This is a genomic window from Enterovibrio norvegicus FF-33 (genome assembly GCF_000286835.2).
Taxonomy (GTDB): domain Bacteria; phylum Pseudomonadota; class Gammaproteobacteria; order Enterobacterales; family Vibrionaceae; genus Enterovibrio; species Enterovibrio norvegicus_A.
Genome location: NZ_AJYD02000038.1, coordinates 115,344 through 173,014 on the forward strand (window position 1 = coordinate 115,344; position 57,671 = coordinate 173,014).

The 57,671-nt window shown below is 44.9% G+C and carries 44 protein-coding genes and 1 pseudogene (1 of these 45 only partly in view); 22 read left to right on the plus strand and 23 right to left on the minus strand.

The annotated features are described in order from the left end of the window. Window positions 1–214: 214 nt before the first annotated feature. The 5 genes from A1OO_RS08975 to pepN form a co-directional block, all read right to left on the minus strand. Window positions 215–763, minus strand: a complete 549-nt coding sequence (locus A1OO_RS08975; protein ID WP_016962165.1) for a cell division protein ZapC — start codon at window positions 761–763, stop codon at window positions 215–217. 138 nt (window positions 764–901) lie between these two features. Next, window positions 902–1,912 (minus strand): quinone-dependent dihydroorotate dehydrogenase, encoded by a 1,011-nt coding sequence (pyrD, locus tag A1OO_RS08980; protein ID WP_017002776.1) that lies wholly within the window; start codon window positions 1,910–1,912, stop codon window positions 902–904. Between the two features lie 58 nt (window positions 1,913–1,970). After that, complete coding sequence (locus A1OO_RS08985) at window positions 1,971–6,788, minus strand: NAD-glutamate dehydrogenase (RefSeq protein WP_017002777.1); 4,818 nt, start codon at window positions 6,786–6,788, stop codon at window positions 1,971–1,973. A 155-nt stretch (window positions 6,789–6,943) separates the two neighbouring features. Next, entirely contained in the window at window positions 6,944–7,171 is a 228-nt protein-coding gene (locus A1OO_RS08990) for a DUF2835 domain-containing protein (RefSeq protein ID WP_016962168.1), read from the minus strand. A gap of 67 nt (window positions 7,172–7,238) precedes the next feature. Continuing rightward, window positions 7,239–9,848 (minus strand): aminopeptidase N, encoded by a 2,610-nt coding sequence (pepN, locus tag A1OO_RS08995; RefSeq protein WP_017002778.1) that lies wholly within the window; start codon window positions 9,846–9,848, stop codon window positions 7,239–7,241. A 306-nt stretch (window positions 9,849–10,154) separates the two neighbouring features. Here pepN and pncB point away from each other — a divergent pair, with 306 nt between their 5' ends. After that, entirely contained in the window at window positions 10,155–11,333 is a 1,179-nt protein-coding gene (pncB, locus tag A1OO_RS09000; RefSeq protein ID WP_026023784.1) for a nicotinate phosphoribosyltransferase, read from the plus strand. Between the two features lie 112 nt (window positions 11,334–11,445). Here pncB and A1OO_RS09005 read toward each other — a convergent pair whose 3' ends face one another. The 4 genes from A1OO_RS09005 to A1OO_RS09020 form a co-directional block, all read right to left on the minus strand. Further along, window positions 11,446–12,108 (minus strand): hypothetical protein, encoded by a 663-nt coding sequence (locus A1OO_RS09005; protein WP_017002780.1) that lies wholly within the window; start codon window positions 12,106–12,108, stop codon window positions 11,446–11,448. 151 nt (window positions 12,109–12,259) lie between these two features. Continuing rightward, complete coding sequence (gene prc / locus A1OO_RS09010) at window positions 12,260–14,263, minus strand: carboxy terminal-processing peptidase (RefSeq protein WP_017002781.1); 2,004 nt, start codon at window positions 14,261–14,263, stop codon at window positions 12,260–12,262. A gap of 17 nt (window positions 14,264–14,280) precedes the next feature. After that, window positions 14,281–14,937 carry an RNA chaperone ProQ gene (gene proQ / locus A1OO_RS09015; RefSeq protein WP_017002782.1) on the minus strand — a complete coding sequence of 219 codons (657 nt, stop codon included), beginning with the start codon at window positions 14,935–14,937 and terminating at the stop codon, window positions 14,281–14,283. A 114-nt stretch (window positions 14,938–15,051) separates the two neighbouring features. Beyond that, on the minus strand, window positions 15,052–15,510 hold the full coding sequence (locus A1OO_RS09020) for a GAF domain-containing protein (protein WP_017002783.1): 459 nt from the start codon (window positions 15,508–15,510) through the stop codon (window positions 15,052–15,054). A gap of 357 nt (window positions 15,511–15,867) precedes the next feature. Between A1OO_RS09020 and A1OO_RS09025 the strand changes: the two genes are divergently transcribed. From A1OO_RS09025 to rsmF, 3 genes are all read left to right on the plus strand, one after another. After that, window positions 15,868–17,109 carry a paraquat-inducible protein A gene (locus tag A1OO_RS09025; protein WP_016962175.1) on the plus strand — a complete coding sequence of 414 codons (1,242 nt, stop codon included), beginning with the start codon at window positions 15,868–15,870 and terminating at the stop codon, window positions 17,107–17,109. After that, window positions 17,096–19,720 carry a PqiB family protein gene (locus A1OO_RS09030; RefSeq protein ID WP_017002784.1) on the plus strand — a complete coding sequence of 875 codons (2,625 nt, stop codon included), beginning with the start codon at window positions 17,096–17,098 and terminating at the stop codon, window positions 19,718–19,720. Before A1OO_RS09025 ends, A1OO_RS09030 begins: the two co-directional genes overlap by 14 nt. Window positions 19,721–19,864: 144 nt before the next feature. After that, a complete protein-coding gene (rsmF, locus tag A1OO_RS09035; RefSeq protein WP_026023785.1) occupies window positions 19,865–21,295 on the plus strand; it encodes a 16S rRNA (cytosine(1407)-C(5))-methyltransferase RsmF in 1,431 nt (476 codons plus the stop codon). 268 nt (window positions 21,296–21,563) lie between these two features. Here rsmF and A1OO_RS09040 read toward each other — a convergent pair whose 3' ends face one another. Continuing rightward, window positions 21,564–22,400, minus strand: a complete 837-nt coding sequence (locus A1OO_RS09040; RefSeq protein WP_016962178.1) for a CvfB family protein — start codon at window positions 22,398–22,400, stop codon at window positions 21,564–21,566. Between the two features lie 268 nt (window positions 22,401–22,668). Next, window positions 22,669–23,472 carry a putative PEP-binding protein gene (locus A1OO_RS09045; protein ID WP_016962179.1) on the minus strand — a complete coding sequence of 268 codons (804 nt, stop codon included), beginning with the start codon at window positions 23,470–23,472 and terminating at the stop codon, window positions 22,669–22,671. 342 nt (window positions 23,473–23,814) lie between these two features. Between A1OO_RS09045 and A1OO_RS09050 the strand changes: the two genes are divergently transcribed. From A1OO_RS09050 to A1OO_RS09060, 3 genes are all read left to right on the plus strand, one after another. Further along, window positions 23,815–24,873 carry a 3-deoxy-7-phosphoheptulonate synthase gene (locus A1OO_RS09050; protein WP_016962180.1) on the plus strand — a complete coding sequence of 353 codons (1,059 nt, stop codon included), beginning with the start codon at window positions 23,815–23,817 and terminating at the stop codon, window positions 24,871–24,873. A 59-nt stretch (window positions 24,874–24,932) separates the two neighbouring features. Then, the gene (locus tag A1OO_RS09055) at window positions 24,933–25,415 is read left to right on the plus strand and encodes a YajQ family cyclic di-GMP-binding protein (protein ID WP_016962181.1); all 483 of its coding nucleotides are present in this window, start codon (window positions 24,933–24,935) and stop codon (window positions 25,413–25,415) included. Between the two features lie 86 nt (window positions 25,416–25,501). Beyond that, window positions 25,502–26,035, plus strand: a complete 534-nt coding sequence (locus A1OO_RS09060; RefSeq protein ID WP_016962182.1) for a dihydrofolate reductase family protein — start codon at window positions 25,502–25,504, stop codon at window positions 26,033–26,035. Between the two features lie 106 nt (window positions 26,036–26,141). Here A1OO_RS09060 and A1OO_RS09065 read toward each other — a convergent pair whose 3' ends face one another. After that, the gene (locus A1OO_RS09065) at window positions 26,142–28,487 is read right to left on the minus strand and encodes a helicase-related protein (RefSeq protein ID WP_017002786.1); all 2,346 of its coding nucleotides are present in this window, start codon (window positions 28,485–28,487) and stop codon (window positions 26,142–26,144) included. A 292-nt stretch (window positions 28,488–28,779) separates the two neighbouring features. On the opposite strand from A1OO_RS09065, the gene A1OO_RS09070 reads away from it, so the two are divergent. The 4 genes from A1OO_RS09070 to A1OO_RS09085 all read left to right on the plus strand — a co-directional run bounded on the left by A1OO_RS09070 (window position 28,780) and on the right by A1OO_RS09085 (window position 34,108). Then, entirely contained in the window at window positions 28,780–30,471 is a 1,692-nt protein-coding gene (locus A1OO_RS09070; RefSeq protein WP_016962184.1) for an NAD-dependent malic enzyme, read from the plus strand. 130 nt (window positions 30,472–30,601) lie between these two features. After that, the gene (locus A1OO_RS09075) at window positions 30,602–31,264 is read left to right on the plus strand and encodes a SanA/YdcF family protein (protein ID WP_017002787.1); all 663 of its coding nucleotides are present in this window, start codon (window positions 30,602–30,604) and stop codon (window positions 31,262–31,264) included. Between the two features lie 202 nt (window positions 31,265–31,466). After that, a complete protein-coding gene (locus A1OO_RS09080; protein ID WP_017002788.1) occupies window positions 31,467–32,837 on the plus strand; it encodes an SLC13 family permease in 1,371 nt (456 codons plus the stop codon). 179 nt (window positions 32,838–33,016) lie between these two features. Beyond that, the gene (locus A1OO_RS09085) at window positions 33,017–34,108 is read left to right on the plus strand and encodes a ketoacyl-ACP synthase III (RefSeq protein WP_016962187.1); all 1,092 of its coding nucleotides are present in this window, start codon (window positions 33,017–33,019) and stop codon (window positions 34,106–34,108) included. A 66-nt stretch (window positions 34,109–34,174) separates the two neighbouring features. Here the strand turns inward: A1OO_RS09085 and A1OO_RS09090 are convergent, their stop codons facing one another. The 4 genes from A1OO_RS09090 to A1OO_RS09105 form a co-directional block, all read right to left on the minus strand. Beyond that, on the minus strand, window positions 34,175–35,452 hold the full coding sequence (locus A1OO_RS09090) for a GGDEF domain-containing protein (protein WP_241819080.1): 1,278 nt from the start codon (window positions 35,450–35,452) through the stop codon (window positions 34,175–34,177). A gap of 213 nt (window positions 35,453–35,665) precedes the next feature. Further along, the gene (nagK, locus tag A1OO_RS09095; protein WP_017002790.1) at window positions 35,666–36,577 is read right to left on the minus strand and encodes an N-acetylglucosamine kinase; all 912 of its coding nucleotides are present in this window, start codon (window positions 36,575–36,577) and stop codon (window positions 35,666–35,668) included. A gap of 153 nt (window positions 36,578–36,730) precedes the next feature. Beyond that, window positions 36,731–37,447, minus strand: a complete 717-nt coding sequence (locus tag A1OO_RS09100) for a tRNA-uridine aminocarboxypropyltransferase (RefSeq protein WP_016962190.1) — start codon at window positions 37,445–37,447, stop codon at window positions 36,731–36,733. Between the two features lie 122 nt (window positions 37,448–37,569). Continuing rightward, entirely contained in the window at window positions 37,570–37,914 is a 345-nt protein-coding gene (locus tag A1OO_RS09105) for a DUF3802 family protein (protein ID WP_016962191.1), read from the minus strand. 282 nt (window positions 37,915–38,196) lie between these two features. Here A1OO_RS09105 and A1OO_RS09110 point away from each other — a divergent pair, with 282 nt between their 5' ends. The 3 genes from A1OO_RS09110 (at window position 38,197) to A1OO_RS09120 (ending at window position 42,814) form a co-directional block, all read left to right on the plus strand. Beyond that, window positions 38,197–41,508 carry a HAMP domain-containing sensor histidine kinase gene (locus tag A1OO_RS09110; RefSeq protein WP_017002791.1) on the plus strand — a complete coding sequence of 1,104 codons (3,312 nt, stop codon included), beginning with the start codon at window positions 38,197–38,199 and terminating at the stop codon, window positions 41,506–41,508. 73 nt (window positions 41,509–41,581) lie between these two features. Beyond that, window positions 41,582–42,271: a DUF3334 family protein gene (locus tag A1OO_RS09115; protein WP_016962193.1), complete on the plus strand. Its 690-nt coding sequence runs from the start codon at window positions 41,582–41,584 to the stop codon at window positions 42,269–42,271. A 75-nt stretch (window positions 42,272–42,346) separates the two neighbouring features. Then, the gene (locus tag A1OO_RS09120) at window positions 42,347–42,814 is read left to right on the plus strand and encodes a hypothetical protein (protein WP_016962194.1); all 468 of its coding nucleotides are present in this window, start codon (window positions 42,347–42,349) and stop codon (window positions 42,812–42,814) included. Between the two features lie 108 nt (window positions 42,815–42,922). On the opposite strand, the gene fruA is transcribed toward A1OO_RS09120, so the two are convergent. From fruA to fruB, 3 genes are read right to left on the minus strand one after another with little or no spacing between them, the layout of a single operon-like run. Continuing rightward, window positions 42,923–44,662, minus strand: coding sequence for a PTS fructose transporter subunit IIBC (fruA, locus tag A1OO_RS09125; protein ID WP_016962195.1), 1,740 nt, complete (start codon window positions 44,660–44,662; stop codon window positions 42,923–42,925). After that, window positions 44,659–45,627 (minus strand): 1-phosphofructokinase, encoded by a 969-nt coding sequence (gene pfkB, locus A1OO_RS09130; RefSeq protein WP_017002792.1) that lies wholly within the window; start codon window positions 45,625–45,627, stop codon window positions 44,659–44,661. Before pfkB ends, fruA begins: the two co-directional genes overlap by 4 nt. A gap of 3 nt (window positions 45,628–45,630) precedes the next feature. Beyond that, complete coding sequence (gene fruB / locus A1OO_RS09135) at window positions 45,631–46,746, minus strand: fused PTS fructose transporter subunit IIA/HPr protein (protein ID WP_026023786.1); 1,116 nt, start codon at window positions 46,744–46,746, stop codon at window positions 45,631–45,633. Window positions 46,747–46,991: 245 nt separating this feature from the next. Between fruB and cra the strand changes: the two genes are divergently transcribed. Next, window positions 46,992–47,972: a catabolite repressor/activator gene (cra, locus tag A1OO_RS09140; RefSeq protein WP_017002794.1), complete on the plus strand. Its 981-nt coding sequence runs from the start codon at window positions 46,992–46,994 to the stop codon at window positions 47,970–47,972. A gap of 147 nt (window positions 47,973–48,119) precedes the next feature. After that, window positions 48,120–48,497 carry a YibL family ribosome-associated protein gene (locus tag A1OO_RS09145; protein WP_017002795.1) on the plus strand — a complete coding sequence of 126 codons (378 nt, stop codon included), beginning with the start codon at window positions 48,120–48,122 and terminating at the stop codon, window positions 48,495–48,497. 140 nt (window positions 48,498–48,637) lie between these two features. Here the strand turns inward: A1OO_RS09145 and A1OO_RS22980 are convergent. Together A1OO_RS22980 and A1OO_RS09160 are read right to left on the minus strand one after the other, a co-directional pair. Continuing rightward, window positions 48,638–49,811 (minus strand): annotated as a pseudogene (locus A1OO_RS22980) (IS3 family transposase). 74 nt (window positions 49,812–49,885) lie between these two features. After that, window positions 49,886–50,650: an EAL domain-containing protein gene (locus A1OO_RS09160; RefSeq protein WP_016962202.1), complete on the minus strand. Its 765-nt coding sequence runs from the start codon at window positions 50,648–50,650 to the stop codon at window positions 49,886–49,888. A 252-nt stretch (window positions 50,651–50,902) separates the two neighbouring features. Here A1OO_RS09160 and A1OO_RS09165 point away from each other — a divergent pair, with 252 nt between their 5' ends. From A1OO_RS09165 to A1OO_RS09180, 4 genes are all read left to right on the plus strand, one after another. Next, window positions 50,903–53,644, plus strand: coding sequence for an Ig-like domain-containing protein (locus A1OO_RS09165; RefSeq protein WP_017002797.1), 2,742 nt, complete (start codon window positions 50,903–50,905; stop codon window positions 53,642–53,644). A 97-nt stretch (window positions 53,645–53,741) separates the two neighbouring features. Then, window positions 53,742–54,449, plus strand: coding sequence for a winged helix-turn-helix domain-containing protein (locus tag A1OO_RS09170; RefSeq protein WP_017002798.1), 708 nt, complete (start codon window positions 53,742–53,744; stop codon window positions 54,447–54,449). Then, window positions 54,412–54,921: a hypothetical protein gene (locus A1OO_RS09175; protein WP_016962205.1), complete on the plus strand. Its 510-nt coding sequence runs from the start codon at window positions 54,412–54,414 to the stop codon at window positions 54,919–54,921. Before A1OO_RS09170 ends, A1OO_RS09175 begins: the two co-directional genes overlap by 38 nt. Before the next feature lie 26 nt (window positions 54,922–54,947). Then, the gene (locus A1OO_RS09180; RefSeq protein WP_017002799.1) at window positions 54,948–55,142 is read left to right on the plus strand and encodes a hypothetical protein; all 195 of its coding nucleotides are present in this window, start codon (window positions 54,948–54,950) and stop codon (window positions 55,140–55,142) included. Between the two features lie 463 nt (window positions 55,143–55,605). Here A1OO_RS09180 and A1OO_RS09190 read toward each other — a convergent pair whose 3' ends face one another. Beyond that, complete coding sequence (locus A1OO_RS09190; RefSeq protein ID WP_017002801.1) at window positions 55,606–55,791, minus strand: hypothetical protein; 186 nt, start codon at window positions 55,789–55,791, stop codon at window positions 55,606–55,608. Between the two features lie 379 nt (window positions 55,792–56,170). Between A1OO_RS09190 and A1OO_RS09195 the strand changes: the two genes are divergently transcribed. Both A1OO_RS09195 and A1OO_RS09200 read left to right on the plus strand, forming a co-directional pair. Then, window positions 56,171–56,554, plus strand: coding sequence for a hypothetical protein (locus tag A1OO_RS09195; RefSeq protein ID WP_017002802.1), 384 nt, complete (start codon window positions 56,171–56,173; stop codon window positions 56,552–56,554). Window positions 56,555–56,577: 23 nt separating this feature from the next. Then, a complete protein-coding gene (locus A1OO_RS09200) occupies window positions 56,578–56,766 on the plus strand; it encodes a hypothetical protein (RefSeq protein WP_017002803.1) in 189 nt (62 codons plus the stop codon). A 178-nt stretch (window positions 56,767–56,944) separates the two neighbouring features. Here A1OO_RS09200 and A1OO_RS09205 read toward each other — a convergent pair whose 3' ends face one another. After that, a protein-coding gene (locus A1OO_RS09205) for a DNA/RNA non-specific endonuclease (RefSeq protein WP_017002804.1) crosses the window boundary here: on the minus strand, window positions 56,945–57,671 show its 3' portion. Its footprint extends 11 nt past the window's final position; only the last 727 of its 738 coding nucleotides appear in the window; its start codon lies beyond the right edge, outside the window — the gene reads right to left on this strand; its stop codon occupies window positions 56,945–56,947.

Genomic DNA, 57,671 nt, shown 5'->3' on the forward strand with positions numbered 1-57,671 from the left:
TGATTCAATGCGAGCAGGGCCAACTCACCCCTGGTCGATACGCCATAGAGGCGCCAGCGCGAGATACAAGCTCAAAGGATATGTGATCAGTCTTTATATCGGGGATTTTACGTGTTCAGTGGCAATTTAGCCTGTTACAGGTAGAAGTTAGAATGCTTGATGGATGATTGAGGATTTAAGAATGGAAAGAAAAGAGGCTGATAGAACGGTTCTATCAGCCTACTAACGCATAATGACCACTGCCGTTATCGTATTGCTGTTGGTATATTGATAACCGATCATTCATTACTTTTATAGCTTCACAGAACCGCATTTGTTTTGTGTCGGTCAGCGCCAATGGTGACTCGCCTGCATGCATACACAATGAAGCGATGCCTGCGTTTTCAATCACTAAAAAGGATTCACTGCCGTGCTCAGTTTTCAATGTCACAAGCGAGCCAGCTTCTGCGGCTGAGTACCCTTCTTGTTCTTGGAAAAACCAGCTTTTTGGTAGTAGCGGTTTATGGAAGCGATTTGCTGCCACTGCGTTCAAAACGAGTTCGGCCTTGCGAGGGCCTGATAGAGAAAGCGCATCTACTGCATCAAAATACGCTTGGAATAGTGATGCGTCATCAACTGAAAATGGGGTTTCAGCAAACGCATCGGGGATGAGCTGTTTGCATTCTATGGCCACTTGGAAAACCATGTCTTCACCTAAATCCAGCATCAATGCTTGTGCTTCTTTATCGAAGTACCACTTCCATGCGTTATTAGGTTTCAACATCGTGCTCGCTCCTGCGCTTGCAGAGAATCGGTCCGTGACCACTGAATAAATTGTGCTTTGGGGAAGTGTAATCGGCTTGAGATAAAAAAAAAGGGGAAGTCATCCTCCCCCTTTACTGCGCATTCTTAATTTTTTTGGTTAAATATTTCGTACGATATCTTTAACCAAACGCGGACCGTGGTAGATAAAGCCAGAGTAAACTTGAACAAGCTCAGCGCCTGCCATCATTTTCTCTTTTGCCGCCATCACTGAGTCAACGCCACCTACACCGATAATCGGTAGTTTACCATTAAGCTCCTGATGAAGACGGCGAATCACTTCCGTGCTTTTGTTTTGAACTGGACGACCGCTCAACCCACCCGCCTCATGTGCATGAGGCATACCTTCGACCAAAGAACGATCCAAGGTTGTGTTAGTTGCAATAACACCATCAATGTTATAACGCACTAGCGCATCGGCCACTTGCACCAGTTCATCTTCGGTCATATCAGGTGCAATCTTCAAAGCAACTGGAACATATTTACCGCGACTTTTCGCAAGTTCGTTCTGGCGCACTTTCAATGCAGAAAGCAAATCGTCCAGTGCGTCACCGTATTGCAGTGATCGTAATCCAGGTGTATTTGGCGAAGAAATGTTAACCGCTATATACCCTGCATGGTCATAAACTTTGTCCATGCAGATTAGGTAATCATCTTTGCCATTTTCCAATGGTGTGTCTTTGTTCTTTCCTATGTTGATGCCAATCACGCCGTCATACTTGGCCTTCTTAACATTCTCCACCAGCGCATCCACACCGTGGTTGTTGAAACCCATGCGGTTGATAATACCTTCCGCAGGAATAACACGGAACAGACGTGGTTTGTCGTTACCATCTTGTGGGCGCGGTGTGACCGTCCCTACTTCGATAGAGCCGAAACCCATTGCACCAAATGCATCAATGCATTCGCCGTTTTTATCCAAGCCAGCTGCAAGGCCTACTGGGTTTTTGAAATGCAATCCCATGACTTGAACGGGACGAGGAGGAAGATTTTGACGATAAAATACATCAAGAGGAGTGCCAGTGAAGCGAGAAAGATTCTTGATTGCCAGATCATGTGCATGCTCTGGGTCTAGCTGAAAGATTGCCGATCTGGCGAGGCGGTACATCATGTAACCTCCAAAAAAAAGCCCCGAATAAACGGGGCTGTATTATCAACACTTTGTTAGCTTAATTCAAATTTAAAAGTGTAAGTTCCCGCAATGCAACGGAGAATTTAGCAAATTCATGCACTGTGCCCACTTTAAACTCGGCCACAATGCTTTCCCAGCGCCCGAGACTCACTGCATGTTCAACCATCCAGGACTCTAAACCCAACTCCGCTGACTCTCCTTTATTCATGCCTTCAAGGATATGTGCCGTCAATAAGCGTTGCTGCCAATCCAGATCTTCACGGAAAGAAGCACGAGCCAACGCTTGCCAATGGTTTTCCACGGGTTGGTTGGTAATTTGCTTGAGGAACCAGTGCAGAGAAAGTGTGTCACCCAGTACAAAGTACAAACGTGCGACCACATCGTAAGGCTTGTTCATCTGCTCTGACACCTGTGCCAGGTCGAGACCTGCGAACAAACTACTTAAACGCACGACTTTATTTGCAATTTCTTTTGGTACACCTAGAACAATGAATTCACTCGCCTGTTCTTCATGCTCCTCTATTTCAGCCGGAACCAAATAGGTTTCAAGATTATCAGCCAGATTCTTCACTGCGGGTTTGTAGAACGCGACTTGCTCCTCAATGCCTTTCGCTTTCATCGGATTACGAAGAATCCAACGAGATGCACGACGAAGCATACGACGACAGCGAAACATGACTGCGTACTGAATTTGTGCAGGAATTACGTTATCTAAAGCGCGAATGTCTTCGAAGGTTTTATCAAAATCAAACACTTCATTCACAATGGCGTAGGCCGACGCAATGTCTCCAACGCTCGCCCCGGTTTCATCTTGCATTCGCGTGACAAAATTGAAGCCCATGACGTTGGACATTTGATTTGCCAAGGAAGTCGCAATGATTTCAGCACGCAATGGGTGTGTTTCCATTGCCTCGCGATAGTTACGCTGTAACTCTTGTGGGAAATATTGTGGCAGAAGTTTTCCAAAGTGCGGATCTTGGGTAATTTGCTCTACCACTAACTGCTCTTTGAGTACCATCTTGCCGTATGCCACCAGCACAGCAATTTCGGGCCTTGTCAGCCCTTTGCCATGCAGTTGACGCTCTGCAAGGGTTTCATCGTCTGGCAAATATTCTAGCTGACGATCCAGTTTGCCCTCTTTTTCCAAATAATGGATAAAGCGAATTTGTTCTTTCAACAGAGCGGCTTTCTGATTATTGGTGACAGAAATAGACTCGCTTTGACAGTAAGCATCATCCAGAACAATGTCACCGACTTCATCTTCCATGCGCTCAAGCAACTCGTTGCGCTGCTTGTAGGTGAGATCCCCTGCCGCTACCAAGCCATTGAGTAAGATCTTAATGTTCACTTCATTGTCTGAACAATCCACGCCACCGACGTTATCAATGAAGTCCGTATTGACCAGACCACCATTCATAGCGAATTCGATGCGACCAAGCTGGGTCATACCTAGGTTACCACCCTCACCAATAATCTTGGCGCCAAGCTCGCTACCGTTTAGACGAAGACCGTCGTTAGCGCGATCGCCAACATCAGTATGCGTCTCAGACTCGGCTTTCACATACGTACCGATACCGCCATTCCAGAGAAGATCCACGTTGGATTTTAAGATCTGTTTGATCAACTCATTTGGTGCCATGCTCTGTTTACGCACACCGAGCATTTTCTGAATCTCAGGGGTCAATTCAATAGACTTCGCTTTACGCGAGAATATACCGCCGCCTTTAGAGATAAGCTTGGTGTTGTAATCTTCCCAGCTTGAACGAGGAAGTTTGAACAAACGATCTCGCTCTACCCATGTTTTCGCTGAATCTGGGGTCGGGTCGATAAAGATATGCATGTGGTTAAACGCAGCCACTAATCGAATGTGCTTCGATAACAACATGCCATTACCGAATACGTCACCCGCCATGTCGCCAATAGCTACACAGGTGAAATCCGTTTCCTGGCAATCAATACCAATTTCTCGGAAGTGACGCTTCACCGATTCCCAACCACCTTTGGCCGTAATACCCATGGCTTTGTGGTCATAACCGTTTGAGCCACCCGATGCAAATGCATCGCCTAACCAGAAGTTATATTCTTCTGATACTGAGTTGGCCAAATCTGAGAAAGTCGCTGTGCCTTTATCCGCAGCAACAACCAAATACGGGTCGTCCTCATCATGACGAACCACATTCACTGGTGGCGTTAATTCGCCTTCAATGATGTTATCCGTGATATCGAGCAAACCACGAATGAATATACGATAGCAACGCTGACCTTCCGCAAAAATTTCATCGCGGCCGCTTAGCGAGTGCTGCTTCTTACAAACGAATCCGCCTTTCGCCCCCACAGGAACAATAACCGTATTCTTAACCTGTTGCGCTTTAACCAATCCAAGGACTTCGGTTCGGAAATCTTCTTGTCGGTCTGACCAACGAAGGCCACCACGTGCGACTTTGCCACCGCGAAGGTGCACACCTTCAACGTCTGGCGAATAGACGAAAATTTCAAAGAAAGGAACGGGTTTTGGTATTTCCGGAATTTGAGAAGGTTGAAGTTTCAATGATAGATAGTCTTTAAATTGACCCGTCTCTTTGTCTTTTTGGAAATAGTTCGTGCGCAACGTTGCGAGGATCATTTCCATGTATCGACGAATAATACGGTCATCATCAAGGCTTTCTACTTTTTCAAGCTCGCCTTCAATTTGACTGATGATACGTGTTTGGTCTTTCTGACTATTCTTTGAGCCACCAAAACGCTTATCAAATAACGTCACCAAGCATTGCGCCAAATCTGCATGCGAGGTCAATGTCTCTTCAATATAAGCTTGACTGAACGGGAACGCGACTTGACGCATATAACGCGCATAAGAACGTAAAATAGTCACTTCACGCCCAGTAAGACCCGCATTTAGCACCAAACGGTTGAAGCCATCACTTTCTAGCTTACCATGCCAAATCGCACCAAAAGCCTCTTGGAAACGTTCACGTGCTTCAGACAGATCAAACCCGTTGCCGGCACTGTGAAGCATGGAGAAATCGAGGATCCAAAACACATCACCCGTCGTTGTCTGTACCTTGTAAGGTGACTCACCAATCACGCGTAAACCCAAGTTTTCGAGCATAGGCATTACGTCGGAAAGGTGGATTGCCTCATCTTTCTGAAACAACTTGAGACGGACTGAGCGAGACGTGGCGGGCTCTTCCTGAGGCCGATAAAAAAGCATATCTAGCTTATTGTCTTCGCTTAGGTTTTCTAATCGCTCGATATCAGCCACCGCTGAGCCCGGCAACATGGCTTCTTTATATGAACGAGGGAAAGCACCAAGATAGCGTTTTGCAATTGGCGTACCACTGTTCTCGCCAAAGTTTGCAATGACAGATTCTTGTAGACGATCATCCCAAGAAGACGCGGCTTCAGTCAGGTTCTGCTCCAATTTCTTCACATCAATGTCAAAGTTGTTGTTTTCAACACGCACAATGTAATGCGTTCGTGCCAACGGACTTTCAGAGAAAAACGTATTGAATTCCACTTCCTGATCGGAGCCAAAATAGTTCTTCATAATACGCTGTGCTGCGATACGGAACTCAGTGTTATAGCGTTCACGCGCCACATACACCATGCACGAAAAGAAGCGTCCAAATGGGTCTCGTCGAACAAAGACGCGCAACATATCGCGGTCTTGTACCTGAACGATACCCATACCGATATCCAGCATCTCAGTTTCAGACGCTTGGAATAATTCATCGCGTGGGAAGTTTTCAATGATATTAGCCAGCGCTTTCCACGAATGCGATCCTTGGTAGTAACCACTGATCTCAAGGATCCGTTGCACTTTGTTTCGCAGTACGGGGATCGCATTGGTCGCTTGGTTATATGCAGCAGAAGCATAAAGGCCATGAAAACGGTGCTCACCAATAACATTGCCTTTTTTATCAAAGCTCTTAAGGCCAATGTAGTCCATATACGCTGGGCGGTGTACACGCGATTTACTGCTGCCTTTATTGATAATAAGGAGTTCTTTACGCAATGCTGTTGCGCGTGCCGATTCAGGCATGGCAGACAATTTTACGCCGGGTCGTTTAAGATCTAACTTCTTCGCCAGACCTAAACCTTGTTCGTCAGATTGTTTGAGTTCATGGTCACCTTCTATCGCATTCAGCTCATAATACTTGTAACCCATGAACGTGAAATTGTGGGAACCAATCCACTGGAGAAACTCGACCGCTTCATCTTTACGTTCTTTATCAACCGGCGGCTTATCTTTCTTAAGCGCTGCAATCAACTCCTGCATTTTGGCTTGCATTGGTTGCCAATCATTAACGATTAGCGCAACGTCGGTTAGCGTTTCCGTTACCTCGGCTTCCAAAGCTGCCATTTCTTTCTTGCTGGTCATGCGGTCGATTTCTAGATGGAAGACGGTTTGACGAACCCCCTTCTCTCCGCCAATCTCGACAACATGCCCACCACTGTCTTTTAATACATGCAACGGCCCATTGAGCATGAGGTGCGAAGCAATATCAAGACGATTCAACGCCATGCGAACAGAATCAACCAAGAAAGGCGCATCCGGCGTGACAATTTCAACGATCGTATGTGTTGACTGCCAACCATTTCCACTCAATGTAGGGTTGAATACCTTTACAAAGATCTGGTCTTGTTCGAACGTATTTAGATGATGCCACAAGCTGATAACAGCACCGTAGAGGTCGGATTCATTCCTTTCCTGTAAATCATCATCTGAGATGGGACCCAAAATCCTTTTTGCCAAAGTTTCTACGAGTGGTTGTTGTTTCTTGTCCAGTTTTTCAGCAATGAGATGATAAACTTTCTCAAGCAACACCGGCACAATAGGGTCACGCGCGGTCATGGTTTACTCCATATATTTTTTATGTAATCGCTATGAGTATAGAAGTTAATTAGTCTTTGCGACGTATGGAGTAGTTTACGACTTAGTTAATAAATTCGTTACATCAAATAACGTTAATTGTATTTGAGTTTTTGGATATGTGATTGACGTACGGTTTAGACTATTAGTTCGAGGGATTTAAAACGATTCGCCTCGTCTACAACCAGCCTAAAACGGCCTTTTAAGCCTAATTGGCTTAGATATGGACGCAAGCGCGATGCAGGCAGTTGCAGTGTTAAGCCATTGTCTGTTTTGACGACAACCGTTGATGCCACGCCGGCATAATGTTGCTGAAAGGTGTGATAAGAGATATCAAGGGTAAATAAGTACACATTCGATTTCATAAAAAAAGCCGTCTCCTCTTAGACGGCTTTAAATTACTTATTCCAACAGTTTTCGCAAGTGTTGTGTTTACACTTCGAGTGCTTTGTTGATTTTCTCGTAAAGATCTTTCGCGAGATTATCAAGCAAGGCCAATCGCTCTAGTTGATCTCGCATTAGCGCCTGACGATCTTGATCGAATCGCTTAAATTTCAGCAAAGGATCTATAAGCCTTGACGCGACCTGAGGGTTGGATTCATTTAGTTGAATCAAAATGTCAGACAGGAACTCATAACCCGCCCCATCTTTGGCATGGAAGTTTACCGGGTTGTTGTTGCAGAAAGCACCAACCAATGAACGGGTGCGGTTCGGGTTTTTGAGGCTAAACGCCGGATGAGACATCTGCGCTTTCACATTATCCAATGCACCTTGTGCTGGATTGCCCCCCTGCAGCATGAACCATTTGTCCATCACCAGACCATCATGTTGCCATTTATCACTAAATGCTTGCATCAAGGCCGCTCGGCTAGCCAGCTCTGCATGATTCGCTGCTGCCAATGCCGCGGCGGTATCTGTCATGTTGTTAGAGTCGGTGTAATGCGCAGAAACGATGTCATCCCCTTGCTCAGTCAGTGCCAAATAAGCCAAACACATATTGCGCAGGCTGCGTTGACCTATCGCATCATGCGCAATGCTGTATTCCATTTGCTTCAGAGAGTGATAGATCGCGCTGAATTCATCCGCCAACTCATTCGCAAAATGCTGTTTAGTGGCACCACGAACTGCGTTAATGGCATCGACGTCAACAACGTCAAACCAGCCACCGATTTCATTTTCACTCGGCAACTGCATCACTTCTGCAATCAGTGCCGCATCAAGCTGATCACTCAACAAGACACCGCGGAATGCATCAACGACTTCTTCAGGAATGTGAACGGCTTCGCCAGCCTGCACGCGAATGACATTTGCTTTGATGTGCTTTGCCAAAAGCATCTGACCTGCATCCCAACGTGCAAATTCATTACGTGCATGCACCATCAAAAACGCGAGCTCTTCATCACTGTAGGCATAACGAAGTGTGACGGGCGCAGAGAACTCACGCAGCATTGAGATAACGGGTTGTTCGCCTACATTGTCAAAGACAAAGGTCTGCTCAGACTCAGTAACGTGCAAGACATTGCTGACAACTTCTCCGTTACACTGTAACTCAATGACGTTACCATCTGAAGCATATAGCTCTACATCGAATGGGATCATCAGAGGTTGCTTATCTTTCTGATCCGCAGTCGATGGCGTGTGTTGTTTTACACGCAATGTCAGCGTGTTGCTTTCATCATCATAAACACTGGTTACATCAAGCACAGGTGTTCCAGACTGGCTATACCAAAGACGGAATTGCTTCAAATCGATTCCAGATGCATCTTCCATTGCTTTGACAAAGTCTTCACAAGTGGCCGCGGTGCCATCGTGACGTTCAAAGTAAAGCTTGATGCCTTTCTGAAACTTCACTTCTCCTAGAAGGGTATGCATCATACGGATCACTTCACTGCCCTTTTCATACACGGTCAATGTGTAGAAGTTATTCATTTCGATAACTTTGTCAGGGCGGATTGGGTGTGCCATTGGGCTGCGGTCTTCTGCAAATTGAGGACCGCGCATGGTACGCACATTGCCAATACGGTTTACTGCTCGTGAACCGAGATCTGAAGAGAACTCTTGGTCACGGAAAACCGTCAGACCTTCTTTAAGGCTTAACTGGAACCAATCACGACAGGTCACACGGTTGCCTGTCCAGTTGTGGAAATATTCGTGACCTATCACCGCTTCAATACCAAGGTAGTCAGTATCGGTGGCGGTGTCTGAATTCGCGAGAACATACTTGGAGTTAAAGACATTTAAGCCTTTGTTTTCCATTGCTCCCATGTTGAAGAAATCAACGGCAACGATCATGTAGATATCAAGATCGTATTCAAGATCAAAACGATCCTCATCCCACTTCATCGAGTTTTTCAGTGATGTCATTGCATGGGTTGCACGATCTAAGTTGCCTTTGTCGACGAAAATCTCCAAGGCAACATCGCGACCACTTCGTGTGGTGAAACTGTCTGCAAGGCGATCAAAATCGCCCGCTACCAGCGCAAACAAGTAACTTGGCTTTGCATACGGGTCTTCCCACTGTACCCAGTGACGACCACTCTCTAATTCTCCAGAGCCGACTTTGTTGCCGTTACTTAGTAGAAATGGAAAGGCAGATTTATCTGCGGCAATTTTTGTGGTGAACTTGGCCAGCACGTCAGGACGGTCAAGATAGTAAGTAATTCTACGGAAGCCCTCTGCTTCACATTGTGTGCAGTATGCCCCATCGGATAAATACAAACCTTCCAATGAACTGTTTGCAGCGGGATCAATGTGTGTCTCTATCAAGAGTTCAAATTCTGTTGGCAATTGCGTTAGGACTAGCCCTTCTGGCGTTTCTTCAAAATGCGGCCACGCTTCACCGTTTATCTCTACACGCTTTAGAGACAGACCATCACCATCCAAAAACATAGAATCTGAACCAATAACCTGCTGCTTCACTCGGCTTTTAGCAATAACTTGTGTGTGTGAAGCTTGAAGGTCAAAATCCAAGTCAAGATGAGTTATCGTAAAGTCAGGAGCCTTGTAATCTTTACGGTACTTGGCCTGAGGTTGTTGCGTCATGTCAGATTCCTTTTATTGCATAACGATTGACAGGCTGTTAGTCAATTCCACCAGCAGCCTGTTAAAAAATCGGAGTATTCACCTAAGATACTCACTAAGCCAGTGTATTGCTATAGCTTGGCTGAGCAGCAAATAACCAAACGCACTTTAACGTTTAGAAGAATAGATGGAGATCATATTATCTATAGGTTGACTAGACTGCCTAGTTTGACGTTAAATTTGCACCCTTAAATAAAACTGCCTGGCGCAACTGGGCGAGAATTGCCAACGTTCAGCCAACACCCGATTCGAGGTATAAAATCAGGCATGCACACACCCATTATTTCGTCATTATTAGACACGGATGCCTACAAACTAAATATGCAGCAGGCGATCTTTCATCACTACCCTGATGTCGTTGCCACTGCTGAGTTCCATTGCCGTAGCGATGAAAGTCTTGTTTCATTAAAAACTCGATTGGAATTTGAAATTCAATCACTTGCGAATCTGTCTTTTACAGAGAGTGATGTGACATTTCTTTCAACTCTTGGGCTTTATCAATCTGATTATCTTACATTTCTTTCAACGTTCTCACTCAGTGCGGACCATGTCACCGTGTCGATTGAAGACAAGCAACTTGCTATTCGTATCGAAGGTAAATGGCTCGATATCATCCTATGGGAAGTGCCATTACTGGCTATAATTTGCGAGTTACGTTGTCACGAAAAATACCCAGACACACACGCCAAACATGCTGTTGATTTACTCAATAATAAGTTAAACACCCTCTCGGCGCACAGTGCCCTTTCCAATGCAGACAAAGCGTTTCAGTTTGTCGATTTTGGTACTCGTCGCCGCTTTTCGAAAGCGGTGCATCATGCCATCGTGGATCATCTGGTGCATCATTCGATCCACTTTGCTGGGACATCGAACCTTTTGTTGGCTGCAAAGCATGGTATTCCCGCCGTGGGTACGCAAGCCCATGAATGGTTCCAGGCACATCAACAACTGGCGGGCGATTTAGCCGATTCACAACAAATTGCACTTAACCGATGGTTACAGGAATACCCGACAAAACTCGGCATCGCACTCACTGATTGCATTAACATGGACGCTTTTCTTAAAGACTTCACGCCGTATTTGAGTCAACAGTTTTCGGGACTACGTCATGACAGTGGAGACCCGATGACTTGGGGTGAGAAAGCGATCGCGCATTATCAAGGTCTAGATATCAATCCGATGGAAAAAACGCTGATTTTTTCTGATGGACTGACCCTAGAAAAAGCGCTCGATATCCATCACCATTTCTCAGGCCGTATTAATACGTCGTTTGGGATCGGTACGCAGCTGACTTGTCACTTACCTGAAGTAGAAACACTTAACATTGTCATTAAGCTTGTCACTTGCAATGGTAAACCTGTTGCGAAAATTTCGGATGAGCCCGGAAAATCAATCTGTCGAGACAGCAATTATCTCAACGCATTGAAAAAAGCCTTCAATATTTAATTCCTCTCTTTCGCAAAAAGGGCGCTGAGAACAGCGCCCTTTCTTTTTCATTCTTTTCACTTGAATCACATCAACCACCGTACTTTACTTTGATGGATATTCCGCTCTACTCTCATTGACGTCTTAATATCGCTTCCATACCAAAATCAGTGTTCGTTAATGTCAGCGTATTTGAATCCAATTGAAATTCTGAATCTTGCTGACCACCTCGATAGATAAGAACAAGATGGTCATTCTCTAAAAAGTAGACGCCTCGATGTGTAACTTGCTGCCCTTGTTTTCCAGATACTCTCACTGAAAACAAGAAATCAGGACGTAACATCAGTGCGAGCTTTTCGACTTGCTCATCAACATCTTTACCTTTAATCACTTCGCTAAACCATGCGCCGGACAAATTGTGTGGCAAAATTTTGGTGAACCGAGCACCTTTTAGCATCAATTGATTGTGATTAAGTTGGTATTCATGGTGTTGAGAATCACCGTATTCGTCGTTCAGCACTAACGTAGAATCATCAAGATCGTAAAAGCCTTTAGCTTCTTCAACAGTTCCATCGCTATTCAGTAACTTCACATTGAACTGGTAGTCTGAGCTGAATGTGATATTAATCGCTTTGTATTTTACGTCCGGATCCGTTCCCGTACCTTCTTGCTGATCGGGACTAAACCAGTACCAATCGCCAATCAACAAGGGGAAGTCAAATTGAGTGAGGTCTTGTGCTTTGATTGGCAATGATACAGAGAAAATTACAATAAATAGACTGATGAACTTTGTCATTGGCTTCCCCTTCGCTTGATAGCATCACTTTAATTTTAGACACATATCACTATTAGGGGCTCATTTTGTTAACGTTTTCGTTACTTCTTCTATTGAAAAAAGAAAAAGCGGGCATAAGCCCGCTTTTCGATTGGTTACTGTGAGAATCACACTAACTGTTTAGTTTTTTTGCCAAATCAAGCGTAATTAATGCGGCTTCATCGAGGTAAGCATCCGGCTCTTCATAATCTGTTGGTACATCGTCCAACGATTTGAACGGTGGTTTATCAAGTTCCACCTGACGCTCATTCAAACGAGAAAGGCGTTTGGTATCGGCATTTTCCTGTTCGATAACACGTGCTTTTTCATTGAGTGAAATAGCATTATCGTCCTTCAAAGCCTTATATTCTGCAATGTCGCTCAGAATATAGCCAAACTCAGTATCCGTTTTAGTACGCTCTTGGTGTGCCTTGTCCAAATTAGAGAACAAGGAATTCAATTCACCAACTTTTTTATAAGCAGCAGGATTAATGCTATCCCACGGCAATGCGTTGTCTTCAACACTTTCACCGGTTTCTTCCGGATCAACCGCTGTTGGGAATGAAATATCAGGTACAACACCTAAGTGCTGCGTACTGCCACCATTGATGCGATAGAATTTTTGGATCGTGTATTGAACATGACCTAACGGTTTATCGCCCAAGTCATAGATCTTCTGCAGCGTGCGATGTTGCTGAACGGTCCCTTTACCAAAGGATTGCTCACCAATAATCACTGCGCGACCGTAATCTTGAAGTGCAGCAGCAAAGATTTCTGAAGCAGAAGCTGAATAACGGTTAATCAACACTGTGACTGGGCCGTCATAATAAATCTTGCTATCACTATCGCCGTTTACTTTGACACGACCATAGCTGTCACGAACCTGTACAACAGGACCACCCTTAATAAACAAACCTGTTAGTGCCGATGCTTCGCTAAGCGCACCGCCGCCATTATTTCTCAGATCAATAACAATACCGCTTACGTTATCTTTCTTCAGGTTTGCGATTTCTTTCTTGGTATCTTCGGCGAGGCCAACATAAAAGCTCGGGACAGATATAACGCCGACTTTCGCGCTTTCCTGCTCAATCACTTCAGATTTAACAGCGCGGTCTTCAAGGCGAATTTTGTCTCGCACAAGAGTGACGTTGTAACTCTTAGCGTTAGCACCTTCAGGCAAGATTTGCAGCTCAACCTTGCTTCCTTTCGGTCCTTTGATCAGCTGAACAACATCATCTAATCGCCAGCCGATTACATCTATAATCTGCTCATCATCTTGAGCAACACCAATGATGCGATCACCAGGAGAAAGCTTTTTCGATTTCGATGCGGGCCCACCAGCAACAAGCGAACGAATAACCGTAAAGTCATCATCTACTTGCAGCACGGCGCCAATACCTTCAAGAGAGAGATTCATCTCTGATTGGAATTGTTCAGCGTTTCGTGGCGAAAGGTAACTGGTATGTGGATCAACCTCACGAGAGAAAGCATTCAGATAAACCTGAAAAACATCTTCACTCTTGGTTTGAATCAATCGTTTAAGTGCGCTGTTGTAGCGCTTTGACAAGGTTTCCTGAATTTCAGGCCACGCCTTACCGGCAAGCTTAAGGTTCAACGCGTCATTCTTAACACGCTTACGCCAAAGCTCATTCAATTCGTCAGTGTTTTTTGCCCATGGCTCTTCACTGCGATCAATCAACATCTCTTCTTCTGCATCAAACGTAATTTCGTTATCAAGCAAAGCAAGCGCGTACTGATAACGCTCAAAACGTTTTTTCAATGCAGTATTGAAAATGTCATAAGCTGCGGAAGTGTCGCCAGAGCGCAATTGATCATCTATGCTCGTACGCCACTTAGACATCGCATCCACTTCTACCTGAGTCAGGAAGAGGCGATTGAAGTCTAGCGTTTCAAGATAGCGATCGAACACATTAGAAGAAAAATCGTCATTTAGCTGGAATTGCTTGTAATGCGACGTTTCAAAACTACTCGTTATCCGCACGCTGGCAGCTTTATGCTGAGGTTCTGAAACCAGAGTAGGCAGCTCAGCGGTGGCGTAATTAGCCTCTAAGGCTTGGGTGGACGCCACCAGCATTAAGCTGGCAGCAATCACGGAAAAGCGGAATCGACAGATCATGCGTCGAAGGATCTCCTTTACGAACTGAGGTGCTCCGCTTTTACTAGCATGGTTAGACCATTGCTCAAACGAACGCGAACCTCGTCCTTGTTAAGTTCTACAATCGTAGCGGGCATGTTGCCATTACCCATATTAACGTTTACGTCCTTACCTACGACAATGTCTTCAGCCTTGAGTTCACGACGTGGCTCAACCGGCTTCTTAACTAGCTTAGTATTTTTTGCCTTAGCTGGTCGAGAATTTGCTGGGTTAGCTGTTGATTTATTTGATTTTGGCGCTCTTTTCTCTTTCGAGCTGGCTTTTTTATCGCCATTTTTCGCAGCTTGCTCTTTACGACGCTCAGCTGCACGCGTTTTGCTTTCAGCTAGCGCAGTTTGCGCGTGGTCAACGTGCTCTTGCTCAAGCTCACCACAATCGTTGCCGTCAAGATCAACACGAATAGCGCCGGCTTTTACCCCGTAAAGGTAACGCCAGGAAGATGTATATTGGCGAAGTGCCGCGCGAAGTTGCGTTTTACTGACTTTAGCATCATCAGCAAGACGTTCAGCCAAGTCTTGGAATATGCCTATTTTCAGTGGGCGGGCTTCACCTTCAAGGGTAAAGCATGCAGGGAAACGTTCAGCGATATAGGCAATAACTTGCTTGCTGTTGGCTAATTTTTCAGTGTTTTCCATTTTTCTTCCTGTCTCATTGCGCAACGGCGACAACAGAGATCGTGTACGAGTTAACAAATTTAGTGCTGCGTATTATAGATACCTGTGTCCGAAAAACCACAGAGAACCTTAAATTTAGAGGTGTTTTTGCAATTCATTGACCAATAAAGTGAGTCCGGTTTCATCATGGTGATCAAATCTTGCTATTTTTGGCGAATCTATGTCCAACACACCCAACAATTTTTCGCCTTTATACAAAGGTAAAACAATTTCTGAATTACTTTGTGCATCACAAGCGATATGCCCATCAAAAAGATGTACATCTGCAATTCGTTCAACACGTTTGTGACTGAACGCACTTCCGCAAACGCCTTTTTGGTAAGGAATACGCACACACGCCGTGTTGCCTTGGAATGGTCCTAGCACCAATTCCTCGCCATCATCCAGATAAAACCCAGCCCAGTTAATGTCATCTAATGACTGAAACAGGAGTGCACTAACGTTAGCAAGGTTAGCAATAAGGTTCGATTCATTCTCAATAAGAGACACAGTTTGGCGGGAAAGCAGCGCGTAAAATTCTGTTTTACTATCCATATGTGACTACATCCAGTTGGATCAAGTTGGACCAAGTTAGATAAGATAAAGATTATTGAGCAAGGGTTCAATGTTGTCACGCTAAGATGGTGCGTTAATCCAGTTATCACTTGTGTGATTGAATGTTCTCGAAAATATGAAGCCACTCAATTTGTCTCGACGCTATACCAATGTTTTATCAAAAATTACGTGTTCTTGAATAACAGATTGATTAAGATGCACATTTGCAGCATACATGTATACCAAAGCAGCCCATGGACAGGGTCTCGATATCAACACCGCAATATTTGCCGTGTTGGGTGATAAACTATACCCAATCTATGGGTAATTCGAACGACCTTAGGGGAATAAACCGCTATGCGCGTGCTTAAATGCACCTCCTGTGATCTGCTATTGCAAGAGATCCCTGTTCAGCGGGGTTTCAGTGCTCGTTGCCCAACCTGTGACTCTCGTGTCATTAAAAACTCCTCGCTTAGTCGGTCTGGAGAAGTGGCTATTGCATTCGCCGCACTTGCTCTGTTCTTCCCAGCACAATTGTTCCCACTGCTTTCTATTAACTTGGTGGGTGTCCCACTCTCCACAACGGTAACCAGTGGTGCCATTACCTTAATGGATTCCTTCCCTTTTGTTGGCCTGCTCGTCATCTTTTGTACCGCCTTTGCCCCATTGCTTTTTCTTGTTTCCATCTTAGGCGCAAACTTGGCTTTGTCTTTCCATCATGCCAAATCTCTTTTTGTGGCCACTTATTGCCTAAAAGTCATTAAACATTGGGTCATGATCGATGTGTTTCTCGTCAGCTTGGCGGTTGCCGGCTTCAAGGTGATTGAGATTGCGGAGATATCCGTAGGGCCAGCGTTGCTTAGCTTTGTGATGTTACAAGTGCTAGTCGCCTTTTTGTTGTCTCGCATCTCCCCAAAACGTTATTGGGATGCCTACAGTATCAACAATGAAGCGTTGCAAGATTTTGAGATGAATAAACCTAGCAATCACGTTGGTAATCGCACGTTTAAAACTGAAACGCTGATCCGCTGCCAACATTGTGGGTTAACGCAAGAGAGCAATCATCAACATTGCTTCCGATGCAGTGCAAAGCTGGAATCTCGCGTTTTTCAAAGCGTCCAAAAAACGTGGGCATCTCTACTTGCTGCCGTCATATTTATCTTTCCTGCTAACTTCTATCCTATTTCTATTCTGTTGAGCAACGGAAAACGGTTTGAAGACACCATTTTTTCAGGCGTAGCAGGTCTGATAAAGCAAGGAATGTATGGCATTGCCATTATCATTTTCACTGCCAGTATCATCGTGCCTGTCGCAAAGATAGTTGGCCTCCTATACATCTTAATTTGTATCCACCTCAAAGTGACAATAGGTCGCAGGCAGCGAATGAAAATGTATCGTTTCGTCAAGTGGATTGGTAAATGGTCAATGATGGACCTCTGTGTTATTGCCATCATGGTTTCACTGATTGACCGTGGCAACCTACTCGATTTTACTCCTGGGCCTGGCGCCATCGCCTTTGGGCTGGTCGTGGTGTTAACCATGATTTCGGCTGAAAGCCTCGACTCTCGACTTATTTGGGACAAACATGAGCAACGTTGAAGATTCTCAAGTGACTGAACCACAATTGAAAAAAGATAAAAGCATTTCACCTCTGTGGATATTCACGGCCCTCGCCTTCATGCTTGCAGGCTGGCTTTTGTACAAATCGGTCAATGAAGCCGGTGAGCGTATCGAAATCCATTTTACTGACGCCCAAGGCATTGAGGCTGGAAGAACCACAATTCGCTATCAAGGCCTAGAAGTCGGGATCGTTAGAAAAGTGAGGCTCTCTGACGACCTAAAAAGCATTTCAGCTCAAGCTGACATCTACCCAGAAGCAACAAAAATCCTGCGTCAGAACACTGTTTTTTGGGTTGTTAGACCAAAAGCATCAATCACAGGCATTACGGGGCTAGATGCCCTTGTGACTGGCAACTACATTGCAGTTAAGCCAGGAATTGGTGAAGTGCGAACCACTTTTGTTGCCGCAGAAGAGCCTCCTGTTAATGCCTCTGGCGATGGTAATTTACACATTCAACTGCAAGCCCCGGATTTGGGGTCATTAAATATTGGCTCAGGTATTTACTATAAAAAAATCCGTGTGGGCGAAGTGGTTGACTATCGTTTAACCTCTGACAATCAAGGTGTGACAGTGTCACTCAGTATTCAGAAAGAATACGCCAAGCTAGTGACAAAAAGCACTAAATTCTGGAATGTCAGTGGTGTCAGCGCAGATATTGGCTTAGGTGGTATTGACGTTAACGTTGAAAACCTTGCATCAGTACTCGCTGGCGGTATTGCCTTTGACTCTCCCAAAAATGCTGAACCTGCCGTTCCTTTAGACGTTTTCACACTTTACAGCTCGATTAACGATACTGACCGTGGCCTTCCTATCACTATTGCTCTGCCCGAGAACCACGGGATAACCAACCCAAACTCCCCCATTCTTTACCAAGGCTTGGAGATTGGCCGCCTGAATGGCATCCATTTTAATGACAACTTCTCTGGCACTATCGCCAAAGCCAATATTAACCCTTCAATGGCATGGACATTAACAGCGGGCACTGAGTTTATTATCGATAAGCCTGAGCTGTCTTTGAGTGGTGTGAAACACCTAGCAAACCTAGTCACTGGAAACACATTATCGTTACAACCGGGCGAAGGTGAAGAAAGTCATGAGTTCACGGCAAAGACCAGCGTAAGCATGATCGCTAACGATCCTGGTGCGCTCGTTCTGACACTGAGTTCTGACAATGTTTGGGGGCTAAAAACAGGCACCAAGGTGATTTATCGTGGTATTCAAGTAGGGTTCGTCAGCAACACACAACTGAACGCTGACGACGTTTCTCTCAGCCTTGTTGTTTATCCAGACTATGCACATCTCATAAAAAGCCATTCTCGCTTCTTTGTTTTAGGGGGTATTAACGGAAATGTGAGTGCCGAAGGGATTGAATTCAGTGTTCCAACCTTCGCTCAGATGGTGGACAAAACCATCAGCTTTACCAGCGAAGGGAATAGCAAAGCAAAAACTGAATATCTCTTGTTTGAATCAGAAATTCTTGCTCGTAACGCCAAAGAAGCACTTCGAGGATTCAAGCGAATAACACTGACGGCAAACAAATTGCCTTCAGTGTCTGAAGGTAGCCCGGTGATGTACAAAAACTTCACCGTGGGAAAGGTTGAGCGTTTTGAATTGGCACAAGATAAAGTGAAAGTCTCGCTACAGATCGACAACCGTTACCATCATCTGATCACACCACACACTGTGTTTTGGAATCATTCAGGTGTGGACATCAAAGCAGGACTCTCCGGTGTTGAGATTGACACGGGTTCGCTTAAATCTATCGTCGCGGGCGGGATCTCTTTTGGTGACATCAAAGGTATCGACAACAAAACTGGTACCCATTGGAAGTTATATAACAGCTTTACCGCCGCTCAAAATTACGGATTAAAACTCACATTCACCGCTGACGATGCCAGCGGCCTCTCATCAGGAAGTAAGATACGCTACCAAGGTGTTGATGTTGGTGAAGTTAACAAGCTATCTCCTGCGTTTAAAGATGGTGGTGTCATTGTAAATGCGACAATCTATCCAGAGTTTTCAGAGCAGTTAGCACGCGCAACCAGCTACTTTTGGGTTGCTCAACCAACACTTAGCTTAACGAAAACAGAGAATCTTGATTCATTGTTTGGTGCTTACATTTCTGTCGTGCCTGGTAAAGGTGCGAAGCGTCAGTCCTTCCAGCTTCACAAAGCTGCCGAATATGCGGGCGGATTGACGCTCATTTTGGAAAGCGAAAATCGCGATTCCGTTAATGTTGGTACCCCCATATTGTTTCGTGACTTCGAAGTCGGCGCAGTCACTGATGTGAGTTTGGGTCGCTTTGCCGACCGTGTCTTAATTGAAGTGAAGATCAGTGATGACTATAAACACCTAATAAGGAACAACACGGTTTTCTGGAACCAATCCGGTGTCGACGTTTCCATTGGTCTGACTGGCGCGACGGTTCGAAGTGGTACCCTAGAAAGTATTATAAAAGGCGGAATATCCTTCGCTACACCGGAAGGTGACAAACTGGCGAAACCCGCGAGATCCGATCAGCACTTCCTTCTTAACAAGCAACCAAAAGAGGAATGGACATCTTGGCGAACCGCTATCCCTTATTTCTAATTATCGACTAACAAATACGGGCATAAAGGCGTGAACTCCCTTGGATTCGCGCCTTTTTCTTTAACAGCAAGCGCTTCGTCTGGCGTCTCAGCCGCTTTCCTTTTACACTTCGCAGTTCAGAAATTCCAAAGAGAGACCGCTCCGGTGCATCCAAATATCGACATGCCAGCATTGTTCTTGAACCAGATAGAACAAATCCTGCCTTCCCACCTTTCCATGACGGACTTTGTTGACGCCTGTAAGCGCCCTTTGCGCCGAAGCATTCGCGTCAACACCCTTAAAACGTCGATCGAAGATTTCCAACGACGTGCGTCAGAGAAAAGCTGGACCCTCACTCCGGTTCCATGGTGTGATAACGGCTTCTGGATCGACCAGGATGAGAACGATACGGTTCCTCTCGGCAATACTGCCGAGCACATGGCAGGGCTTTTCTATATTCAGGAAGCAAGCTCGATGCTGCCTGTGACAGCACTGTTTGAAAATGGGCTCCCACTGGAACGCATTCTTGATATGGCTGCTGCGCCAGGGTCTAAAACAACACAGATCGCTGCTGAGATGAACAATAACGGCTTGCTCGTTGCCAACGAGTATTCAGCAAGTCGTGTGAAAGTCCTTCATGCCAACCTGTTGCGGTGTGGCGTGCACAATGCAGCGCTCACAAAATACGATGGACGCGTGTTCGGGGAATGGCTACCAGAGACCTTTGACGCCATTTTACTTGATGCCCCCTGCTCAGGCGAAGGGACTATCCGTAAAGATGCTGATGCATTTGCGAACTGGAGCTTAGAAGCGGTTAACGACATTGCGAATACGCAAAAAGATCTGATTGTCAGTGCATTCCATGCCCTGAAGCCCGGCGGCATGATGGTTTACTCCACGTGTACCCTGAGCCACGAAGAAAACCAGCATGTCTGTTACTTCCTCAAAGAAACCTTTGGTGATGCGGTTGAGTTTGAGCCACTAAACACTTTGTTTGATGGCGCAGACGCGGCTTGCACAGAAGAAGGCTTCTTGCACGTCTTCCCTCAGATCTTTGACAGTGAAGGCTTCTTCGTAGCGCGCTTGAAAAAGACCGCGAGTGTTGGCAGCGAAATGATCAAAAAACGCCCTCGCAAGTTCCCATTCCTAAAAGCCAAGCCAAATGAGGCAGATGCAGTGTGTGTAGCGCTGAAAGAAACATTGGGGTTAGATGCCCCCGTCTCTTCCAACGTTTGGCTTCGCGATAAAGAAGTGTGGATATTCCCAGCGGCGATTGAAGCTTTGCTTCCTGAAATTAAATTCGACCGTATTGGCTTGAAACTCGCAGAGTCACATAAAAACGGATTCCGCTGGCAGCATGAAACCATCATGGCGCTGGCTAATGGCTCAGAACCATCCTGCGTTGAACTAACAGCACAAGATGCTAAAGAATGGTATATGGGAAGAGATATACGTCCAAGTGACGGCATTGGGAAAGGTGAAGTGATTGTATGCTACCGAAACCAGCCAATTGGTATTGGTAAATGGGTAGGCAATCGCATCAAAAATGGCCTTCCTAGAGAGCTAGTTAGAGACATTAATCTTTTCATCGACTAGTTGATTGCAAAAGTCTCAATGATGAAACGGCACGACAGCCTTGCACAGACTAAATTTTGAAGTGTTATTAATCTCCATTAAAACCAGTTAGCGCAAGGCTCTAACGAGCCATTCCCCTAAGTCCGGAACAGGAATCGTTCCGGACTCTTTTTATCTCACGGTTCTCGTCTTTTTCAGACATTCCTCATCCGCGTAAAGTCACAAACACACAGGCACAAAAAAAGCCACCGAAGCAGCTTTTTCTAGCATCAATGCCGTCTAACAAAAATCATTTGGTGAGGTGAATGCCATCTTGTTCAATGCGAATTCGACGCTCTTTGTAAAGGCTACCAATGGTTTTCTTAAACGTCGCTTTACTGGTGCGGAACAACTCAAAGATCTCGTCAGGGCTGCTCTTATCATTGACTGGCAAGAATCCGCCTTTTAGCTCTAACGTATGCAGCACTTTCTCAGAAAGGTCATCCAGCTTACCGCGACCAAGCTTTTGCAGAGACAGGTCGATTTTACCGTCTTCACGCATTTGCTTCACATACGCTCTCAAGCTCTTACCGACGAACAATTTACCAAACACTTCCGATTTAAACAGTAAACCTGAATGCGCATCGTTGATGGCGCACTTGTAACCCAGATCGGTTTCTTCCACGATGGTGACATGAACCTGTTCGCCTTTCTCGTAGCGAGCTGGCGTTTTATCGAGAAACTTATTGAACTTGGTCGTACCAACAATACGGCCTGATGCGTTATCCATGTACAAAAACACCAAATAAGATCGGCCTTCCTGCAAAGGAATACGCTGCTCGCTAAATGGGACCAACAGATCTTTCGGCAGCCCCCAATTGAGAAACGCGCCCACAGGCGTTGTGCTGATGCAATTTAGCTTCGCAAACTGCCCCACATGAGCCAGCGGCTTTTCGGTCGTCGCAATGATTTCATCCTGTGAATCAAAATAAATGAATACCTCAATTTCATCGCCAAGTCGTGTGCCTTTCGGGACGTATCGCTTAGGCAGCAAGATATTGCCGAAGTCCTCGCCACCATCGACAAACACGCCGAAATCAACTTCTTTAACAACAGTAAGAGTGTTCAACTGACCAATTTTAATCATCGAGGTTTTGCTCATTCATTTTGACTATCGCGCAGTATACGAGATTTATGCGAGCGACGGTTGTAGTAATTTGAATCCACATGCTGATTGATTCTTTATTGGGCGGTTTTACGGTGATTTATCTGTCCGACCAGCATCAAGATGCGAAATTTTAAACACAAAAAGACTGCTAACAAGAAAATAAAACAACTGTTGCTTTCCAAAACGACAAACGCCACGACAAGCGGTGGCGATTGTCGTGGCGTCTAAATGCAGCAAGTAAGCTTGATTACTGGTAAACCAACTCCACATTGGCCGCTTCTGCAAGCTCAATGATCGAAGTATCCGTCTCTTGAGTGAGCACTTGAATCGGCTTCTCTGCCAATTGCGTTTTACGAATGGTATCTAGAATCAAACTGCGTATAGCTTCATTGTTTTTATTGAATGCATGAGGCAAAGAGGTGTCTGAAAAATCCACACCTAAAGTGAATGCAGCCAAATTGTCGACGTCGACGACGAAGCCGTCGAAATACGCCAAAAGGGGCTCGGCAAGCACAGCATTGGAAGGTAGTTGGCAAGCCACCAGCACTTTCAAGCCATTCGCGCCACGACATAGTCCCTGCTCTGCCAACAAATCAATAATGGTTGCCGCTTCGCTCGACGTACGAACAAAAGGAACAACAATTTCTACCGGTAGGTTTTTATCGCGAATGGCACTTTTAAGCACATCGCATTCCAACACGAAACCCGGTTTTCCAACCGCACTGGCAAAGCGAGAAACACCGCGTAACCCCATCGCAGGGTTTGCTTCCCTCGGCTCAGACTCGCCGCCTTTAAGGTCACGTAAAGCCAACGTGCTTTGCTCATTAAGCATGACACGGAGTGGGCGGTCAGGATTACACTGATACGTTTTATCAAGCAAGGCTACCAGGGTTTCAACAGCTTGGGATTTATCGTCCAACGAAGCAGGATGCACGCCAACAGCATTGTTGAAAAGTGGCCCTAATGCCACCAAGCCAATTGCCTGTTCGGGATTATCAAGTTGAGCGGGAGATTTAAGAACGTAAGAATAAGTCAAATCCATTTGAGACATAGTGCACCAATACTGCCTTGTAAAAATCAACGTGCCATAACGGCATAAAATAGATAGCGAACGTTTGACAGCGTATTTTTGCAACCGCCTGATTTTCGAACGTCTAATACAAAACATACCCAGACTACTGATACGTTACAAGTGAAAAAACAAAATTGTCTTTTGTTTTACATGTTAGCGAAAGCCACAGCACAAGTTACCTGCAGATTTCCTCTGAATAGGCGAAATCTGCGGCAATAAGCAGAATAAATCGCTGAAACATAAACTCCTTGCTTTTCTAAGTACAAAATTTTGATATCTTACTGGCTTCGCAACAACGATGAAGTAAGGAAGGCAGTTTCCATGCCGATTAAAACCGACGAACTAAGAACACAACCTGTTGACACTTTGCCAACGCCAGCAGAAGTGGAAGCGGCTTCCCCACTTTCTGATACTGTTGCACTGCATATCGCGGAAGCGCGTCAACAAGCAGAAGAAATTTTAGCAGGACGCGATAACCGCCTGCTCGTCGTGGTAGGCCCATGTTCGATTCATGACCCCGATGCTGGGCTTGATTACGCAAAACGCTTGAAAGCATTTGCGGACACCCATCGCGACACGCTTCATATCATCATGCGTACCTATTTTGAAAAGCCACGCACCGTTGTTGGCTGGAAAGGCATGATCAACGATCCTCGCTTAGATGGCAGTTGTAACCTACGTGAAGGCCTATTCAAGGCGCGTAAGTTCTTACTGGATGTTAATACGTTAGGCATGCCAACAGCCACTGAGTTTCTTGACATGATCACCGGCCAATACATTGCCGACTTGGTCTCTTGGGGGGCGATTGGTGCACGTACCACTGAATCACAAATCCACCGAGAAATGGCATCAGCACTGTCTTGCCCTGTTGGCTTTAAGAATGGCACTGACGGCAATATCAAAATCGCCATTGACGCGATCCGCTCAAGCCAAACCTCTCACTTGTTCTGCTCGCCTGACAAGCAAGGTGTCATGACTATCTATCGCACCAGCGGTAATCCTTACGGTCACGTTATTCTGCGTGGTGGTCATCAACCCAATTATCACCGTCAAGATGTGGTAAGTGCTGCTGATGATCTTAATACGTTCGATTTAGTACCGCGATTGGTCGTTGACTTCAGCCATGCAAACTGCGAAAAACAACACAAACGCCAGATCGATGTTGCAGCCGATATTTGTCAGCAGATTGTTGATGGTGACACGCACATCGCTGGGATCATGGCAGAAAGCTTTATCGAAGAAGGTAATCAAGCTGTCGATAAAGACAAGATTGATAGCCTAACTTATGGTCAGTCGATTACTGACCCATGCTTAAGCTGGGACGATACAACAACAATGCTGCAAATGCTGTCGGATGCGGTTGCCAAGCGCAATAGTTAACACCCAGCAATGCAGAATCGTCACTTTTTTATTCATTAGATAAACATCAGGAACACACTATGCCTGCTTTTGATATCGTCTCGGAGATTGACAACGTTGAGCTTAAAAACGCGGTAGACAACGCTAAACGCGAGCTTCTAACCCGTTTTGACTTTCGTAATGTGGACGCAAGTTTTGAACTCAACAAAGAAGTCGTCAAGGTTTCTGCAGAATCCGATTTTCAAGTGAATCAGATGATGGACATTCTTCGTGGCAACCTCGCTAAACGAGGCGTCGATGCCCGTGCGATGGAACCAAAAGACATGATTCACTCAGGAAAAACCTTTTTCAGCGATGTACATTTTAAAAACGGCATTGAAGCCTTGATCGCGAAGAAGCTCGTTAAGTTGATCAAAGACGCCAAGATTAAAGTGCAAACTCAAATCCAAGGCGATCAACTTCGTGTCACCGGAAAGAATCGTGATGATCTACAAGCTGTCATGAAATTGGTTCGCGAAGCGGATATGGGGCAACCATTCCAGTTCGATAACTTCCGCGACTAATCCCGCTTTCTTGCTGAATTGAGAAGCCATTTGCTTATCGAGTGAATGGCTTTTTTGTTTTTTAAGCCTGTTCTAGGAAAATACCAATGACAAACATCGTATATATTGCTACCAGCTTAGATGGCTACATCGCTGACAAAAACGGCGGTATTGAATGGCTTCACAGCATTCCTAATCCTGAGGGCTTGGATTTTGGGTGGGCTGAGTTCATGCAAAGTGTTGATGCATTGGTGATGGGCAGAAATACTTTCGAAACCGTCTGTGGATTTGGTATTGACTGGCCCTACTCCAAACCCGTTTTCGTCATAAGTCATACCCTCAAGTGCATTCCCAACGCCTACGAAGACAAAGTGTTTCTTGTATCTGGAGATATCAAAGAGATTGTCACCAATCTCAACGAGCAGGGCTATAAAACACTTTACATCGACGGCGGTAAAACCGTTCAGAGTTTTCTAGAACAAGATCTGATTGACGAACTTATTGTTACTCAAATCCCTACGTTACTCGGTGGCGGCGCATCACTGTTTGGTCTGCTTGAGCAACCTCAACAATATACGTTGGTAAAAAGCGAAGTGTTGTTGAACGCCATGGTGAAAAATCACTATCGCCGCGTGCGTTAATCAAACACCTAAAATTAAGCGAATTCGATTTGACGAGTTCGCTTTTTCAACATTACATCAAAGTAAATTGCTTCACATCCGCTTGGCTACTCATTCTCAGATGCGGCTACTTAACATCGACAATACGGCTCGCTTTTTTGTACTTAACCCGCCATCCATTCCACGAAGGTAACTCCCACCGCTTTGGCCCATCCTTTCGATTACCTTTAACATAGTGAACAACGACCATGCGTTTAGATCTAGAATATTCAACGTCGAGTTTTAACTCAGCCAAGGTGACCTGTAACGGGTATGTCCGAACAAAGTCGTCAAACTCCCAAGATGGAATGCCATCAAACTGAATGTCGCTTGGGTCGATCAAGTCCATGTCATCAACTGTTTCAACACCAAGATCAGAAAGCGTCTGCTCGAGCCAAACCAAGACATCAACTGCCGGCTGTGGTTTTTCAGCAACCAAGGTTTGGAATAAATTCCAGTAAGTGACCTGATGGGATAGGTGCTCGCCAACACCATTCATCAATTCGCCGTCTAGAATCTGCTTGGCTATCGCGAGAAGTAAACTCGCGCCCTCGGCTTCACGTTCACATTGTTCTATGATTCTCCCCGCATATACGCGCTGAACCACATCAAACACTTTGCCCGCTTTTTCAATCTGCTCGGCTATTTCCAGCTCGCCCAAGTCGGCATGCGTAAGCCATAAAAAGGGCAACGGAGCCATGCAGGTGGCGTACGATGTGGTTTGCTTTGCGCCTCGGCCAGCTAAGTGGAACTGATCAAATACAAGCGCCGCTTGCGGCTCTGCAGGGAAATCACTATCACGGCTGAGTACCACTTCACTGTCACCATTTCCAAACGCCTGTTGACGCTTCTCTCGCCTTACAAAGGCAAGCTCTGGTGCAATGTCGATGACATTGCGCAAGAAGTTTTCTCGCTGAAATCGACTGGCAGCATCCCATTGCGGCAACACCATGGCCTCTCTCAAAGACGCAGATAAACGTCTTGCTTCATCACGTGCAAGCAGATCCACATCAATGTCTTCTGACTGCTCACCGCGTAGCACAGCGATTGAAGTGACAACGTCACACGCATGCGTATTCCATGCCTTGTAGTTCTCTAATGCCATTTCACCGGGTCGACGCTTCCAGACGGTCACTGGCGTTTGCAGTATGGCGGCCAAATCACACATGGCTTCTTTGTTCGGCCTAGACGTCATACCGGATATCAAGTGGGCAAACAGAGAATCAATCGGGAGTGGATAAAGCAATTTACCATGCTCGGTCACTACGCCATTGTTATCAATTGCCCCCATAGCAATGAGTCTTGTGCGTGCGGATAGCAGAGACTTGTCGGGTAAAGGAGAAAGAAACACGAGTTGGTCTAATGTAAAACCACTGCACGCTGCAGCAAGCATGGTTTCAATCAAATCTTCGCGTTCAAGCTCTGGCGGTGTAAAAGCTTCAAGCGGCGCATGTTGACCATAAAGTCGTTCGCAATACCCTGCTGCTATTCGCCCAGCACGCCCTGCCCGCTGCTTGGCGCTCGCCTTGGAGATAGTATGGAGCGCCAACGCTGTTCGACCATTGCGTTGATGGGTGCGCCTTTCCATTCCCGTATCAATAACTGTCACGATGCCAGGAATGGTTAATGAGGTTTCCGCCACATTGGTCGCCAACACAATGCGTTGATTGTCGCTTTGGTTCAGTGCGTGTTTTCGATCAAGATCGGACACCGATGCATGAAGTGGAATAACATCAGCGCCGAGTCCACTCAACGCCGAACGGCACAGATTGATTTCCTTTTTCCCTGGCAGAAACACCAGTAAATCACCGCCGCGTTCCAATGCACGCTCAACCACAGGCTTTAGTCGTGATTCTATGTGCTTGCCCGACGGCATCACTTGACTGTCTGAGGCATGATAAGAAACCGTGACACCGTAACTCTTGGCATCCGCTTTAAGCATCTCCGCATGAAAATATTGGCTAAGTTTGTCACTGTCTAACGTGGCAGACGTGATGATCAATCGGTGCTTGTTCAGTTTATTTAGTAGCGCTGCCAGCAAATCGGTTTCTGCACGTCGTTCGTGGAATTCATCAATCATCACCACATCGAACTTAGAAAGCTTATCTTCACTGAACCAACGAAGCACAACGCCTGGGGTCGCAAAAACAATCTGAGTGTCATCACTAAAACGATAATCAAACTTGATGGCATACCCGACTTGCTCACCAATCTTTGCGCCTATACTTTCTGCGACAAAGCCCGTCAGTGATGTACAAGCCACACGACGTGGCTCAATCACAAGCACTCGACCAAGTTTCGATGCCCAAACAGGCAAGCGCGTGGACTTGCCTGTTCCGGTGTCTGATTGAATAATCACATTACGCTTGGCTAACGCGATTTCGACAGATGCTTGAATAGCGTCAATGGGTAGCTGAAGGGTTGATTTGATCATGGATTCATTGTGTAGGCGTTTGAATTTCAATGCGCCTAGTGTACCTCAGAACAGTGCCCAAACAGCGCCAAACGTTTCTTGATTTTCAATAGACAACGAGATGAGTGGATATCCACCCGACTTGTTTGTAGTAGGTCACTGTTTAAGGTTCAGGTGGTCGCTTTGTTTAAAATGATCTTGAACGTGCAAGGTCAACACCACTACACTGCTTAAACGGGAAGTAAATTCCCGTCTGTCTAAACACTTACCCTATTTTAATCATGTCTTCTGAAAGAATTGAGTTGTCTTCTTCATGCATAATCAAAAACGTCCACTCTACATTCCATACGCTGGCCCAGCGTTGCTTGAAACGCCGCTGCTTAACAAAGGCAGTGCGTTCTCTGTTGAAGAGCGGATGTTCTTCAATCTGGAAGGCCTACTTCCAGAAGCTATTGAGTCAATAGAAGAACAGGCAGAACGTGCCTACAAACAATATCAGCGTTTCGAAAACGATATGGATAAGCACATTTATTTGCGCAATATCCAAGATACTAACGAAACCCTGTTTTATCGCTTAGTGAATAGCCATATCAGCGAAATGATGCCGATAATCTACACCCCGACTGTCGGTGCAGCCTGTGAAAATTTCTCTGAAATTTATCGTCGTGGCCGTGGCTTGTTTATCTCTTACCCGAACCGCTACCGCATTGACGACATGCTTAACAATGCTTCTCGCCACAACGTTAAAGTTATCGTGGTGACTGACGGTGAACGTATTCTTGGTCTGGGTGACCAAGGTATCGGTGGCATGGGTATTCCTATTGGCAAGCTTTCGCTTTATACCGCATGTGGTGGTATCAGCCCCGCTTATACATTGCCAATCGTATTGGATGTGGGTACCAATAACCCACAGCGATTGTCTGACCCTATGTACATGGGTTGGAGGCATACGCGTATCACAGGCCAAGATTACGATGATTTTATCGAAGAATTCATCCAAGCCGTTCAGCATCGCTGGCCAGATGCACTGATCCAGTTTGAGGATTTCGCACAAAAGAACGCAATGCCAATCCTTGAGCGCTACAAAGATCGCGTCTGCTGTTTTAATGACGACATTCAAGGTACCGCTGCTGTTACCGTGGGATCTTTGATTGCCGCCTGTAAAGCTGCAGGCACCAAGCTATCCGACCAACGTGTCACCTTCCTTGGTGCGGGCTCTGCTGGCTGTGGTATCGCTGAAGCGATTATTGCCCAAATGGTTTCCGAAGGGATCAGCGACAAAGAAGCGCGACAACACGTCTTCATGGTTGATCGCTGGGGTCTATTGATTGATGCCATGCCAAACCTGCTCGACTTCCAACAGAAGTTGGTTCAGAAATCGTCAGCAATTAAAAATTGGGAACTCGCAGACCAAAACATCTCCCTGTTAGACGTGGTGAAGAATGCTAAGCCTACAGTCTTGATTGGAGTCTCTGGTGCACCAGGCTTGTTCAGCGAAGATGTGATCAAAGCGATGCATGAACATTGCGAACGCCCGATTGTATTTCCACTGTCAAATCCAACAAGCCGCGTGGAAGCCACGCCGTTTGATATTCTGCGTTGGACCAACGGCGAAGCATTAGTGGCGACGGGAAGCCCGTTTGATCCCGTTGTTCTGGATGGTGGTAAAACCTATACCATCGCCCAGTGTAACAACAGCTACATCTTCCCTGGCATTGGTCTCGGTGTGCTGGCAACAGACGCGAAACGCGTGACTGATGGCATGTTGATGGAATCAAGCCGCGCATTGGCCGAATGTTCTCCGTTAGCAAAATATGGTCGAGGTCCACTGCTACCGCCTCTAGAAGAGATTCAGTCGGTATCGCGATACATTGCTCTCGCTGTGGCAAAGAAAGCCATTGAAGACGGTGTTGCGCTGGAACTGACCGACGACGTGTTACAAGAACGCATTGATGCGATCTTCTGGGAACCGAAGTACCGTCAGTACAAACGTACGTCATTCTAACGCTGAATCATTAAATAATTTGAACAAGAACCTCCGTTTTCCGTAAGGAAGCGGCGGTTCTTTTTGTTTTTTTTCATTTTTTAGTTTAACCTTCTGGTTCCTCACTGGTTTTAGTACCTTTCTAATTGTGATGTCATTTCGAAAAGCGTCAACTGCTGTCTTTATTCTTTTTATTATCTCGCTACTCAGTATTGCGGCGATGGATCTCTGGGTCTCTTATCAAGCAAAAGATCGCATTTACGATTCGATCGCTGAAACGCCTGCTCGTCATGTTGGCTTGGTATTGGGCACCAGCAAATACATTGGAAAGACCCTTAACCCTTTTTATACCTACCGAATAGAAGCGGCTCAACGCCTTTATCTCAACAACAAAGTCGATGTATTGCTGCTCAGTGGTGACAACGCGCATCGCTCTTATAACGAACCATGGACGATGAAAAGAGATATGCTAAAAGCAGGTATTCCTGATGACCGTATCTTTCTTGATTACGCAGGATTTAGAACGCTTGATTCCATCGTACGAGCCAAGAAAGTCTTTGATGCAGACGAATTCACGCTAGTCACTCAAGCATTTCACTGTGAACGCGCCCTCTTCATTGCAGACTATTACGAAATTGATGCTATTTGTCTGGCCGTGCCAAGTCCAAAAGGGCTGGCAGGTTTAAAAATACGCGCTCGTGAAATACTTGCACGAGTAAAAGCCGTGCTGGATATCTATGTTCTAAACGAGCAGCCCAAATTCCTCGGCCCCAAAGAAACCATCCCGACCGAAACACTTTCTCTTCCTGAGTAACACTCTGTCACACCCTCTCAAATCTGGTGGGTGGAAACCTACCCATTTAAAATTCACGCCATCCCAGTTTTAAACATTCAAGCAACATCTTGTTAATGATGTGGTTTGGCGCTCTCTACGAAATCATTTAGGTAGGCAATAATGCAGTTGAATTCAATTCAAACAATAAAAACCACCCTACATATTCTTAGAGGAAGTCGATATGACAGCATTAACCCTTGCTTTCAAAGATTGGCTGTTTAACAAAAATAGCCTAATTCTTATAGCCAACGTTGCACTGTTCACCCTTATGATGACCTTCCTTCCTTTCGAGAAGGACGTTGTCGTCGGTCTAAGCCTGCTTGTTTTCATCGCCGTACTTTGGCTTACCGAAGCGCTACACGTCAGTATTACTGCGCTGCTTGTTCCGGTACTTGCCGTCGGTTTAGGGGTCTTTAATACCTCTACAGCGCTGTCAAATTTTTCCAATCCCATTATCTTTCTCTTTCTGGGTGGCTTTGCGCTAGCGGCTGCGCTTCATACCCAAAAACTTGATCAGGCCATTGCCGACAAAGTGCTGGTCATTGCCAAAGGCAGAATGAGCGTTGCTGTGATGATGTTGTTTGGTGTTACTGCCGGCCTTTCAATGTGGATTTCAAACACAGCAACAACGGCAATGATGCTGCCATTGGTTCTTGGCGTACTCAGCAAGGTCAATGCAAAATCTGACCGTGGTACCTACGTGTTTGTACTTCTAGGTATCGCATATTGCGCCAGCATTGGTGGTATCGCGACAATTGTTGGTAGCCCTCCCAACGCCATTGCAGCGGCAGAAGTTAACTTAAACTTTATAGAGTGGATGAAACTAGGCCTGCCAATTACCGTCACGTTGTTACCGATCACCATTGCCGTTCTTTATTTCTTGACCAAACCCAATTTGAACCACACCTTCGAACTGGATCACAAGCCTATTGAGTGGACCAATGCGCGTCGTCTTACTCTGGCTATTTTTGCACTGACGGTGTTCTGTTGGATCTTCAGTAAGCCAATCAACCAAATGCTGGGTGGCTTAAGTAAATTTGACTCCCTTGTCGCTATCTCTGCCATTATCCTTCTTGGCGCATCACGTGTGGTTAATTGGAAAGATATCGAGAAAACAACAGACTGGGGTGTATTACTGCTGTTTGGTGGCGGCTTGTGTTTGAGCAACGTGTTGAAAGCGACCGGGACCAGTGTGTTCTTGGCTGAATCGTTGAGCAGCTTCCTTTCATCAGCAGGCATCTTCTTTACCTTGCTGGCTGTTGTGGCATTTGTCGTGTTTCTGACGGAATTTGCCAGTAACACCGCGAGTGCTGCGCTTCTCGTACCTGTATTCGCCACGGTTGCTGAAGCACTTGGGGTTTCACCCGTAATTCTGTCTGCATTGATTGCCATTGCAGCCTCCTGTGCCTTTATGTTGCCTGTCGCCACGCCGCCAAATGCCATTGTTTTCGCATCAGGTCACATCAAACAGTCAGAGATGATGCGTGCAGGAATTTACTTGAATGTGGTTGCCATTACTGTTCTCGCGATATTTGCTTGGTTGTTTTGGTAACAGAACCTCGTTTTCAAGGCGCAATCAACACGTAAACCATGTGGCCTTCGGGCCACTTTTGGTTTCAGTATCCTTGCTCAGGAATATGTCGCTATTGTTCACAGCGCACAGCACGCTATTTGTTTCAATAATATAACAGCGGTACACTGGCAACAGTTAAAACAAAACAAGAGACTCTCATGCCATTTGCCGAAATTACTGGCTGGGGAAAATGCTTACCTCAGGCAGAACTCACCAACAACGACATAAGCACCATCATTGACACTTCAGACGAATGGATTTCTTCTCGAACCGGTATCAGTGCTCGCCGCATCAGCCACGTCAACACATCAGACATGGCAACAATTGCCGCAAAACATGCGCTGGCAACAGCGGGGATTGAAGGTGCTGATGTTGATCTCATCATCGTCGCCACTTGCTCGCCAGATACGTTAATTCCGAACATTGCCTCGAAAGTACAGCTTGAAATTGGCGCTAAGAAAGCGGCTGCGTTCGATTTAAACGCAGCGTGTACCGGATTTTTGTATGCGCTTGAAACAGCGACGAGAATGATTCAGGCTGGTGCGTATCAACATGCAGTGATCATTGGTGCGGAGCGCTTGAGCTGGTATCTCGATTGGAGCAAACGTGATACTGCCGTTTTGTTTGGTGATGGCGCAGGCGCCGTTGTGCTGAGTAAAACAGATAAAGAAGTAGGACTACTCGAAGCCCAACTTGGCTGTGATTCCGAAGGAAGAGATGTGCTCGCTATCCCTGCATTTGGCACCGCCATGCAGCGCTTTGAAGAAGACAGCGGCTATTTCAGCTTTAACTTCGTTGGCCGTGAAATTTTCAGACGTGCCGTAAAAGGCATGGGAGCCGCTGCAAGTGCCGTTCTCGGACGCGCTAATGCAACGGAAAGTGATATTGACTTGGTGATCCCACATCAAGCTAACAAGCGCATTATCGAAGCACTTTGCGATCACGCAAAGATCCCGTTGGATAAAGCGTTTATTAATATCCACAAGTATGGCAATACTTCGGCTGCAACCATTCCAATCGCGTTGTGTGAAGCCGTTGAAGAAGGCCGAGTGACACCAAACAGCACATTGTTGATGGCAGCATTTGGTGCAGGCCTGACTTGGGGTGCGGGCGTGATACGTTGGGGTGATCGCACTTCGCCGATTAACGTGTCGGACGCCGCACTTCCTGAGCCAGAAACATCCGCTCTGGGCTTGCTAGAAAATGCGGTTAAACACTGCAAAGCAAACGCTGAAAAAACACAGCTGTAAACAGCGCACCGCATAGAAAAAAAATGAAATTTAAAAAAAGCAGCTTATCAACGCTGCTTTTTTTGTTTAAACCGTCATCAGTGTTTCAGCAAACACTTCCACCCGATTTCTTCCGAGTTGTTTGGCTCGATAAAGAGCGTCATCAGCATCTGCGATCATTGCAGCGATACTGGCTTCGCGCATCGATGACACACCAATACTGCACGTTAGCAATTCGCCATGAGACCATGCTGTAGACTCAAACGCGGATCGAATTCTTTCGGCTAAGAAGGATGCTTGAGCTAAGTTGCGCTTAGGACAGAAAATCACAAACTCTTCTCCCCCCCAACGGACAATGACATCGCTAGTACTTGCTGATTCTCGCATGATTTTCGCCGTACTCACGAGTAGTTTGTCACCCATGTCATGACCGTAGGTGTCATTGACATACTTAAAGTGGTCAATGTCCAAACACAACACCGTGCAGCTTCTATCGTCCATCGAAGTAATATGTTTTTCGAGTTCCTGATAGATACCCAAGCGATTTCTCAAGCCTGTGAGTGCATCAGTATTGGCAAGCACTGACAAGGTTTCACTTTTTTGCTTTAACGCCAAGTTAATCACTTTCAAACGGTCTGCTCGTGAACGCTCCAGATTATAGATACGTCGGCTTTGCGTGTATTTAACCGTCAATAGCGTCATGATAGTGGCAAGCCAAACAAACGTTATTCCACGAAAAAGCTGAGACTCTGAGAGCATCAGTCCCTCAAAGCGAATACCTCTGATAACAAGCTCATGCTCACCCAATATTGGCGCACTACCCGTTGCTATCTCTATCAATGAGACATTACTCAATTCTGGCCCAGCATGCTCCAGCGGTATATCTAGATCAGAGATCCACCAAGAGATAACCTGAAACGCTTTTAAAGGCAGCACGTACTCAGACATCGATCCACTCGGGTTGTATTCAAGCCCATTAAATTTCAGCGAAACAGGGTCATCAATACGAGAGTATGCCGAATTGAAGTTTCTCAGATACACGCGTAAGCGCTGATTCGGCTCAGGCGTATCGTAAGCAGCCTCAATGACCATAGAATGATAGTGCGTTAAATCAATCCCGTTTGCAGCATCCGCGCTTAAACTGATCGCCACTTCACAGAAAGGCCATCGGTGCGCTTTACCCAGATTGCAGTTAAGAACAACGTATCCATCGCCATCAACGGTAACACTTCCTTGTGTATCTCCCCCCATTGGGGTGTCATCAATATATTCAACCTTAAACTCTGTTGGAGATACCGTGTAGGTTGAACGCGCACCACCAGCATAAAACCAAAAAATGGCGACGACAGACAAGAATAAAAGCACAAGGAGTACGAAAAGAGTTCGCGAAGTGTTCTGTTTCAAAATCACCTGATCAACTTATCCAATTCTTATTGATACAACTCAGATAGCTGAGGAATTATTTCACACATAACGCCGAATAGATCAGCGGTACATGAAGCCAATTTAATGTTTTGGTATGAGAAAAGGCACCTTTCACTCAGGTGCCTTTCGTTTCCAAGCGTCTCAGCTAAGACTTTAGCGCTGGATATTCAAAAATGCAGCGCCACGGACTCCGCCGGAGTCTCCGTGCTTGGCTTTGATGATTTTTGGAGGGTGAGCAATGGAAAGTAAATGCTTAGGAAGACGTTTAGGCATTTCTTCATAGATGGCATCGAAATTCGACAGTCCACCACCTAACACCACCACATCGGGATCAATACCGGTAAACAAACCAGCAAAGACCATCGCTAGCATTTCCATATAGATGTCGACGAACTCAACATCACGAGATTCACCTGCTTTAAAATCCGCAATAATATTGACCGCTTTTTTCTCTTCTCCATGAAAATGCGTGTACAGCATTTCAAATCCGCGACCAGAGAGATAGTTGTCGATACAGCCTTTTTTCTCACAACCACATTCAAAAATTGGCGCATTTTTACCAAGGTGCAGCCAAGCGTCAATCGGCATGCGCATGTGTCCGAGCTCACCCGCGACATTATTCTTACCAGAAACAATCTTGCCATCCAGCACAATGCCACCGCCGAACCCTGTGCCCAGAATCAAGCCAAGGACAACCTTTTCACCTTGAAGCTCTTCATCCCACGCTTCAGACAGCGCGAAGCAGTTCGCATCATTGTTAAGCGCTACCGCTCGGCCAATTTTTGCTTCAAGATCTGCACGAAGCGTTCTACCTTTCGCAGCTGGCACATTGACCGTTAACACTGTGCCATCTTCAGCCTTTTCAATGCCGGGAATACCAAGCCCGACCGTGCCTTCACAACCAAATTTTTGGTCGTATTTCGCCACTAAGCCCGCTAGCGTTTCAACCAACAGCTCATAGTTGTCTCCAGGGGTAGGCTCGCGCTCTGTTGCCTGACGCTTTAGATCATTGTCAAATGCGCCAAACTCAATTTTGGTGCCACCTACATCAAAGCCGTAATACATCCTTTACTCCGTTGTTCCTAATAGCAAAATCGTCAATCTGTTTGAATTATCCCTGTTTCAAACGGTTCTTAATGTGACTAAAGACAAAGTAACTCTTTGTGTCGTCTTTTCAGCGCTACAACTATGCGAAGTGAATCGCAAACCATTGTTAAATTAGAGGGTTCGAAGCTCTCTATATTTATCAAGCGCAGCCGGGTCTGGGAGATTACGCTGTTTTTTCCCCGTCAAATAGTACTCACGGAACACATCAAACCATGCATCCAAACATTGGGACGCTTTGATATCCCCCGCAAGTGCCAGCACTTGTGCGGCCACCTCTGCTGTTGCAAGCTGACCTTCACCGTTCGCTTCTCTCATTTGATAACGCGATTGCGTATCGACCTTGATGCTTAGAACGGGCACTTCATCTAACCAAGGGCTCTTACGGAATATTTTTTTCGCTTCCTGCCAAGTGCCATCAATCATGATGAAAAGAGGACGTTTTCCCGCTTTTATCACTGGCTGACTAACAACGCGGTCTTCGCTGGCATACTGTGCAGGGAAAACAACGAATGGCTGCCATATCGGGTCATTGACCAACGCCACCATCTCTTCATTGGGCGTTTTACGCGACCAAATATACGCGTAGGTATCTTCAACTGTATCCGCGATGAGACGCCCAGTATTACTCGGCTTTAATACCTCATCATCATACATAACGAGCAAAAATCCGGCGTTCGTCGTCAAGGTTTGTCTTTCTTCACAAATACATAACCTTTCAACAACCATGCAGTGAATACAGCGAACAACACTGGCCCCTCGCGCACGAAATGGCTTAGTCGATTGCGCAAGCCTTTGATCGTAGAGTTTGTGAATGGCGTGAGGTTTCATGGGGTGCGCCTTAAAAGAATAAAGGCGCATTTTAATCAGAGCAGAGAGCAGTGCAACCACTTGTTTGCGCTAAGATGCGATATGCGCGAACTTAGTGCCATCCCGACGTTACCACCAGAGGTTTAAGCACACTCAGCAACAGCAGCATCAAACAGGTTTTTAACCAGACCAATATACTCTTCAAGCACGTTAATCTGAGCAAACGTAGGTTTCTGATTCCAAACCGAGCTCAATATCTCTTCTAAATCGGCAACCACTTTATCCGCTTCGCTCATCACCGCAAAGCGCAGTGGTTGTGGCATGTCTTTGTTCTGTTCACAAATGACCATAAGTTGGCTTGCAACCAGTTCATGGACAAGATCATCAATGTTTTCAGAACCAACTTTGTCACCTGACGCAGCAAACACAGCCAAGTTTTCAATGAAATACTCAATTAGAGCCGCATATCCATCTGACTCAACGACCATTTAATACCTCCAATGCGTGACTTCCTACGTCCAATTTTATTGCTCTGACATGAAAATTGATACCAATTAATTAGCCATATGTCACTTATTTGAGTCATAGTACTCACAAGAGAGCCCAGTGTTACTACATTATAAGTTCGATGACGCAAGCGTAGCACTTTAACGCGTCTTTTCATGGCGAAATAAGTTGGCACCATCCTATAAAAATTAATGCCTAAATCACGCTAAAAATGTCACCACCTGCACTTACTGGACGAAAGTGTCACTCATCAAGGATTCGTGATGTCAGAAAACCAAATCCAGCGCGACAATCAATTCCCCTTTTCCAAAAGTATCGTAGGGAAAGTGGGATTTATTATGGCAATGATGACACTTTGCGCCATGCTGCTCTCTATATCCACCTATGTCATGCATGATACCGCCAGCACTGACACCACGAATACCCGCCAGTTAGAAATCCCACGCGCCCTACTTTCAGTCTCTATGCTACGTTTCGTCGGTGAAATGAACCGGAATATGCTGAGCTATGCCTTAGGCGAAAGCGCCTCACTCGACACCTATTTCAAGAACAAGAACCAATTTGAAGTTTCGTTGAAAGAGCTGAATAAGATTCATGGTGATAACGCCAGTAAACTTCATCGTATTGAAAGTAATTACAAAGCGTTCGAAACGAAAATCGAAAGTGAGGTACTCAGACAATACGACCCACAAAGAGAAAAGTGGGCAATGAATGAAAAGAAACTGATCAAGAAAGACCTTGCACCAGAATTGAATCGTGCCATTCAAGCGCTGTTAGGGTTAGATGTTAGCAACGATACTGAGACAAACGTTGAGAACCAACAAATCATATGGCTCATGAGAGAGGATGCAGAAGATATGATGTCTTCTGTGTATTTCTATCTCAACGGTGAAGATAACCAAATTAAACATTTCCATGAAAATGCTGCTTTCTTTTCCAATTATCTCGAGCAGTTACGGGCGATGTCCACTAACGAACAATACACGCTAAATCTTGACGAAATTGAACGAATCATCAACGACCTAGTGACACGCACCGAACGAATCTTTAGCGAGTATGACCCGTTCAAAAAGAATGAAGCAATTCATGCCCTTAAAACCATCAACAACAACGAATACAAAACACTGGAAACATCGCTAACAGAGTTTTCACGCGAGACCAGTTTCAGTGCGGCCAACTCCATGGCCAGCCTGCATAAAGTATTGAAAAACAATCAGATATCTTTTTTCGGATTGTTTGCCATCATGACACTAGTCAGTATTGCACTGACCGTTTACATCTATAAAAAAGTCACGCAGCCTATCGCTAGGCTCGCTGATACCATGCGCAACCTCGCTGATGGTAATACCGAGATTCCGATCCTTTACAAAAACAGACCTGACGAAGTGGGCCAAATCTCTCACGCACTTAGCTCCTTTCGCGACCACATCATTTCGCGAAATCAGGCAAGAGAACAACTTCTCTATCAGAAAGAATTGGCAGAGGCGGCTTCAAAAACCAAAGCACAGTTTTTGGCGGCAATGAGCCATGAAATACGTACGCCAATGAACGGCGTCATTGGCATGATTGATATTTTGCGGCGCTCAAAGTTGGACGCGACACAAATGGGCGTGGCCACAACGGTTCGTGATTCGGCGTTATCACTTCTTTCTATCATCAACGATATTCTCGATTTTTCTCGTATTGAAGCCGGAAAGATGCGAATTGATGATGTTCCACTGTCATTGCGCAACATCGCGGAACAGGTGATGGATAATTTGGCAACAGAGGCGACAGACAAAAACGTATCCTTGACGCTTTACATATCTCCCTCCGTCCCAACGTGTCTCAGTGGTGACCCTACCCGCATTCGGCAAATACTGTTTAACCTTATTGGTAACGGAATTAAATTTTCAGGTGGTCAACCACATCGTGGAGAAGTGCAAGTTTGGATAAAAAATCAACCTGAACACAACAACCACTCATCCATATCCATCGAGATTCGTGATAACGGTATTGGTATCAGCCAAGACAAGCTTGAAGCGATTTTCAAACCATTTACCCAAGCTGAGTATTCAACGACTCGTCGCTACGGTGGCTCAGGCTTAGGCCTCGCAATCAGTCAGAACATTGTTTCTCTTATGGGGGGAAGTATTCGCGCTGAAAGTGAGGAAGGCATAGGCTCAATATTTACCGTAAGTTTTGAACTGCCTGTCGCTGACAACATCAACATTCCAGAAAATTGCAATATTGACTTGCTGCGTGAGTCTGCGCAGACGCTTAGCAGCGTGATATGCGTCAACACACTAGAAAACGGCGCCCTAAAAACTAGCATCGATAACTATCTGCAACAGTTAAATATTTCCTGTCACAGCACGTCAGTCGAATTGCTGCATCAGCAAAAATTTGAGCGAAGCGATGTGAAATACGTCGTCATCTGTCGCGATTATCTACAAACCAAACAACTCATGCCGCCATTTCTTTCGTCTAGTGTCGAAATTCGCTATCTCGAACTCGATATGCAACTCCCCGTCCATCGTTATGGTGGTATTGATGTGTTTGCTGTCTATGCTTCGCCATTGAAATTGTCGATGCTACTCAGCGGCTTGCGCATCTGTGTTGGGCTTGAAAGCCCTGACTATCCCGCGCTTGACACCAGCACAAGAGAAGCATTCATCGAACGTACTGATCAAGAACAAGGAACCATTCTTGTCGCAGAAGACAATGTCACCAACCAAACAGTGATCAATAAACAGCTTACTTATCTCGGCTACAAGGTCGTCATGACAGGTGATGGCTTAGAGGCTTTGCGTGCTTACCGTAAACAGGCATTCACTCTTGTGTTGACCGATTGCCACATGCCTAACATGGACGGTTATGAACTCACTCATGCCATACGTGCTATTCAAAAAGAACGAAATGAATTTGTCCCAATTATTGCGCTAACTGCCAATGCACTTGTTGGCGAGGCTGAACGTTGCATTGAGACAGGCATGAACGATTTTATAGCGAAACCCGTTGAAATTGATGTTATCCAAAAAGTACTGAGTAAATGGTGCTCTAAGAGCAAGCCCTTCGAGGAAATATCCTCTCCGACCAGTGTCGCATTAAACGTCTCCGATCCCTTGATCCACGAGACAGCGCTGCAAGAGGTAGCGAACACCGACACCGCGCGGTCTGAAAATATGATCCAAGAGACTGCTCTGCCGCAGGTAGAGATGGAACTCGAAGCCAGTGTGCTTCAAAAGCTGTTCTGGGGAGATAAAGAAACCTACGCAGACGTTCTCGGAGAATTCATCAAGCACTGTGTGCCGGAATTAACCGACTTGGCGATGACACATGCCCCTTATGATTTTGACCAAATAAAAGCCTCTGCACACAAACTAAAAACATCATCTCGCAGCATTGGGGCATTTGCCCTTTCAGACTTGTGTATTTCGCTTGAACAAAGTGCTGATGCAAAAAGTAACGACATAGAATCGTTGATTTTCACTTTGAATGAACAACTCGATGGAACCATTTCAGCAGTTAAATCCAAACGCATTGCATTAACACATGAACTCGATCATGGAAAAGTCAGCACACCTGATGCTTGAGAACTCGGCACTTTTTCCAATTTAGTGCCACAATTGACGAGATAATTTTAAAAAAAGAACGAGCGAGTTATTTATGAGAAAAACTAAAGTTGTGACCACGGAAGACATCCTACTGAAGCTTTGTAAGTCTGTTACATCCGTGCTTTCGAAAGCAACAGATTCACCTGTTCACTACTCTGCCATGGTTCAGAAAATCACTAAAACCAGTCTGAAGCCTGATTTTGGCTGCTTCGTTCTCTTTGACGGTGGTTTTTCTGGTCTTGTGGTCATTAATTTCGACGCGAAAGCGGCACTTGAGCTCTACACCAAGTACATGTCACACATGGGTATTCCAGAGGAAGAATTAGCCACTCTTCATACGTCTGACGAGGTAGCTGATGTGCTTGGCGAGTTAATGAATCAAATGGTGGGTGACTTCACGGGTAAAATAAAACGTTCGCTTCAAACCAACATTACCCAAAATCAGCCAAAAATGATGGCAATCAACAAAAACATTAATGTCACTGTTGATAGCAATATCGATCGCCCTCAGGCTCGCAGAGTGAGCTTTAGCACCGAAGATAACAATATTTTCTACCTCGAGCTTTCCATGGAGAGAACGGAGTTCATCCAACTCGAAGAATTTGAAGAAGCGGAAGAACTCAACCCTGACGATATTCTCGAGACAGAAATTGCTAAACAGCTAGAAGGCAAAGATTCAAAGAAATCCAATAGTAAGCCGCAGCAAGAAACCAATTCATTGATGGATGACCTCGGCATTTAATCTATTCACAACGGCGTAATTTGTCGTTGTGATGATTGGTTGCCCATGCTCCTCAACGAGCCAAGGAGCGAGCAAATGGACGCAGCAAACATTTGGTTAGAAGATATCAAGTCATGGTATAGCGAAGGTACGAGTTCCGGTGTCAATGGGTTGGCAAACCTCATTACGAATACGCCCTCTGTCCTTTTCGCTCCACCTATTAGCCAAACACAAAGCGATGCCATCGCTTATTTTGTCGATGGCTGTGAAAAACTACAGCGTCTTCATCAAAGCGAAGGCCGCATAGATGAAGCTTATAATTATTTGCAGTTTTGCTATGCGAAACTTCAAAGTTTGGCTTCTCATGCTGATGTCGAAAAAGAGGTTAAACGCTGGAGCCTGAAGAAACTCGACACGATCATTGTGGGAATGATGGAATTTTGCCAACAACAGCAAGATAACGCTTGGATAAAAGAAAGTGAGGTATTGGTCGAGCTTCATGTTGCTTTTATGCAAGGGCAAAACGGCCTCAACCTTTATCAATCTCACCGCTCATTTCGCTAGCAAATTGTCAGATTTGCTCGCGTAAATTGCTTGGAAAATAGAGATATACAACAAGAGTCGGCACATTGGCCGACTCTTTTATTTCCAGCTTTAACTATCTGTCAGATATTAAGCTTGTTGAGCGACAGCCTGTGGCTCTTCACTGCGTTTCAGCACGGCATACAGAACACCAGTTACCACAGTACCGGCGGCGATAGCACCTAAATACAGGAGTACAGGGGTAATCGCATTCGGAATAAACAGAACAAATATACCGCCATGTGGTGCCATCAGTTTTGCCCCAACCAGCATCGACAAGGCTCCCGTTAATGCCCCACCCGCCATACACGCTGGAATCACTCGCATGGGATCACGCGCGGCAAACGGAATGGCACCTTCAGAGATAAAGCACATTCCGAGGACAAATGACGCTTTGCCCGCTTCTCGCTCTTGTGCTGAAAATCGGCTTCTTGCTAACCACGTCGCAAGGCCCATCCCCATTGCTGGCACCATACCTGCCGCCATCACTGCCGCCATCGGCGTATACGTTTGAGAGGCCAACAGACCCACACCAAACGTGTATGCTGCCTTGTTAACCGGGCCACCCAAGTCAAAGCACATCATCGCACCAAGAATCACACCCAATAGCACGGCATTGGTGGAACCCATACTGTTTAAAAATTCGGTCAGGCTATTCATGATGCCAGCAACAGGACCACCGACAACGAAGATCATCACAAGGCCAGTGATCAAGCTCGCCACCAATGGAATAATCAGTATTGGCTTCAATGCCGCCATGGAATCTGGCAGTTCCAATTTATCCGCAATGAATTTCGCGGTGTAACCCGCCAAGAAGCCCGCGACGATACCACCAAGGAAACCCGCGCCAGTTGAACTGGCCAACATACCACCAATCAAACCCGGTGCTAAGCCCGGACGGTCTGCAATCGAGAATGCAATGAAACCGGCCAGCACAGGCACCATCAATGCAAACGCACTTGCGCCACCAATTTCCATTAACGCCGCAGCCAACGTACCTTGCTCTTTAAACGCTTCGATGCCAAACACAAACGAAAGCGCAATACACAAACCACCCGCTACAACCAATGGCAGCATGTGAGATACACCTGTCATCAAGTGTTTGTAAGCGCCAGTGCGCTCATTCTTATTGGCGCTATCAGATTTCGTGCGACCGTGCTTATACACTGCCGCTTGATCAAAGGCGTTAGCCAGTTCTTGTTTGGTCTTTTTTAAGGCCGCACTGGTACTGGTACGATATACGCGTTTGCCATCAAAGCGGGCCATGTCCACTTCGATATCTGCGCCAATAAACACCAAATCTGCCTGCGCAATTTCTTCATCGGTCAGTTGGTTTTTGGCGCCAACAGAGCCACGAGTTTCAATTTTCACCCACATACCCTGCGCTTTGGCTTCTTCCTCAATGGCTTCAGCGGCCATAAAAGTATGCGCTACACCGGTTGGACACGCCGTAATGCCGACGATACGAATTTTTGCAGAGGCAACCTTGTCAGTATCAGTCGCTGGCGCAATATCTTTATGTGCGTAAACTTTCGCATTTGACGCTGCATTTTCTATCAATTGCGTTGAACTGCTATAGCATTCGTCAAGTGAGGCCTGATAAACCTTCTTGCCATTAAAGCGTGCCATGTCAGAAACAGGACCGACTGCGATGATTAAGTCTGCGGACTCAATGTCCGATGCAGAGGCCTTCTGCACTGCTTTCACTGTGTTTTGGCATTCTATCGTTGCTTTCCACTTCAGCGCTGCCGCTGCTTTTTCCAGCATGCCTGCCGCGATGATAGTGTTTGCAATACCGCTTGGGCACGATGTAATAATGACTGCTTTCATCTTTCTACCCCTGTTTCATGATTTGCTTGTAACTGTTTTACGCTTATCTCGTTTTGCAGCGCTTCGACTTGATAAATATCCGACACGCCGACATTAATCTGTGTCACGGCGAGCGCGGATAGCGCCGTTGCAAAACTGAGTGCCTGTTCTTTTTCCCATTGATTAAGCTCAGCCCAGCACAGTCCTGCAACTAAGGTGTCCCCGGCACCGACGGTGCTGACAACCTCCATTCGAGGAGGCTGACTAGCAAACCATTCGCCCTCGCTACACCACAACACACCGTCTGCCCCGCGAGAAATGACCACATTTTGAATGCCTGTTGCCGCCAATGCAGAGCCTGCATCCTGCAGGGATTGGTAATCATTGAGTTCTCGTCCTGCCCACTGTGAAAGCTCTTCATCATTCGGTTTCACCAACCATGGAGACGCTTTCAGCCCCTCAACAAGTGCTGCATTACTGCTGTCAAAGAACACTTTTTTGCCTTTCTCTCGCAGGGCGGCAATCCAGCCATGTAAATGAGCTGGAGTGACGCCAACAGGAAGGCTGCCAGCAATCACGAAGAGATCATTGGTTTTAGCCAATTCAAACAAGGTATTTTCGAATGCCTGCAATGAGGCCAGATCAACCGTGACTCCAGGGAAGTTCAAGTCCGTCACTCGTCCAGTGTCTTCAACTAGCTTCACGTTGATACGCGATGCGCCTGACACACGAATAAATTTGTCTTCAATGCCGAGTTGTTCAAACAGATGTGCGAAAGGGTCTTGGTTGTCGTCGCCTAAGAAGCCCGTTACCGTGACTTTCGCGCCAAGCTCTGCAAGCACCTTAGCGACATTCACGCCTTTGCCACCTGGGTTGAGGTTTGATGAATTGATTAAGTTAACGAATCCCGCTTTGAGTGTTCCCATGCTTCCGGTCATATCCAGTGCAGGGTTAAGCGTTACGGTTACCACGCCGTTATTTTTCATTTATCAGCCCTCACCCAAACCATTGGCTATCGCTTCGCCAATCGCATCTATTGCTTGCAGGGCATCAACGCCATCAGCCGTAAACTCAAGCTCATGCCCGTGCTTAACGCCTAACGCGATGACTTTCATCAAGCTTTTAGCGTTGACTTGCTTGCTTTCAGAACTGACATTGGCCACCCAAATTTGAGAGTCGAATTTTTTAGCAACACTCACCAACATTGCGCCAGGTCGCGCATGCAAACCGTGGGCGTTTTTAATCTTGAACGTATGACTGATACCCGCCTGACGCACTTCCGTCAGTGCTTTAATCACATCTTCAGCAGTGCTCGCAAACAGATCGTTGGTTTTTCCATTGAACAAAAGTGCACTGAGGTTATTCAATATTTCAACGTGTGCTGCACCTGACGCCGCAATAGCAATCAGCCCTTTCACAGGTTTGCTTTCCACGTCAAATGGCATGTGTACTGAAATGAAAGACAAGGCAGGTCGGTTTACGCCATTTTCGGATGAAGCGAGCCATAGCCCCTGCCCTAAATACGTGGCAGGTTTTACGAGCAAATCTGCAATGTAATCTTCATTCACCGCGTTTGCGTTCTTAAGTTTGCCTGCCGTGACCGCGAGTAATGAAATCAAGTCAGAGCCAGGAAAATCAACAGTGACCACAGAGTCATCAAAAAGAAGTCCTTTTTGCCCTTCACCGTTTAATATCGCCAGCACATCATCTGCAAGCACCGCGCTCTTCAGCGCATCTTCAACACCATCTGCAGACAACACATGGGTAAGTTGTTTCAAAATGCCTAAGTGCTCATCCGATTTCGCCGCAATACCAATAGCAAGGTAAACCGTGTTGCCATCGCCCCAATCAACACCTTCGGCAAAATGATGAAGCTGTACGCCAGTTTCCTTCACCAAGTCTCGCGTGTCTGTGGTGCCGTGCGGAATCGCAATGCCATTGCCGAGAAACGTCGAATTTTGCGCTTCTCGCGCAAGCATGCCTACATCGTAGCCTTCAGCAACAAGACCTTTATTTACCAAGTCTTTTGCAATATTGCTGATCGCTTTTTGTTTATTATTCGCCTGCTTACCTAGGAGAATATCGCTTGGTGTGAGTTCCAACATTTTGCCTACCTCTGCCGTTAGGTGAATCATGCTCACCGGCGTTTACATACCTTGTTTATCCTTTCTCACCCACTAGCTGAATCGTTTCAGCAAGCAGGTCAAAAAAAGGGCTCCGCGCACATTTTTAAACATGCTGAAACCTTTCTGCTATTGATGCTGAATCCTTTCAGCTTATAATGCAAAGAATGATTTTGATCCAATTTGCGTTTTTTGATCACGCGCACAGAGTACGGAAATGAAAAACAATGAAGCTAAATGAAATTGCAAAGTTGGCAGGCGTTTCTCGTACCACGGCAAGCTATGTGATCAATGGAAAATCGGCCAAGTACCGCATTAGCGAACGCACACAGCAAAAGGTCATGGCGGTTGTGAATGAACATAACTATCGCCCAGACCATGCAGCCAGTGCATTGCGCGCAGGAACCAGCCGCTCTTTTGGCCTTGTGATCCCCGATTTAGAGAACACCAGCTACGCTAAAATTGCCAAACTTCTAGAGCGAGACGCTAGGCTGGCAGGCTATCAACTTATCATTAGTTGCTCTGACGACAACCCTTCAACAGAAATGCAGGTAGCCAACACGCTGCTCAGTCGAAAGATTGATGCCTTGATTGTTGCCTCCTCATTGCCTGCGGACAATGACTTCTACCCTGCCATTCAATCTTCAGGCACACCTGTCATCGCCATTGACCGAGCATTGGATGATGAATATTTCGCCTGTGTCATTAGCGAAGATCTCGAAGGGGCATTCGCCCTGACGGAAAAATTGATGGAAGAGAACGTTAAATCGATAGGCTTGATTGGTGCAGTCCCAGAGTTGGGCGTATCGAAAGAGCGCGAACAGGGCTTTCTCTCCGCGGCAAGTCAAGCCGGTGTCGCCACACAAGTGATTCACGGAGACCATTTCAGCCAAGAAGAAGGTAAGCGGTTGATGCTGTGCTGGTACGAGAATAACCTGCTACCCGATGCCGTGGTTACTACCTCTTATGCGCTATTTGAAGGTGTACTTGATGCTATTCTCGTTCATCCCGACATTGCTAATCACACGAAATTCGCCACTTTTGGTGACAACCGCATGCTCGATTTCATCCCGATGAAAGTGCAATCTTTGCCACAGCAGTTTGAATTGATCAGTGAACACGCATTAGAACTCACCCTCAATGCCATTGCAGGCCGCTACCAACAAGGTGTGGAAGTAGTGCCAAGAAAGCCGAAGTGGCGCATATAACCCAAAAGGCAAAGAAATAGCGGCGGAAGAGGCTTAAGATCACATTTATTGAAAAAGACAAAACACTTACTGGTATACTCTCCGCATTAAACAAAAGACAGATCAACGTCCTAAAACAGACCTTTCATTAAAGGCATCTGAAAAGGCATGTTCAAAAAAGGCAGAGCCATGAATTTAAAAACCACAATACAAGAAGACAATAAGCAGCTTGATTTTTGTCGCCGTCACCTAGAAGTGGCCAACTTGACAAAAAACCACGAAGAAATTGCGAAGCTGACTAATGAAATCAACACATTAACGCTTAAAATTTCCGAAGCTAAGTCCCAGCAACAAACTCATCTAAGTGCAAAAGCACAAAAAATCGTTGCTTTGAACTTCAATCGTGTTTTATCAAAAACCGAACAAGCCGACATGGGTAAATTGAAGAAATCTGTTCGCGGCCTAATGGTTGTGCATCCAATGACTGCATTGGGTAAAGAAATCGGTGTCACAGAAGTAACAGGCTACGCACAAAAGCCATTCTAATCGACCCATTATTTGCAGTGAGAACCCATCGTGCGACGCTGGGTTCTCACTCTCTTGGCTCGTTGAAACCAATAATCCAACTCAAACAACGCGATCTTTTAGCATCACTGTCTTCGCTACACCCTCGAAAATTGTAGTGGTCAACTCATTCCGGACAGTAAATTAGGTCGATTTTCAGCTTTCGCAGGTGGAAGCCCACCGTTATAACTATGCGCTCTCTTCCAATTTTAATAGCTCATCAGGTAATGACTGATATCTTTGGATGCCTAAGCGAAAAATGCATAGCCTGTTGCTGGTATCCATTCAGATTTTAGACTTCTAAATAGCCTTTCCATTGGAGCGTTGTCCCAGCAGTTGCCACGTCGACTCATGCTTTGTGTCATCCGATACCGCCACAGGTGTTGTCGAAACTGGCGACTGCTGTATTGGGACCCTTGATCCGAATGGAACATCACGCCACTTGGTTTTCCTCGGTGCTCATACGCCATCGACAACGCTTTTGTCACCAATGCCGCATCAGGACTGTCAGACATGGCCCAACCGACAACCCGTCTGCGATACAGGTCAATGACAACGGCAAGATAGCACCAACGATGACCCGCCCATATATAGGTAATATCGCCGCACCATACTTGATCTGGGCCGTCGACAATGAACTGACGATCAAGATGATTGGGAATATCAGGCCGCTCAACCGTGGCTTGCTTATAGTTATGTGAGTCGGGTTGCTTTCTGATGAGTTGTGCCTCTTTCATCAATCGGCAAACCTTGAATCGTCCAATCTTATGTCCGATTTCACACATCATGTCGACCAGAGTGCGACTACCCGCAGAGCTTCTGCTCAGCGTAAACAGTCGGTTGATCTCGCTACGAAGATGCAAACGTTCAGCATCAATATCATGGCGTCGTTGGCAGTGCTCATAGTCAGTCGACGTGGCGATACCGAACACAGCACAGACCAATTCACCGGTTCTTGCTCTCTCAATTGGTCTATCAACGCGTACGTTCGAGTTCGTCCGACATCAAGAGAGCAGTTGAATCTACAGTCGCCTTTTTTAGAATGGATTTTTCTCGTTCAAGTCGATGGATCCTTGCCTCTAACTCTTGGATTTTCTGCTGCTCTGGCGTTAAGGCTTTGGAAACTGGCGTACTACCGCCACGCTCTTGTTCAAGTTGTGTGACCCAGCGTCTGAGTCCTGTTTCACCGATGTTTAATGAGCGGCTAGCCTCAGCAATTGAATACCCTTGGTCAAGCACCAAGCAGGCTGCTTCCAGTTTGAATTCAGCTGAAAATGAACGACGTTGTCTTGTCATGGAACACCTCTTTCTTTAGTGGTCATTTTATCACCTTAAATGGTGTCCGGGATCATTAGACCACTACAGTTCCATTAAATTAACTGTGGATCAGCCAATAAATATCCTTGTAGGTAGTCACAATGTAACGTCATAACCTCTAACATAGACTCTTGAAATTCAATACGCTCAACGATCACTTCTTTACCAAAACTTTCTCTTATTTCAGATACAGTGTTTTTATTTTGTAACGCCATATCAAGCTCAATCTTTATAAAACGAAAACACTCATTCGCCAAAAGCGAGAAGTCCAAGTACTGCCCCATCAGATCGAAATCGTCAAGCGCAAACTCAACACCAAGATCAAAAAGCCTATATACACTTCTAAGATCGAGTCGTTCAATATTTCTTTCCGTAATTTCAATAACCAAATTCGCGCCAGCGAAAAAAAGCGCTTGGTAAAGTTCATAAACTTCCACGGTTAGAAACGATAACACCTCAGGTTCCATATTGATAAATATCAGTTCACCTTCATCGAGGTTAATGTTTTTCTTCCTAACCTGTAATGTCAAGAATTTGATTTGCTCCTCAGCAAGGTTTCTTCTGTACTCTCGCGATAAACCATCATAAAAAGCGTCCACATCATCAATATTATGTGGTCTAAAAAGTAACTCTCTCGCTTTCTTTTCGAATTGGCCGAATCGCCTAACTATAGGCTGACTAAAAACACGAAACCTTACAACCGAACTTTCAATATCATTGATCTCCCAGGTCTGAATAGTTTTATTAACGTTAAAAAAATGAAAGTCATCCAGCTTGTAATTACGGACTAAATTCGCGGCTTTTTTAGTAGAAAACATTGTAACACCTCAACAGAATAATTCACCGAGGAATATAAAAACAAAAACAAAAAACCAGAAGTAATAAATTATAATAAGAAATAAAGCTAAAAAGTCAGCCTGAATTAACAATATAAAACAAACCAAAGGAAACCTACAAGCCATTGTTTTATAACATTTATAATGTTTATTATCTTTTATTGGATGCAAAAAAAAACAATGCCACTATCATCAGGACCTCTTTTAACCAATGTGGAAAGATGAGTACAAACCATGAACAAAGTAGTAAATGATAAAAAAGAAAAAATCAGGTTAATAATATCTGCACTATGTATAACATTTTTTATTTTATTAGTATCAGGCTGTAAGGGTGATAAGACATCTGTAGCACAACAAGCCGGAGATGTAGAAGCTATCGACGATGCTAATGAAGAAGCGCCATTTCTTGAAGAACTAAGAATCGAATACAATACAAAAATAAAAGGTGATACAGAAACAGGATTAGTCTCAGGATTCTTAAATAGTTTTACAGCAACTGGATATTTTACTGATGGCTCGACAGATGACCTCACTAATAGTCAATATATTAAATGGTCATCCAGTGATCAAAGCGTGGCATTCATTAGTTCTAATGGCATAGTTAAAGGGAATAATTCTGGTAGTACTGTCATTACAGCAACATATAAAGATCCAAGGCTAGATGGCTACAATCTCATCGATTCAACCTATGACTTGGAAGTATTAGAAAAACAGGTACTTTCCATAGAGGTAAAGGATCAGAATGCGATAGCGGGTGTAAATAAGCCCTTTGACATGGATATCATTTTTAGCGATGGATCTCGCGTTCAAACATCGTCTAATCTCATTGATAAGGGTAATCTGAAAATTGCTAAAAACCAGTCCGCAGTAGGTGACGCACCAACAGTTTCTTTAGATGAAAATAATAACCTGGATCTGACTAATATCAACCAAGCGACGAATGTGCCTGTCCTTGTATATTATGGTGAGCAAATTCCAAGCGGTGAAACACCGAATGATAGTTTATGTGAGGAAAAGTGTGTCTCTTTTGCATTCACGTTAGAAGTGTCTGAAGCAACGCTTCAAAGCGTCAACTTAAGCGTGAATAAACCAATTATTCCTGCGGGTATCGAGACATTAGTTACCGTTAAAGGGACCTACACCAACGGAACAACTGATGATATCGATATTGACCTAGAGCATATTAAGGCGGAGTATCAAGACGCCACAGATATCACAGATGTCATCATTAACAAAGACGGTAACGGTAACGTTTTATTTTCATCTAAAACACCTGGTCAGGTCAATTTAACTTATGACAATGGAGATGTCTCTCATACATTTTTAGTTGAAGTTACAGAGGCTGAGCTTCAAGCAATAACGTTAGATTGGGTTGAGCAAAGCGAGCAGACCACTAGCTCTTATATCGTAGGTTTGAGCAAAAAAATCCAAGCCACTGGTAAATTTAGCGATGAGAGTTCCAGTATTGTCACCTCCCAAGTTTTTTGGAATACATCTGATAATATTGAAGTCGTTAGAACAAATAGCAAAGATTTAGATCAGCGATTTATAAAATTCAAAGAGTACGGTCAGGCCTTTGTTAAAGTGGCTTGGAAGGAGATAGAGAGTGATGAGTTTACATTTGATATATCTTCTGCAGAAATAGAAGCATTAGTGATAGATATAGATAAAGTGAAACTTAGCCAAGGAAGCAGCACAAAATTTTCTGTCACTGCCACATACAATAATAAGCAAAAAGCAGATGTCACTAGTGTAGTTGGGTGGGATTATAAAAAACCAGGTTCGAATAAAATCATCAACATAGAGAACGGCTACATCTATGCATTAGAGAAAGGTGAAGTAGAGATCTCTGCATTTTTAAATAATTTTGAGTCCGAACCCAAAAAATTAGAAGTAGCAGAAAAAGAGCTCAAGAAGATCTTTTTCAAAAACTCTAATATCAGAATACCGTCGGGTATAACAACAAAAATTTCGGTTTCTGGCATCTATACAGATGATTCTGTCGGCGATGTGGAGGATGTGATCTTTGTTATCGAGAATAATGGTGACAATATTAATGTGACTGAACAAAATAACTCTTATTTAACAGCGACTGGTGAGGGCGATTTTACTCTGCAGGCAAAACTAAGATCAAATCAACATGTTGCAACAGAGCGTATGATCATCTCAGTCGAACAAGCATCAAATCTCTTACTTCTTGTAGATGAAACGCCAATGCTACGCGGAGAAAGGAGAAAAATAGAGATACTAGTAGGCTTCCTAAATAGTAACAGCATGCATCAAGAGCATGTTTCCCAGAGACAAATACAAGTTACAGGATGCGCAGATGGTGGCTGTATTGTATTTGATGAAAGAGCTCAACAACTCATAGCAAAAAAAGCAGGCGATTTCAAAATAACATATTGCCATAAAGAAATGGATAGTCTTTGTTCATCTAAAACGATCAAGGTAAAAGAGACTTCATTACTTCCACAAATGACCGGAGCTGAAAGTCTTAATTATACAAATCATCAAGTATATGCAACTATAACCCAAAATACCTGGGTCGCCGACGGAATAAAAGAATTTCTCAATAGTCGCCAATACTATTTATATTTACTGGTTTTAGATAAAGGTGATGATTTCGGTGAGACGTTCAATAACGATGAAAATGACAAGAAAGTAAGATCAGTGAAAATTATTGATCAAAGTTTATTAGCAAGTAATTCAGGATTAGAAAGTAATCCTAATCCAAGTTCATATATTAAATTCCCATGCAATGTAAGTGCGGAGCAAGTAGGTTGTAACAACAATAATACATTAAGTTTCGGTAAAGAAACGAGAGGGGAATTTATTTTTATTTTCGAAGTAGAGCAAACTTATTATTCTAACGAAAATTCAACAACAACAGGTGGTGGAGAATTGAAAAAACGAATCTCCTATTTCACAGATCGATTTACCATAAGAGATCCATTACCTGGTGAATTTGCAAATTGAGCTCTATAAACTGATGGTTCTGGGTCTGATTACTACCCGGACGACTAATGTAAATCCCGTTCCCATATTGTAATCTATAATAGGTAGGAGAGAGAGTGTGTCTTCATTGATTCGAGAAGAAAATATGCACAGCTACATTTTTGATAGGTTGAAAAAAACTATTTTTAACAATAGCACTGGAGAAGTGTCAAAGCTTAGTATATCTGAATCAATGGTACTCTCTCATCTTATTGAAAATAAAGGCAATGAGGTCACAAAATCAGATCTTATTGCTGCTGGTTGGCCGATGCGAGTGGTAGGTCCAAACTCTTTGACAATGGCAATAAAAGCCATTCGCCAAGCACTTTCAGACAAAGGCGAAATAATAGAAACGCTGCCCGGTAAAGGGTATATGCTTCACTCTGGCTTTATAGAAGATAGTTTAGATGAAAAAATAGGCGACATGCCTAATGTTAAAGACAGTGCGACAGCTGAACCCACCGTGTCTGAAAATAACGATCCCGTTGCACGTTTTTATGAAGGTGAAGAAGTCAAATCAATACCGCATAAAAAAGAAAATGTAATTCATAATAAGAAAACAAAATTAGTCTTGATTACGTTGTTATTCTTCATTTATGCATTGTCGTTTTTTGTTTCTTTTGTTTTTCAATCCCATCAAGCATCGCTTGAATGTATCACTTTTGACGGTAAAGTTGTTTGTTCCACGAGTGGTCATATAGGGGATACTTCAGGGTTAGAAGATGGTGAATACCTATATGGACACTATAATGGCGAAGCTGAAGCATCATTTAAAAAAGTCGAATAGAGAATATTCTGTACTTGCAGCTCTCATCGTGTTGGGTCTACTTATGTTCCTCTGGAATATCAAGCCTTTCATAAATGGCACCGGATGCAAGTTCAAATTCAATAGTGAATCGGAGAGCTTGAAGTCTCAAGGTGCATGTATAGATGGCATATTGACATCAGTAGTGCATCAGAAAAAATCAGGAAGAATATACACGAAAAAGTATATTTGGGGTTATTGGGGTAGCGATATATTTCTCTATTTAATTTCAGAAAAATGGCAGAAACCTATCGATATATCTAACAAAAAAGATATCGACTTACAGGATTTTCAATATGACCATGTCAATTTCTTGTCTGCAAAGATATTCAAGTCCTCAGAGGGGAAAATCTATTCAGTTTATGACTACCCCATTGATTTAATCCATGAGGATAATATTAACGGTAAGTTTGGATTCATTGATTACAAACCAAAATTCATCGGTGTTGAGTAGAAATAAAAACAGGAAGAACTTTTAGAATGAACAATGTCGCGCTTCCGGTGTGGTCAGCCAGTACCTTCTTCACTTATCGACCAAGTATTCGCCAACAAAGAAAGGCAGCCCGTCAGCGCCATATCACCGAGCAAATCATTTCTAAAAATTCGCGAAGAGAGCGTTCTCGTTTGGAAGAAATAATGATGAACCACCTAAAAGACACAATCTTCCCACTCTAATACACAGAAATTTGTGCAGAAATACGGTAATTTAGCGCTATCATTATCCTTTAAATACAGAATATTAAGGATAAAACAATCTCAAATAACAAAAAGGCGCCGACTACCGTCAACGCCTTTAAAAATCAATAACAAAAGTAGCTAAATCACTTCGCTATATTGAAGAAAGCACCATCTTTACAGGTAAACGTATATCACTATGGCTAATTACAGACTTAACTTAATAAATTCATATGGATAGGCTGCGTGAAACCGGCTTTCAGCAAACATCAATTCGAAATTTGATTGTTGAGAAGACAAGAACTTACATCGAGTTTTGGAGGGGTTTTTCCGCTCAAAACGTCGATTTTCAGCTCAAAATCGTCATTTGTCATCTCAATTTTCTGTTTGGGCAAAGTGAGTCGGTAGACACGATTTTCTACATAAAAAGCTTGAGGCATCCCAATCTGGAATGCCTCAAATGTCACTTTGGATTATTGTCACCGAGTGCACTGACTAACTTCATGAGTGTACGGCGTATCCAAATTTTGGTTCCATCAGAGAGCTCCCCTTCGACGAGCATTAAATCCATTAAAGTATCAATCTCATCACAGAGAGCTTCTCGCTCTATAGCTTCCTTTTGTTTACCTTTGCCAACTGAGTTATCCATTTGCCATATTATTCCTTAATTAACCACTTAAGGTATGAGTGATAATCAACCCAGCCAGTAAGGGTCACAAGCGAGCGACCGTTGAAAGTTACAACTAATGTCCCATTTCAATTACACGTATCAACTGTGAATAATATTGTTCATACAGTTCAAATGATGAACAAACCATACATGCAGCATGAGAAAAAAGTCACAAACCTGTGATCAGCACCACATTTGTGTAGGTTGACGCCCATTGAGGAATTAGCATTCTAGACAACACGCGAGGTTCAATGCCAATGGGTGTATTACAAGACACCATTTTGAACGCGAGGAATACACGGTGGTAAAATCGACGTAATCTCTCGTCAACCTTGTACTCATGATGAATCGAAAAATAATGCTAATTGTTGGCTTTACCCTGACATTGCTTTTGATGGCATCATCTGTTGAATACGCCATTTATGACGATTATTCAGTGTATCGAACTGACTATCTAATCTATTTACTATTCGGCTACGTCACCTGTCTCCTGGTTGCTTTAAAGTACAAAGTCGGCAAATGGATGTTGGTCATTTTTTTCATGATGCAGTCAGTCACGCTGTTCGCTGATTCGCCAATTTTCTACTTCAGAACCGGTCTTTCCATGTATATTTCGACCTGGGTCGGCCAAATAGACGTCCCTTCGGCTGAAAGAACGGGCTTATCCATTAATCTCTTGGCGATAGGCATGATGATATTGACGTGGTCATCATTGAAAAGTGACAATACTGAGGATCAGTAATACTGTTCCTACCTGGAGAAAAAATGATAAAAACAGCACCAACTAAACGCATAGATTGGTTGATATTTTTTCGCCGAGCGAAAACTGTCGATACGCTGGACTTAATGCTGGATGCCGCACTGAAAAAACTCAACACGGTTGCTGAACAAGCCGATGCCATCCTCGGGCATGAAGCGCGCCTTGATGAGATTGAAGGATATAGGAAAGTCTAGAGGCAGGTAAAAAGAGCCCCATGAACTTGCGGAGAGATTAGAGAAAGGAACAAAGGGCTCTCGAGATCCATTGAAACGCTTTTTCCTATCGCGACCAACTCTCTTCTTATGATTCAGAGTGAAACAACATGGGTGTTTAACTGCTACGTTTCTCAGCGCCAAATCTTGCGAAGTGTCCCTAACAACCTATTCGCTTTTTCATGGCACTGCTCAGTGCTATTTCGGGAAGTGAATAGCCAACACGCGTCTTCAATTCTTGAAGTGAAACCTGCTTATCACAGTATCGCGTTGTGCGTTTAGTGTCTTGTTCCATAATAAACGCGGCGGCGTTCCCTCTTTCGTCATACACAACCTTATAGAACGCTGACGGGATTTCATGATCTTCATTTGCTTTTGGCATGTCATCCATCGGTTTCTCATACAAAGAACCGTTAATGACAAACAATGACTCACCGTAGCTAACACCGTCACGTATTGCCTGCTCAAGATCTTCCCATGATCCCTGATTCAATGCTGACGATTGCGGTACAATGTTGCTGATATAGTTCGTCTCATACCAATACTTGCTACCTGCAAAAGCGGCTAACGGGGCCATGTGCCCACGATCCGCACCGATGGCTTTAAATGCGCCAGAATAGTCCCCTTTCTCAAGAACATCTTCTTCGGGTAACACAGGGTTATTGCCCCAATTCCTTCCAGGCCCAGGTCCAAAGTTGACCACATCAACTTCATACGCCGCCCAGTCAGCAAACTTGGTCGTCGGGTTTTGTGAAAGCGCATAGATGTGTGTGAAGACGAGGTTGTTGCCGTCACGCACTTCTGGGCAACCCAATGGGCAAAACGGGGAATATATATTGGCGGAGGCAGAGAGTGATAGAAACAACGCCGGTATGCTAAGAAGATGG

What these genes read in the sequence shown, in the direction of transcription:
- A1OO_RS09075 (WP_017002787.1), top strand. Translation starts at nt 30,602, where the DNA reads ATGTCATTTCGAAAAGCGTCAACTGCTGTCTTTATTCTTTTTATTATC.
- A1OO_RS09040 (WP_016962178.1), bottom strand. Translation starts at nt 22,400, where the DNA reads ATGATTAAAATTGGTCAGTTGAACACTCTTACTGTTGTTAAAGAAGTT.
- fruA (WP_016962195.1), bottom strand. Translation starts at nt 44,662, where the DNA reads ATGAAAGCAGTCATTATTACATCGTGCCCAAGCGGTATTGCAAACACT.
- prc (WP_017002781.1), bottom strand. Translation starts at nt 14,263, where the DNA reads ATGATCTGTCGATTCCGCTTTTCCGTGATTGCTGCCAGCTTAATGCTG.
- A1OO_RS09115 (WP_016962193.1), top strand. Translation starts at nt 41,582, where the DNA reads ATGAGAAAAACTAAAGTTGTGACCACGGAAGACATCCTACTGAAGCTT.
- A1OO_RS09120 (WP_016962194.1), top strand. Translation starts at nt 42,347, where the DNA reads ATGGACGCAGCAAACATTTGGTTAGAAGATATCAAGTCATGGTATAGC.
- A1OO_RS09020 (WP_017002783.1), bottom strand. Translation starts at nt 15,510, where the DNA reads ATGGATAGTAAAACAGAATTTTACGCGCTGCTTTCCCGCCAAACTGTG.
- A1OO_RS08990 (WP_016962168.1), bottom strand. Translation starts at nt 7,171, where the DNA reads ATGAAATCGAATGTGTACTTATTTACCCTTGATATCTCTTATCACACC.
- A1OO_RS09045 (WP_016962179.1), bottom strand. Translation starts at nt 23,472, where the DNA reads ATGTCTCAAATGGATTTGACTTATTCTTACGTTCTTAAATCTCCCGCT.
- A1OO_RS09195 (WP_017002802.1), top strand. Translation starts at nt 56,171, where the DNA reads ATGCTAATTGTTGGCTTTACCCTGACATTGCTTTTGATGGCATCATCT.
- A1OO_RS08975 (WP_016962165.1), bottom strand. Translation starts at nt 763, where the DNA reads ATGTTGAAACCTAATAACGCATGGAAGTGGTACTTCGATAAAGAAGCA.
- A1OO_RS09070 (WP_016962184.1), top strand. Translation starts at nt 28,780, where the DNA reads ATGCATAATCAAAAACGTCCACTCTACATTCCATACGCTGGCCCAGCG.
- A1OO_RS09180 (WP_017002799.1), top strand. Translation starts at nt 54,948, where the DNA reads ATGAACAATGTCGCGCTTCCGGTGTGGTCAGCCAGTACCTTCTTCACT.
- A1OO_RS09175 (WP_016962205.1), top strand. Translation starts at nt 54,412, where the DNA reads ATGGCGAAGCTGAAGCATCATTTAAAAAAGTCGAATAGAGAATATTCT.
- A1OO_RS09105 (WP_016962191.1), bottom strand. Translation starts at nt 37,914, where the DNA reads ATGGTCGTTGAGTCAGATGGATATGCGGCTCTAATTGAGTATTTCATT.
- fruB (WP_026023786.1), bottom strand. Translation starts at nt 46,746, where the DNA reads ATGTTGGAACTCACACCAAGCGATATTCTCCTAGGTAAGCAGGCGAAT.
- pfkB (WP_017002792.1), bottom strand. Translation starts at nt 45,627, where the DNA reads ATGAAAAATAACGGCGTGGTAACCGTAACGCTTAACCCTGCACTGGAT.
- A1OO_RS09030 (WP_017002784.1), top strand. Translation starts at nt 17,096, where the DNA reads ATGAGCAACGTTGAAGATTCTCAAGTGACTGAACCACAATTGAAAAAA.
- A1OO_RS09165 (WP_017002797.1), top strand. Translation starts at nt 50,903, where the DNA reads ATGAACAAAGTAGTAAATGATAAAAAAGAAAAAATCAGGTTAATAATA.
- nagK (WP_017002790.1), bottom strand. Translation starts at nt 36,577, where the DNA reads ATGTATTACGGCTTTGATGTAGGTGGCACCAAAATTGAGTTTGGCGCA.
- pncB (WP_026023784.1), top strand. Translation starts at nt 10,155, where the DNA reads ATGCACACACCCATTATTTCGTCATTATTAGACACGGATGCCTACAAA.
- A1OO_RS09080 (WP_017002788.1), top strand. Translation starts at nt 31,467, where the DNA reads ATGACAGCATTAACCCTTGCTTTCAAAGATTGGCTGTTTAACAAAAAT.
- A1OO_RS09110 (WP_017002791.1), top strand. Translation starts at nt 38,197, where the DNA reads ATGTCAGAAAACCAAATCCAGCGCGACAATCAATTCCCCTTTTCCAAA.
- A1OO_RS09050 (WP_016962180.1), top strand. Translation starts at nt 23,815, where the DNA reads ATGCCGATTAAAACCGACGAACTAAGAACACAACCTGTTGACACTTTG.
- pyrD (WP_017002776.1), bottom strand. Translation starts at nt 1,912, where the DNA reads ATGATGTACCGCCTCGCCAGATCGGCAATCTTTCAGCTAGACCCAGAG.
- cra (WP_017002794.1), top strand. Translation starts at nt 46,992, where the DNA reads ATGAAGCTAAATGAAATTGCAAAGTTGGCAGGCGTTTCTCGTACCACG.
- A1OO_RS09065 (WP_017002786.1), bottom strand. Translation starts at nt 28,487, where the DNA reads ATGATCAAATCAACCCTTCAGCTACCCATTGACGCTATTCAAGCATCT.
- A1OO_RS09145 (WP_017002795.1), top strand. Translation starts at nt 48,120, where the DNA reads ATGTTCAAAAAAGGCAGAGCCATGAATTTAAAAACCACAATACAAGAA.
- A1OO_RS09190 (WP_017002801.1), bottom strand. Translation starts at nt 55,791, where the DNA reads ATGGATAACTCAGTTGGCAAAGGTAAACAAAAGGAAGCTATAGAGCGA.
- A1OO_RS09055 (WP_016962181.1), top strand. Translation starts at nt 24,933, where the DNA reads ATGCCTGCTTTTGATATCGTCTCGGAGATTGACAACGTTGAGCTTAAA.
- A1OO_RS09060 (WP_016962182.1), top strand. Translation starts at nt 25,502, where the DNA reads ATGACAAACATCGTATATATTGCTACCAGCTTAGATGGCTACATCGCT.
- A1OO_RS08985 (WP_017002777.1), bottom strand. Translation starts at nt 6,788, where the DNA reads ATGACCGCGCGTGACCCTATTGTGCCGGTGTTGCTTGAGAAAGTTTAT.
- pepN (WP_017002778.1), bottom strand. Translation starts at nt 9,848, where the DNA reads ATGACGCAACAACCTCAGGCCAAGTACCGTAAAGATTACAAGGCTCCT.
- A1OO_RS09160 (WP_016962202.1), bottom strand. Translation starts at nt 50,650, where the DNA reads ATGTTTTCTACTAAAAAAGCCGCGAATTTAGTCCGTAATTACAAGCTG.
- proQ (WP_017002782.1), bottom strand. Translation starts at nt 14,937, where the DNA reads ATGGAAAACACTGAAAAATTAGCCAACAGCAAGCAAGTTATTGCCTAT.
- A1OO_RS09085 (WP_016962187.1), top strand. Translation starts at nt 33,017, where the DNA reads ATGCCATTTGCCGAAATTACTGGCTGGGGAAAATGCTTACCTCAGGCA.
- A1OO_RS09200 (WP_017002803.1), top strand. Translation starts at nt 56,578, where the DNA reads ATGATAAAAACAGCACCAACTAAACGCATAGATTGGTTGATATTTTTT.
- A1OO_RS09100 (WP_016962190.1), bottom strand. Translation starts at nt 37,447, where the DNA reads ATGAAACCTCACGCCATTCACAAACTCTACGATCAAAGGCTTGCGCAA.
- A1OO_RS09005 (WP_017002780.1), bottom strand. Translation starts at nt 12,108, where the DNA reads ATGACAAAGTTCATCAGTCTATTTATTGTAATTTTCTCTGTATCATTG.
- A1OO_RS09025 (WP_016962175.1), top strand. Translation starts at nt 15,868, where the DNA reads ATGCGCGTGCTTAAATGCACCTCCTGTGATCTGCTATTGCAAGAGATC.